Genomic DNA, 57,495 nt, shown 5'->3' on the forward strand with positions numbered 1-57,495 from the left:
ATGGCATTGACCAGGTGGCGAGAGACTGGCAGAATCGGAGTCGGTAGGGGTGCGGAACCACTTTTCTTTATAGGACAATTTGCAGGGCGATTTCCAGGTCGCTCGCCCCTGGGGAAACTGCAAAGCGATCGAGCTTTGAAATTTTGCTGAGATTGGCGTACTGTGAAAATTATGCTGTCGTAGCCTGTCAAAGCAGTGCCTGAGCCATGTCTTCATCGGTTTCCCTGCAATCTCTAATTGCTCAACCTATTACTGCCAAAGCATTTCAACCCTATGGTCAGGTAATTTTTGCCAGCCAGGACGGAAACGCGTACGACGCAGCAGATGCTCAGCTTCAGCTCGATCGGGGAATTCCTCGGTTTTACATTATGCGGCTACAGCAGCGGGGACGAAAGTTTTCTCGCATTACCCGCCACCAACAATGTACCCAATGCCTTGGCTCGCTCGAAGGTAAACCCTGGCTGATTGCGGTCGCGCCACCAGGTTCAGCCACCTGTCCCTTGCCGGAAGCAATCGCTGCCTTTCACATTCCGGGAAACTGCTTTATCAAGCTGAACGTAGGAACCTGGCACGCCGGACCCTATTTCGACCCAGAGTGGATTGATTTTTACAATCTGGAACTCAGCGACACCAACCTTGTGGATCACGATACCTGCGACCTTAAAGCCGCCTACGGGCTGGAGTTCCTGATTGCTAATTCCTGATTTGCTTAAAAGGCTACAAAGGCTACAGGGAATGGTTCATCGCGCCAACGAGCTTTCCCAATCCGGCGCGTGAAGGTTTGACCTCCAGGTAATACCGCAGGCTATACCCAACGCTGACGCCATTAACTTCCACGTCTGCTGCTCCGCTCACACCCATTGCTACCCGAACCAGGCGGATGAGAAGCCACTGATTGACGATCGCGCCCAGAATGACGACAACTGCGCCCCGCTGCGTGACCCGAAGCCCCTGAATTTCGTCCAATTCAAAGTGTTGCTTCAGGGTAGCGGTGACTCGCTTTGCTAAACCGTGGTAGTCGTACTCGCCACTGATTCCAATCCGTTCAGGCGGAATGGTGCTGAACAGCAGATCTGAGGTAGGTTGACCCATGGAAATCTTGTCACGCTCCACAATGTCCATCCCTGATTCAAAAGGGACAAGAGTTGACAGAAAATGCCGCCAAATACTGCCGCTTTCGCGATTGGCGATTACACCCTAATAAAATCCATTCATGCACCCTGCCCTGCCATTCACCGATCGCTCACACCTGTCAATAAGTCGCTGGTACAATCAGACAAGGGATAGCTTCCAGAGTAGCGGGAGTAGTTCTGCTCGCTAGGGTTTTACCCCAAACTCTTGGCTTACCTCGCGGTGAATGCAAACCACCGACCTAAAACCTAGACCGTAAACTTTTGATGAGACAAGTTTCAAATATAGTTAAATTACCATAAAGTTCCCGCAAACGCATTACTAAATATTCCAGCTTCGCAAAGATTTAGAGTCAGGCAAGCAAACGCTCCGAACCAGAGAACCAGAGCTAAAGAACGGCTGCAATTGCCTGCGGACTTTGGAGAAACTGCCTTTCATCCTGGCTTCAAAGCCCCTTAAAGCCAATCAGCCTCAATGATCTAACGGGGCCGTGTAGAGCCAGGACTGCTGACGCAAATATTCTTGCGTCTCTTGTAAATGCGTCTCTTGTGCATCTCTTGTAAGTGCGCCTCTTAAATAAATGCGCTCTTGAATAAGGGTGTCTCTTAAATAAGCCGGGTTTCTAAATTTTGCAGTATCAGGAACGAACCGTGCCATCTGGCATTGTTGCGCCCTGAAGCCGGGTTCCGGTGAGCTTTACCATCAGGCGATCGGAGACGGCGATTTTAGCTCCTCGCAAATTTGCCCCGCTCAAGTCTGCCCCGCTCAAGTCTGCCCCGATCAAGTTCGCGCCTTCCAGGTTGGCGTTAGTCAAGTCTGCCTCTAGTAGGTTTGCCCGAAACAAATTTGCGCCGCTGAGGTTTGCGCCTGACAGGTTAATCCGGTGCAGAAACGCATCGCTGAGATTTGCGCCGCTGAGATTTGCCCGGCTCAAATTGCGCCCAGCCAGATCCTTTTCTTTCAGATCTGCCCCGCTCAAATCGGTTCCGCTCAGGTCCGGAGACTGGGAACGCGGCTGCGATCGAGGCGGTGACTGGTAGCTTGATGAGGGTGGGGGCGGTGTCGCAGGACGAGACGGCTGATAGGAGCGATAGGACTGTGGATTGGGCGGATAGCCGCTCGGACGATAGGTTTGCTGATGAGATTGCTGATGCGGTTGCGGCGGCTGATGGGATTGCGGCGGCTGATGCGACTGTGGATTCGAGCGGTGTGACTGAGAATCCGATCGGGCTGAACTTGAACTATTGCTCGCTGCCGGATTGGCATGGGGACGGGGCGGCGGCTGGTAGTAATAGTAGCGAGGTGGAGCCGACTGGGCAGAAGGCTTGGGCGGAGAAGGGGGGCGAGCAGGCGAGGACTTGGGCTGGGCTTTGTCGTTCTGTCGCTCATTCTGCCGTTGGGAACGCAGCAAATCCCGCGCCTGGTTAATTTCTTTAATTTTCTCCTGTGCCTTTTCCTGGAGTCGAGGATTATCTTTGGGAATGCGATCGGGATGCCAAATGAAGACCAGATCTCGATAAGCCTGGTTCACCTCTTCTAGAGACGCGCCAGGCTCCAATTCAAGAACTCTATAGTAGCGATCCAGGTCACCCATTCCTTTCAACATCACTCTTACTGGTTTAGCGGCTGCGCTGTTTTGTCTTCGACAAGCTGCGCTGTTTTGTCTTCGACAAAGGGACGCTCTGATAAAGTTACGCTCGGACGGTGACCCTCACGCTCCAAAGAGCCACTCTCTGCCAGTGTATCGACTCTAGCGATTGAATGGATTTATCAAGGAGTAAATCTTCTTATCCAGTCTAGAGCCATGTCCTTGCTTGCGTTATCAAATCCTGACCGATTATCCAGCGACCGATCTGCGGCAGAGGCCTGTAGGCTTGACAATTCCTGCAATTGCGCCAATCTAGCATAAATTTATTCTGCTGCTGGAGCCTCGACAGGAATCCCCTTTCGGAATTAGACTGAATTAATTATTCCTAATTGCAACAGCAGATACAGAATTCATCTTTATGGGTAAAGTTCTCCCTGTACCCTCTCAAGCCGCCACGATCGCTCAAACGATTCGTTCCGCCGCTGAAACCAAGCCTATTGAAGCCACTGGAGCCTTTGCGCTGATTGACAGCCTCAGACGACAAGGCGTGAGCCACATTTTCGGTTATCCCGGTGGGGCGATTCTGCCAATTTATGACGAGCTATATCGGGCAGAAACTGCTGGACATGTGCAGCATATTCTGGTTCGCCACGAGCAGGGGGCTGCTCACGCGGCAGATGGCTATGCCCGCGCCACAGGCAAAGTTGGCGTTTGTTTTGCGACATCGGGACCGGGAGCAACGAACCTGGTGACTGGGATCGCGACTGCTCAAATGGATTCGATTCCGCTGGTGGTTATCACGGGGCAGGTTCCGCTGAGCGCGATCGGGACAGATGCGTTTCAGGAAACCGATATTTACGGAATTACGTTGCCGATCGTCAAGCATTCCTATGTAGTGCGCGATCCGGCAGATATGGGGCGCATTATCGCTGAAGCTTTTCACATTGCCAGTACGGGTCGTCCGGGTCCGGTGCTGGTGGATGTGCCGAAAGATGTGGCACTCATAAAGTTCGACTATGTTCCGGTTGATCCGAGCGATGTGAGGCTGCCGGGCTATCGTCCGACGGTGAAGGGCAACCCGCGCCAAGTCAATCAGGCATTAAAGCTGATTCGGGAAGCGCGTCGTCCGCTGTTGTATATCGGGGGTGGGGCGATCGCCTCTGGTGCCCACGGAGAAATCAAGGAACTGGCAGAACGCTACAGCATCCCAGTTACCACAACGCTGATGGGCATCGGCGCATTTGACGAGCATCACCCGCTCTCGGTGGGAATGCTGGGAATGCACGGCACTGCCTACGCAAACTTTGCCGTGACAGAGTGCGATCTGCTGATTGCGGTAGGGGCACGGTTTGACGATCGGGTCACGGGCAAGCTCGATGAATTTGCCTCCCGGGCGAAAGTGATCCACATTGACATTGACCCGGCAGAGGTGGGCAAAAACCGCATTCCTGATGTGCCGATCGTGGGCGATGTGCGAACGGTTTTGCTTGACCTGCTTCAGCGCGGCAGCGAAGACGGCACTCCGGCAAACTCGAATCAAACCCAGGAATGGCTACACCGAATCGATCGCTGGCGGCAAGACTATCCGCTGATCGTGCCTTCCTACCCAGAGACAATTTCGCCCCAGGAAGTGATCGTTGAAGTCGGGCGGCAGGCTCCTGCGGCTTACTACACCACTGACGTGGGGCAGCATCAAATGTGGGCGGCTCAGTTCCTCAAGAACGGTCCACGCCGCTGGATTTCGAGTGCAGGTTTGGGCACGATGGGCTTTGGGATGCCTGCTGCAATGGGGGCGAAAGTAGCACTGCCCAACGAGCAGGTCATTTGCATCAGCGGCGATGCTAGCTTCCAGATGAATTGTCAGGAACTGGGAACGTTGGCGCAGTTTGGAATTGCCGTGAAAACGGTGATCATCAACAACGGCTGGCAGGGGATGGTACGACAGTGGCAGGAAGCCTTCTACGGCGAGCGGTACTCTTCGTCGGATATGCAGCCGGGAATGCCCGATTTCGTCAAGCTGGCAGAAGCCTTTGGCGTGAAAGGCATGATCATTCGCGATCGATCTGAGCTAGAGGATGGAATTGCCGCGATGCTGGCATATCCGGGGCCGGTGCTGCTCGATGTGCGAGTTAAGCGCGACGAAAACTGCTACCCGATGGTGGCTCCGGGCAAGAGCAATGCTCAGATGGTAGGTTTACCCAAGCCTGCCCCCTCTGAACAGCAAGCTGAGCCAACGCTCTGTGTCAACTGCGGTACGAAGAATCTGCCCGATAGCAAATTCTGCCCGGAGTGCGGCACAAAGATTTAGGCTAAAGGGCACATTACGGTGCTGCGTCGCCTCCTAAATCTCCCAATCTTGGGAAACTTTGAAAGTCCAAAAGAAGGTAAAATTTAGGGCTTTTCAAACATCTGATCCCCGATTTCTTACAGGAGTCGGGGGTCTTTGTTTTATCAGTCAGTGATTACTCGCTCGCCTGCGAGCCACGTACCTGAAAATAAACTAGCCCCAGCGTCACCAGCAGTAACCCGATCGTGATTGCGGCGGCGTAGCCAAAATCAAACTGAGCAAATGCTTGCTCGTACAAATAAAACACCAGCAGATTTGTGGAATTAAATGGACCGCCACCGGTCATGATGTAGGGCTGCTCGAAGCTGCGGAGCGTAAAAATCACGGTGGTGGTGGCAGCAAAAATCAGGGTCGATCGCAGTCCGGGCAGGGTGATATACCAGAACTGCTGCCAGTCGTTTGCGCCATCCAGCTCGGCGGCTTCGTAGCGACTCTGAGGAATGTTTTGCAGCCCTGCCAGAAATACCACCAGATTAAAGCCAATCTGCTTCCAAACGCTTAGGAGAATCAGCACGGGCATTGCCCAAACCGGACTGCTCAGCCAGGGTACGGCATCGATGCCAAACCAGCCCAGAAAGTGATTCACTGCTCCATCGGTCTGAAATAGCCAGCGAAATCCCAATCCAACTGCGGCGATCGACGTTACCGAGGGAATGAAATAAGCCGTTCGCAGCGCATCCCGCAAACCTATAGGCATCAGGCGATTGAGCAGCACTGCCAGTCCTAAAGGAAGCACCAGGCTGGGAATGACAGTGGCGATCGTAAAGTAAACCGTGTTGCCGACGATCTGCCAGAAATCAGAATCAGTGATCAGCCTTGCGTAGTTCTGCACTCCAACCCAGTGAACCCCTGCCCGCGTGAAGCTGCCCGTCGTAAAGCTGAGATAGACCAGATAGGCGATCGGATATAGGACAAAAATACCGAGCAGCAGCAGGGCAGGAGCCAAAAACAGCCAGGGGATAATTTGCTCATTCCGCATGAGCCACCGGAACTTGGGAAGGGGTGGGAGGAGTGTTCGAGCGATTGCATTGCTCCCTAAATCCCGCCGAATTGAGGAACTTTAAGGAGAGGAACTTTGAGGATTGGAGAAGGCTCCGTTTCATATCATGAGGCTCCCTGAATTCCTGAATTCTTGCTATTTCAGTAGACTAATCAGGGCTTCAATGAGCGTTTGGTTTTGCTCGTCGGTTCCGATCGTGATCCTCAGTTTGTCTTCCAATCCGGGCTGCTTAAAGTAGCGCACCAGAATGCCTCGCGCCTTGAGTGCCAGATAAAGCTGTTCGGCGTTGGTTTGCGGTGAAGTGGGCGGCGTTGCCAGGACAAAGTTTGCCTGGGAGTCCAGCACGGTGAAGCCGAGATGCTTTAAGTCGGTTGTGAGCTGAGCGCGAGAAGCTTTTACCTTTTCGGCACAGGCATTTTTGTAAGCCTGATCGCGCATTGCGGCAGCTCCGACGATCGTGGCAATGGCATCAATGTTGTAGCTGTCTTTAATTTTGAAGAGTCCTTTTAAAAGCGACGGTTGGGCAATGCCAAATCCCATTCGCAATCCTGCCAACGAGTAGCCCTTCGATAGGGTACGGAGAACCAATACATTGTCAAACTCCGACACAAGCGGCAGCGCAGAAGATTCTGCAAAATCCACATACGCCTCATCCACGACCAGCACCCCAGAAACCTGCTGAGCTAGCTTCCGCAAATCATCCAGCGCCACAGTATGACCCGACGGACTATTGGGCGACGCGATAAACGTGATGGCTCCCTTTGCTTCTGCTAAAGCCTTGATCGGCAGCGAAAAGTCTTCAGGATAGGGAACTTCGACCACTGCCGCAGGCTGCATTGCCGCCAAAGTTTGATAGAGCACATAGGTGGGCATCGGGTAAACGACTTTGCGATCGCCCCCCTCGGCACAGGCACGAATCAGCACGTTCAAAATCTCGTCGCTGCCGTTGCCTACAATCACCCAGTCTGGCGGCACATTCAGAGCTTCACTCACTGCCCGACAAAACTCTTTCGCAAACGGATCAGGATAGCGGCGCAGCCATTCACCGTCGAGTTGACGCAGAGCCTCGATCGCCTGAGGAGAAGGGGGATAGGGGTTTTCATTGGTGTTGAGTTTAGTAATGGGCGTACCGGGTTTGGGTTGTTCACCGGGAATATAGCCCGTCATTTCGTCAACGGCAGTGCGAAAGTAGCTCATGGTCTGTTCGGCAGTAGAGGAAATGGGGAATAGGGAAGGCGATCGCAAAACCCTTATTGTAAAGCACACAAGGTTTGAGTAGGAATTAGTGCGTATTGCTGGTTCTTGTCTACCCGAGCTTGACGTTTATGCGATCGGTCAGGCACAAAGTGCTGATTGGTTGAGTGTCTCAACAACTGCGATTGGGACATAGGACTCAGATCCTGAGGGAATCAGGTAATTGTCCAATCACCCTTCAATACCCTGAAATCCCTGACCAGTTTCGCTATTCTGAATATAGAACATTTGTATTATTAGCGTAGGACTGATCTCACCTGATCGCCTCCTGCAAAACTTGAGACTTTCGATACTGGGCAAACGCGATCGAACTCACCAAAGTAAAATCTAGGCAGCATTAAGAAGCCTCGAAAAAAGAAAAACTTCGTCCACCCTGACTCAATCTGATAAACTCACGATCGCCCTTCTGTCCTTCTCACTCCCTGCTTCCCTGCTCCCCACATCCGACCCGCCCTCATCATGTCTTCTGCCACCTCCCAGCCCAAAATTATTCTGATTGACGGACATTCCCTCGCGTTTCGCGCCTATTTTGCCCATGCCAAAGGGCGAGATGGTGGCTTGCGAACTTCGACCGGAATTCCGACCAGCGTGTCCTACGGCTTTCTGAAAGCTCTGATGGATACGATCGAGGCAGAAAAGCCAGATCACATTGCAGTTGCCTTTGACCTGGGCGATCCGACCTTTCGGCATGAGGCAGACGAAACCTATAAGGCAGGCAGACCAGACACGCCCGAAGATTTTATTCCTGATATGCACAATCTGCGGGAACTGTTGACGGCAATGAATCTGCCGATCGTCACTGCACCGGGCTACGAAGCAGATGATGTGATTGGGACGCTGGCGCGACGGGCGGCTTCAGAAGGGTGGCGGGTGAAGATTTTGTCGGGCGATCGCGATTTATTTCAGTTGGTTGACCCCGCTCAGTCGGTGACGGTGCTGTATCTGAGTACCACGTTTGGCAAAGGTACGCCACCGCCAAAGGAATTTGGGGTGGATCAGGTGAAGGATAAGATGGGGATTTTGCCCTCGCAGATTGTGGACTTTAAGGCACTCTGCGGCGATCCTTCAGACAACATTCCAGGCGTGAAGGGCATTGGTGAAAAGACGGCTGCCAGTTTGCTAGGTACCTATGGTTCGCTCGATCGCATTTATGCCTCGCTAGACGAGATTAAAGGCGCAACGAAAAAGAAATTAGAAGAAGGCAGAGATGCCGCGCTGCACTCGCAGTATATGGCGCAGATTCACCTGGACGTGCCGCTCGATGTCTCGCTGGAAGATTTCAAGCTGCACGGGTTTGAGCCAGAGGCGATCGTCCCCATATTGGAAAAGCTGGAGTTCCGTCAATTTCTCGGCAATCTAAATAAGATTCAGCGACTTCTCAACGATCCAACTGCGGAGAATACTGATCCCGCCAATCGCCATTCTGCTGATCCAGAAATTGCAAACGCCAGGCTTGCTCCCGGCAAAGGTAACTCTAGCCTGTTTGATGCACCCGAAACTGATGATATGTGGTTCTTTAGCGCAGAAGAAACCGCTGAAAGCCAGCAAATGAAATCGGCGATCGTGCAACCGCACATCATCGATACCCCAGAAAAATTAAAATCGCTGGTCGATCGCCTCCAACAATTCACCAATCCAAATCAGTTCGTTGCTTGGGACACGGAAACAACCGCAATCGATCCGCTGGATTCCGAGCTGGTCGGGATTGGCTGCTGCTGGGGCGAAAAGGCGGACGATGTTGCCTACATTCCGCTGGGGCATCGATCGGGAGGAAATCTCGACCAAAAATTGGCTCTAGAGTCGCTGCGATCGATTTTGGAAAATACAGACTATCCCAAGGTGCTTCAGAACACGAAGTACGATCGCCTTGTGCTGCGAAAACAGGGCATCGAGCTTCGAGGCGTGGTGTTTGACACGATGCTAGCAAGCTATGTAATTAACCCGGAGCAGAGCCATAAACTGAGCGACCTGGGGATTCGCTACTTGAGCTTGACGTCTCTGGGATACGAGGATTTAGTTCCAAAGGGCAAGAACATTGCTGATTTAGAAGTAGAGCCAGTTGCAGACTATTGCGGCACAGACGCTTACATCACTTATCAACTTGTGTCTAAACTGCGCGCCGAACTGCACGACTACCCCGAACTCGATCGCCTATTACGCGAAGTAGAAGTGCCGCTCGAACCCGTGCTGGCAGACATGGAATGGACAGGTATTCGCATCGATACGGACTATCTAAAACAGTTTTCCGAAAAGCTCGAAACCGACCTAGCAGCGATCGAACTGCGTGCCTATGAAGCGGCAGGACAAAAGTTTAGCCTCGGTTCACCCAAGCAGCTCAGCGATCTGCTGTTTAATGGGCTGGGACTCGATCGCAAAAAGTCGCGCAAAACTAAAACGGGCTACTCTACCGACGCTGCTACGCTGGAAAAACTTCAGGGCGATCACCCCGTTGTCGATGCCATGATCGAACACCGGACTTTAACGAAGCTGAAGTCTACCTACGTGGATTCGCTGCCGACGCTGGTGCATCCCAGTACGGGCAGGGTGCACACCGATTTTAATCAGGCAGTTACCACCACCGGACGACTTTCTTCTTCCAATCCCAACCTGCAAAACATCCCCATTCGCACTGCCTTTAGCCGCCAAATTCGCGCCGCCTTTATTCCCGAACCGAACTGGCTGATGGTTGCTGCTGACTATTCCCAGATCGAACTGCGAATTCTGGCACACCTGAGCCGCGAACCCGTGCTGCTAGAGACGTATCAAAACGATCGCGACGTTCACACTCTGACAGCCCAGCTTCTATTCGAGAAAGATGACATCACCCCCGAAGAACGACGGCTGGCAAAGGTGATCAACTTCGGCGTGATCTACGGCATGGGTGCCTCACGATTTGCGCGAGAATCCGGTTTCTCGACCAGCGATGCGCGGGTGTTTATCGATCGCTTTAACCAGCGGTATCCCAAAGTGTTTGCCTATTTGCAGCAAATGCAGCAGGAGGCGATCGGGCGAGGCTACGTCACCACGATCAAGGGTCGTCGCCGCTACTTCAACTTCGGCAGCGATAGCCTGAAGCGATTAAAAGGCAAAGATCCGGCAAAGATCGACCTGGAGCAAATCCGGCTGCGCGATCAGTACGATGCTCAGCTGATGCGGGCGGCTGCGAATGCCCCAATTCAAGGATCGAGTGCAGACATTATCAAAATCGCAATGGTCAAGCTGCACGACTTGCTGCGCGGCTACCAGGACAAAGCACACCTGCTGCTGCAAGTTCACGACGAACTGGTGTTTGAAATTCACCCCGATACCTGGGAAGAACTTCAGCCTCAGATTAAAGACACGATGGAATCCGCGGTGCAGCTCGATGTGCCGTTGCGCGTTGAAGTAAAAGCAGGAAAAAACTGGATGGATGCAAAATAACCTTCAAAATCCCGTGTAAACCACTACCTGAAATGCCGTAAAACCCGCTTCTACTCTTGATCCTATCGATTCTGTAAATTGTCTACCATAGAGAGTAGAGGTAGCAGTAGGCACAAGCAGTATGAAGATTCAATCATCCGTATTGGTGCATTTAGGGTTTGGGAAGTATGTGCGATCGGATCAGGTGACATCGCTTCAGCCCGTGGAAGAGGAGCGTGGACCCGGACGGCGGACGTTTGTTTATCTCGAAGGGCAGCCTGACCCGATTGTGGCATCTCGTGCCGAAGATACGATCGTCCGCGATCTGGTACAGGAGCCGCGTGAAGTGATTCAGTCTCGCCAGCAGCAGGAGATCCTGACTGACCTGTTGCAGGATTTGTCGAAGGTCAATTCTACGGTTCGGCGAATTAGCCGCGACGAAGGTGGACTCGATCTCGACCAGCTTGAGCGTCGGATTCAGCGTGTGCTGGAAGCATAGTTTCGGATCGGGCAGTTGAGCAGTATTTGCGGGGTGTGAATTTCAATAATTCTGAATTTCAACAATCGCTAAAGCCATTGCTAGAGCAGGGGTTCCTGAGGCAAAGCCTCGCCCCTTTTTTTGTGGAGCAGGAGTAGGCGTTGAGGGGAATTCGTCCACAGAAGTCGAACGATCCCAGGTACATTCCCTCGCCTGAGCCGGGCAAGGGTTAATTTTTTAGCCTACTCAACCGACATCCATTTGAGCGACTACCGTTTGGTGCAATTCGATCTACCGTTCCGCTCAGATTTTCCTTATAAAAAATTCTCTTAAGCTTCATAGGCTGCTCATTAAAATTCCCTTAAGCTATGCGTGGTTCCCCGGGGTTCTTTACCATGAAATCTGTGTTATTCGTTGGTTATACAAACGACAAGATTGTTACGGCTCAGCAAGAACCTTTTCTCTATCACAAACGTGAATTAAGACAAGAGTTAGGGTTAGAGGTTGCTGTTAAAAATGTTCCAACCTTGAACGAAGCAGTGAATTTGTGCTTGGGCGATCGCTCAGACATTTTTTTTCTGATGCCAAGCTGGCGAGAACAGCCCGAAGTCGTTGAAACCCTTATCCGAAACCTGCGTCAGCAAAAGCCCCACGCAAAACTTTTCTTTGTTGATCCATTTGCCCAGGCAAGTAGCCGCTTTCTGAGCGTATTGCCCTATGTAGACGGGTTTGTTAAACGTCAGCGGTATCAGGATCAGTCCCTTTATACCCAAGACCTGATAGGTGGCTCAGTTCTCACGCAATATCTGGTACAGCAGCAGCATTACGAGCTAGGAAACTGGCACGTCGGCTCAATTGCACCTCGGGGATATGCATCTCAGATCAAGACAGGCTGGAGTTTAGGAACATCCAAATCGTTTAAGAGACTCCTCCAACGTCCCCGCTGGCTCTTTCGACCTAAAGCGAAAACAATGGATATTTTCTGCCGGATGTCCCTCAGCCCTGAAAAAGATAGCTGGTATTACAAGTATCGCTTATCGGCATTGGCTGCTCTCGCTCCTCTGTCTGCTGATTATCGTGTTGCAAGCAATGGCGGCAGTGATAAAAGTAAAGAAGTGTCCCAACGCCAATATTTCCGCGAGCTCCAGCAAAGCCGGATTGTCTTCAGTCCCTTTGGCTGGGGAGAGTCCTGCTGGCGAGATTTTGAAGCCATTTGCTATGACTGCCTGCTGCTCAAACCCTCGATGGAGCATCTTGATGTTCAGCCGAACCTATTTATTCCTGGAGAAACCTATGTGCCGATCGCGTGGGATTTTTCTGATCTAGAGCATCAGTGTCGATATTATTTGCAAAACCCAGCAGCAGCAGCACGAATCGTTAGTAATGCTCGAGAAGCTTACCTGGAATACTTTAAAACCAGGTCATTTGTAGCGCAGATGAAACAGCTCATTCAGGGAGCATCCAGAACTGCGCGTCTGGAACCGGGGACAATGACGCTGTCCTGAAGCTCAGGTATCTCTATCCGAAATCATTCCGTATCTTGTGGAAAGCGATGCGAGAGTACCTTTCAGGAATACCTTTTGGGGGGTACGTCTCAGGAGCACGTTTCAGCAGTACCCCTAAAGTAAGAGGCTTCAGATTGGCAGGCTCTTTAGGATCGAGGCGTATTGGGTTCAGGCATTGATTTTATGGAAGCATTGGCTTCATTCGCTTCGCAATGCCCGAACTGTTCTGATCCTGAGTGGAAGAGCTATGACTTCAAGCAATCCTCGCACCGTTCGCACCACCGAGTTTGAGCAGTCTACGACAATCGCCGCTCCCGCCGATAATGTGTTTGATTTTATGGCAGACGTGAACAATCTGCCGAAGTATTTGCCCACCGTTCGCAGTGCCCAACCCCAGGAAGGCGAGCGCGTTCGCACTCAGGGACAGGCAGGTGGACATTCCTATGACTCCGATGGCCATTTCCGCATCGATCGCCTCAGCAAACGAATTGAGTGGGGTTCAGATGGCGAGAATGACTACGGCGGCTGGATGGAAGTTGACGGAGACCGTGAGCAGTGCAAGGTCACAGTGCATATTCACTACGCACCTCCCGCAGAGATGGCGCAGAAGATGGCAGAACAATCGCCCGAAGGCAGTTTTGAATCTGCAATCAATGAAGGAATCGGGAAAGCTCTCGAATCGATTAAAAATATCTGTGAGGGCAAAGGCGGTAAACAGGAAATTGAAGCTAACCAGTAATACTTAAATCGCCTCTAGACTGCTGCAAATGCCATTTGCCAAAAGTCCTTTTCAAGCTGTGCGACTTTGATAAATGCGAGTTCTGCCTGCTGCTGCACTTCTTCAGATGCCGATCGCAGCATTTCGTCTGCCTGGTGTTCCAGCAGTTTTACATATTCCGTAAAGCCCGGATTGCCCCAGCGATCGGCAAATTCAGTATAAGGTTCGGGCATTTTGCCGGGGAGCTGCCACCCCTGGTTATACGCCAGTTCGATCGCCCAGAAAGCCGTTGCCATTGCCGCATAGGGAGCCGTTCCCATGTTGACCATAAAGGCGCAGTAGGTCTGACAAGTGGGCTGCCTAGGCGTATCCAGATTGAGCTGACGCTCTGAAGCCTTTTTGCGAAACCAATTTAGCTCGTCTTGCAGTACCGTTAGACCGCTTAGCAATACGTCGAAGTGAGCGATCGGTGACCAGGTAATTAGCGTCGCCGCGAACCGCGTGAACTCCAGCACAAACAAATAATCCTGTACCAGCCAGGTGTTGAATTGATGCGGCTGAATTTCTCCTGTTTGGCACTGCATCAGGAATGGATGAACGGTTGCATCTCGCCAAAGATCGGGATACTTCTGAAGAAGTTGCTGGCAGGAAAGGGACATAAAAGCTTTAAACGCAGGTAGACAAAACAATGAACGAAGTAGAGACGATCGATTATGTCATAAATAAAGCCCCTCGCCCAGGCTGGGAAAGGGGTTGAAATCAGGGCGATTCATAGCTTTGACCTTGTTACTGTCGTTACTGCGGCATCTGATTGACAGCCAGCATCGTTGAACTCCCGCAGGAATTCAGGGCTGTTTGAGTGGGGTGAATTTTGACATTGAGGCGATCGAGCGATTCGGCGATCGGGAGCGCAAATCCTAACCCTTCAATGCCACGACTGGCGATTTTTTCAGTGACAATGCCAATCACCGCACCGTATCGGTTTAGCAAGGGACCACCGCTGTTGCCGGGATTAACTGCTGCATCGGTCTGGATCAAATGGTGCGCTTTGCGGGTGCGAATGCCGCTGACCACGCCCTGCGTCACGCTGTTGGAGAGTGCTAGCGGATTGCCGATCGCCACCACGTCTTCCCCTACTTTGACCGACACAGGGCACACAGGCAAACTCATCAAATCTGCGGCATCTGCTTCCAAACGCAGCAACGCGACATCCAGAGCTGCATCTCGCTTGATCACCTGTGCTTTATGGGTTGAACCGTCATACAGGTCGGCTTGCACCGTATGGGCAGACCCAACAACATGATGATTGGTCATGATCAAGCCGGAAGCATCAACTACAAAACCCGTTCCCCGTCCTTCTGGGGTGCGAATTTGCACGATCGAGGGAATCGATCGACTGACAATCTGTTCTGTGGAAAGGGGCGTTTCTGAGCTAGAAACTGCCGCAATTTCGTAGCGGGTAGGAACCGTTATGGGTAGATTGGCGATTGTGGGCTGAGACAGGAAATCGGCAAGATCAGCCTGGGTCAGCAACCCCTTAAAACTGTTGCGAATTGCTTCATAGGTGGCGGCAGGGTTGTCTACGCCTTCTGCCTCGGCGCGTCCGGTCACGGTCTGACGGTAGATTACTTTTCCGGCAGTGCGATCGAACAGTTCCCAGCGAATGGTGCGCTCGTCCTGCGTTTTTTCGCCCAGCAGCGAACTGTAGGAATTGAGCTTAACTTCGGTAATTGTACCGCCGATCAAAAATTGTCCCGGTTCCGGGTTATCGACAAGCTGATTCTCAAAGGGCGATCGGCTCGAACTGGCAGCGACAGGATAGCCTGCCTGCAGGAGTTCGTCTTCGATGAGCGATCGGGCAGCATTTTCCAGGCGGGTGTCGATTTCTCCGCTTGCTGTGTATCGATCCTGCAACAGGTTCAAAATTCCGTCATAGCGTCCACCCAAAATCACACCAGGCAAAATCGCCGATCGAATCCGGGCAACTTCAATGCGGGGTTGAGGGGTCGTAAAAGCTGTGTCATCCGGCAGAAAATGGTTTTTTGCCGCAGCCACGACCTCAAAGGGCGGTGGAGTGGACATCGGAGCAGCAAAAGCAGGATAGGGCAGCAGCAGCCACAGCAGCACTGCCTGCACCAAAAAAGCTCTGATCATAGATTAAAAGCATCACAGCGAAATCGTAGATTTCACCAATCTGCGGAATTTATTCCTGTATGTAAAGGGGAGATTTACATAAGTTATGAGCAGGTTAAATTTTTAACTTTGCTGCATCTCCGCATAGGCAGCATACACGCCGCGTACGTTGTACCAGTTGAGAAAAATTCGGGCGATTTCCAGAGCAAGCTGAGGCTTACCGCGATCGATCAGCCATTGCAGCAGGGGAGCCATTGTTTTTTCGTTCAGTGTGCCGCCCAGAGACAGCAAACCCCACAACAGCCGATGAATCCAGGTCATCTGAATCATCATTCGCACTTCCCAGGTCGGATGCTTTTGGTAAAATAACACTCCCATCCGTCCCCGCTGAATTTCCTTGTCTATCAAATTGGGCAACTGGCTCAAACTAAACGGCGGATGCCAGTGATAGCCTGCCGCTTCGGGGCACTTGATCAGCTTTAGCCCCAGCTGTTTTAGCCGAACGCCCAGCTCCAAATCTTCCCAGCCGTAAAGCTGAAAGCGCGTGTCAAACAGTCCAGCTTCTTCCAGCCATTTTCGGTCGATCGCCACATTCCCGGTTGCAAAATACGCTGCCGAAAAGTCCGTAATCTTGAATGGCTCTGAAGTCGGATCGTCAAAATCGCAGGTGTTGATCACGCTGCCATAGGTAAAGATGCGATCGGTTCCCAGGTTTTTCTCCGCCTCAGTGAGGGCAATGGCATGAGCTTGAAGAAATCCTTCCAGTACCACTAGATCGCTGTCAATAAAAATAATCGTGCTGCCCTTTGCCTCACGAACACCCAAATTTCTCGCGGCAGACGGTCCCTGATGATTTTGTTGAAATAGCCGCACATGGGGTAGCTCTGCCTGATAGGTTTGCAGCCATTCCACAGTGCGATCGGTTGAGCCATCATCCACGACGACAATTTCATAGCCAGTGATCGGACTATCAGCCGGAATCATCTGATTTTCCAGTGCCCGCAGGCATTTCTCCAGAATCAGCAGACGGTTATAAGTGGGAATGACAACGCTAAAAAACACGGCAGCAATCTTTTTGAACGATATTTTTGAACAATCTGGGGGTTGATGCGCTTTAGAACACTTTCCGTCGAGGACGGTTTTTTTAAGCATCCAGAATGAGCAGTGCTCTGACTGCATCCTATCGTTGACCTGCTTCACCGTCAAAAAGTTCTTGATGGGTGAAGGTATGGGTGAGTAAGTCGGTGAGTGGGTGTCTTTTGGTGTACCGGAAACTTAGGTAATGACTTGGCTTTGGGTTCGATCGCCGCCATCAGCTTAGAGCAAGGCATTTTGCTGATTCCGCCCCGAAATTTGATTGTGTCTGCCAATGAAGGAAATAGGACGATCTGTTCGAGGGAGATTATCGATAACGACCCCGTTCACTCCTCTCAGATAACCTCTCGATCTCAACCAATATCTCCTGATGGTCAGTGTGCAACGAGATTGTTATTTTGCTGTCACTCACATCGTAAGTCTACGAATACGCCATTGTGATCGCTCATTCTTCCGTGTTCTAGCGTTGTGCCTTCCCAAGCACCCACTGCGATCCTGTAAGGAAATAGACGCTCAGATAAACAAATGTGATCAATAGTCGATCGTGAAAGACCCGTGGCTTGAAAATTTTGGTCAGTCACACAAACCAGTGAAAGATCGTGCAAGGCTGCACTTAGCAAGTCAACTGACTGCTTTTCTTCATACCAACCCGAACCATCTCGACTCTGATTGAAATCGCCCGCAATGCACATTAAATGATTAGGATATCGCTTCTGAATCTGTAACCAGTCTTCATGATGCTGTTGAATTGAACGACGATGCTCTTCCCATCGCTTTGCAGCTCCACTGGCTCCTTTATCATTGGCATAAGTGATTACAGTTCCATAAATAATCATTGCTCCGAACGGTGAATCTACCTCAACGCAAACCGCCCAGTTGGGATCAAAAGTTGGAAGAGCACGCAGCACTTTCCAGCGAGACCAGATTGTTGAAAGATTTTCACCATTATTATGGGCGCAGGATTCAGTGGGTTCATAATTACCCTCAAGAGCGATCGCTTTGCTCGTTTCAGTGAGCACCCACACATCGGCATCGATCTCATAAATTTTATTGAGGCGACGCTGATTTTTAGTCCAACCATTTTGTTTTGGGCGTTCTAAATTCCAGGTTGCAATACGAAAACGAGTAGGCGAATTCACAGTAATATCTCACCAATTCCTGCAAATCTATTGAACCCTAAACTTAATAAATTCAATCAGATGAGCTTTAAAGGAACTACCGCAACCCGAAATCCAAGCAAGATAACTACAGTTTAAGCAGCCTAATAAGCAGCCTAAGAAGCGCTACCCACTCACCGGCTCATCCACCCACTCACCCACTCACCCCTTCTGATATGCCATCATTCTCTAACAATCGGTTGTCCCCGAACAAAATGGGAACCATTCAGCCGATAATATGATGTTTGCCCGATCGGGGTTTTGTTCTCCCGGTCTGGAGGTTGGCTGAGAGAGAAAAACGACATGAAAGCGCAAGACTTACAGGGAAAGACGATCGCCTTTGCAGGATCAGGTGGACTCGATAGCTGCACGATTACACGATGGCTGACGGATCAGGGCGTGAACGTGGTTTGCTTTACGGCCGATCTGGGACAGCCTGACGAAGACAATCCGGCGGATATTGAAAAGCGAATGCTGGCAGCGGGAGCTTCAGAATTTGTGCTGCTGCCTTGCCGGGAGGGAATTGCCGAAGCGGGGCTTCAGGTAATCCAGGCGCAGGCGTGCTACGAGGGACGCTACTGGAATACTACAGGTATCGCTCGCTGTGTGCTGACCGAAGCGATGATTCGCGAAATGAAGCGGCGTGGACTGACGATCTTTAGCCATGGCGCAACCGGACGCGGTAACGATCAGGTGCGGTTCCAGCTGATTACGAATATGTTGGCTCCTGAGTTTGAAGTGTATGCGCCCTGGCGAGACGAATCTTTCCTGGCACGCTTCCCTGGACGCAGCGAAATGATCGATTTCTGTCAGGATAACGGGCTGAGCGTGACTGCTACCAAAGACAAGCCCTATTCCACCGATGCTAACCTGCTGGGACTGACTCACGAATCGGGAATGCTGGAATCGCTCACGACTCCGGCTCAGTTTGTAAAGCCGATTATGGGCTGCTATCCGATCGACGCTCTCGATCAGCCCGAAGAATTCACAGTGCGGTTTGAGGCGGGTCGTCCGGTGTCTATTAACAGCCAATCGGTCAATCTGGTGGAAGCCTTTCTTCGGGCAAATGCGATCGGCGGCAAGCACGGCATCGGCATCGGTACGCACCTGGTGGAAAACCGCTTTGTCGGCATCAAGTCTCGCGGTGTGTACGAAAGCCCTGGCGTTGAGATTCTAGGAACCTGCTATGCCTATCTGTTGCAGCTTGTTCTCGATCGCCGCGCCCGCGAATTTTACGATCAGCTTTCGCTCCTGGTTGCCAAACAGATCTATCAGGGCTACTGGTTCGATCTCGCGACCCAAATGGCCCAACAGGCGATCGAGCGCACCGCTGCTCTGGCAACCGGAACTATCACCGTCTCCCTTTACAAAGGAACGCTCTCTTTCATCGCCGCAACCGACGCGCCCCACTCCCTATACTCCGAAGAAAATGCCTCAATGGAAGGCGTGGGCGACTACAACCACTCCGACTCCGAAGGACTGCTGCGCGTCTTTGGCGTGAGTGCGCGGGTGCTGGCAACGACAGGGCAAGTCAAGCTTGAAGGGTAGATGAGTGGATGGATAGGTGAGTGATAGGTGGATGAGTAAGTAAGTGGGTAGAAGGAGGTAGGTTTGTTCGTTAAGGTGAGCGATCGTTGAATGAACAGAAAGGAACTTCTGTCATTTAGACATCAGCGAGACGCTTACCAGTCATTGCAGTTTGGATAGAGCAATCGTCCTGCTCTCATCCCCTATCTCCTGATCCCCTATCCGCTCACCTCAATCCTGCTGCTCTAGACCTTTGCCAAACTTGCGATGCTCCAGCCAGTAGGAGAGGGCAAACCAGGCAACGACGATCGCCACGACGACAGCGGCAAACTGAGACATCCACTGAACCAGGGTTTCCAGGGCAATTAGCCTTCCGGCAAAGTAGGCGGCGGTAATGGTGACACCTGCCCAGATGCTTGCACCAACGAGGTTGCAGAGAAGAAACTGCGCATAGGGCATTCTTACCGTTCCTGCTAAGGGTCCAGCAAAGATGCGAAGCAGTGCGACAAATCGACCGAAAATTACGGCCTTGGCAGCGTTCTGAGCAAACTGATCGCGGACGCTGATAAGCTGTTCTTCCTTAATGCGGAACAGTCTACCCACACGAGTTACAAGCGACCAGCCGCCGTAATACCCAACCCAGTAGCCAAAGTTGTCGCCCAGGATTGCTCCGCCTAGCGCACTTGCCAGCACCAGCCAAAAATCTAGCTCACCGCTGCCTGCCAGAAAGCCGCCGACGAGAGTAATCGTTTCACCGGGAATAGGAATCCCTGTATTTTCGAGGAGAATGCCGCCGAACACTGCCCAGTAGCCGTATTCGTGAGCGATGTTCTGGATGGTTTCCAGGGGAATCAGTTCCACGGTAATGAGTAACCTTAGAAATAGGACTTTACAAAGATTTGTGACAGCCTTTAATGATTCCCATCTTGACGTAATATCAGCGATCGTGTCAATTCGCGAAGGGCGATTACTCCTACGGGAGAAGTGCTTCTCATCGCCACACCAGATTCCCTGGAATGTGCACATCAAAAATTGGCTGAGACGTTAAGCATTGCCAGTGACAGGCAAAAAGATCCGGGGTTTGAACCTTCAGACTGGCAATCGCCGCTTCTGCCGGAAAGGGATACAGGCGATCGAAGCCAATTTGCCCATCTGTCCAACCAAACTGAAGCAGGTAAACCGACGGCGGCGCGTTCAGTTCCTGCAAAAGGCGATGGGCGAGGCGATAAAGGGGCTGACGGTGCAGATCGGGCAAATGGAGCGGCTGATAGTAGCGAGAATCCTCACGACAGATGGCTTCGGCGTAGAGTGCGCCTTTTGCCGTCAGGACGATCGGCAACCAGAATTCTCCTGTCGCGATCGGAACCAGAAGTGCCCGCTGGACGCGATCGCGCAATCCCTCTACGTCTCGACAGACTTTATAAATTGCCTGACCCTTCCAGGCCAGGGAATCCGGTAGGTTGAGCGTTAGCGGACAGAGCAGATCTGCGGGTTGAAGTGCGATCGGCTGATCGCTACAAACGATCGAAACTGAAGACTCCGTAGAAACGGGAAATTGTTCGATCGCCTGTTCGATCGCAGAAATAGACTGGGCCTGCAAATCATCTTGATCAGCAGGCAGCGGATCGATTATGAGCAGGACATGCACCAATTTCTAAGCTGAGAAACTATCCGTTTATCGTTTGTCTTCTTGTGTACGGCCTGTCTTTTTGTGGGATGGAGGTCTTCGCTCGCTCAGAGCAGCAAATGGTCTATCTTCCGCGCCAAAAGTTCTGATGCCATCCCACAAGAGAGGGGTAATCCACAGAGGTAACCCACAGTTCTGGAGGGAACTGGAATTAGACGTTGCTCAGATCAGGCAGCGTTGCGCCCATCCGAGGGAAGCTCGGCAAATCTAAATGACTCACACGACGACTTCTGACCGCAAGGCGATAGCTGACGCTCTGAAGTTCGGCGTGCAGGCGACGGTTCTCCTGCTGAATCAGCGCGACTTTTTCCTTAATCGGCGCGAGACGCTGCTCAAACTTCTCTTTGTAAATCCGGGGCAGTTCTTCGACCACCTGTTCCAGCATTCGGGCGCGATCGGTCATTTCACGACCGGACTGCCGCAACTGATAAATCTCCGTATCTTTGGCGGAAAGCTGCTCCTGGTAGAACATTGCCTGCTGCTCAAAGCCCTGCACCTGTTCACGAAGGGCGCGGATTTCGGCTTGCTGCCGCTCAGAAACAGCGGGAGTCGGAGTCGTTGCAGCATTCCCTTTTACCAAGCGGAAAAGTTCTTGTGAAAGCTGCTGCACAAGCTGGTCGCGCATCTGGAGTTCATCGCGCAGATGGGCAACTTCCGATTGCAGTTCGGGAATGGTGAGGGTATCAGTTCGTGTCACAGTCTTGCTCCAAATCAGATCGCGTTGTTATTAGGTCGTCTCAACCATGGGGTTTTCCCCAACCAAGTGTTCTTCCCAGCGACGCGGCGGAGCAGCCCTGCGAATGTCCCGCCAGATTGCTGTTGCCGCTAATGTACCATCTGCGACGGCAATTGACACTTGATTGATGCCTTCTTTAAGATCGCCGATCGCAAACAGACGCGGATGGGAGGTGCGGCACATGGAATCTGTTACCAGATTGCTGCCTTTCCACTCCAGGTCGAGTCCCTTGAGGTACTCATTATAGTAATGCGATCCCATTGCGACCAGCCCTGTTTCAAGCGGAATGATCTTCCCGTCTTCTAGCTCAACCCCGGTCATTTCGTGGTCGTGCCCCAAAAGCTGTGTGATTGGCGTTTCAACGAGCGGAAAGCCATGTTCCTTCAGCTTGTGCCGCATCTCGTCGCCCACTTCAAACAAACCGTTGGTAAAGACGGTGATATAAGGCGTAAACCAGTTCAGCACAAATGCGGTATTGATTGCTCCTTCAGTGCCCACGAAGAGACCACACTGCTTATCTGCCATTTCGTAGCCATCGCAGATCAGGCAGACGTGCAGATTATAGCCCGCGAAATCAAAGACATTTTGCATCTTCTCCAGCTTTGGCAAATGATCCATAATGCCGCTCGCGGCGATGACATACTTCGATCGAAACACAGGGTAGATACTGTCTTCCTTGCCCACCCTGACCTTCACGGTAAAGGTTTCGCCTTCGTCGCGCACTTCTTCTACAAAGCCGCGCAGATGGTCTGCCCCCAGCATCAGGGCGTGTTCCTGCCCGTGCTGAATCACATCGCGTCCGGGGGTTTCTGGCGGCAAACCAAGATAGTTTCGCAGTTCTTGCATCCAGAACGATCGCCCTTTGCCCTTCTCGATAATCAGACAGGAGAGGCAATATCGCTGAAGATAGATTGCTGCGGAGAGTCCGCCCATGCCCCCGCCGACGATAATTACGTCGTAGAGATGATCGAGCCGCTGATCTAAATTCTTCTTGGATAGTTTCATTGCTGCTGTTTACCTGCCCGGAGTCCTCTTCTTTCTTTATTATCGCGATTCTAGGAATTTGGGAGGAAGTTTGAGGAATCGTAAAAGCCCTACAACGCCCCCGTTAGCTGAGGCTCACGTCAAAGCCTTTATTTCTTGCTTAGGGACACTTTGAGTGATTGAGAAGCGAGAACTTGGTATAAGGGCGAAGGGCGATCGACCCAATCACTGCGTCAGCAGCCCAAGAAACCATCGGCTCACCGCACCATCGTCTTCGGTCTGGGCACGTTTCAGGGCAGAATCGACCCAATCAATTTCTAATCCGGGTAAAACCTGCGATCGGCGGAGTTGGGTTGCCTTGCTAGGCTCAACGGCAATCACCTGACTTGCATTCACATCCACCACCCAATATTCTCGAATGCCTGCTCGCTGATAAAGTGCCTGTTTGCGGGTGCGATCGTCCTCCAGGGAAGAGGCAGCAATTTCAATCACCAGCGAGGGCGGGTCAAATTCGTTAAGGTTTACCGCAGCGTTCGATCGGGCTGGAAAAGTGATTGTCTGTCCAGGTTCACCAATGTAAAACGCCAGATCCGGCTGGAATTCCCGCAGACCCGATTTTCTAAAAGTTGTGTTGGTAAAGCCCTGCATGGGAAACGATCGCATCGCAGCATACAGATTAATCAGCGTCGAAACGATCGTATTGTCGCGCCCATGCGCCGAACCCAATGGACTCATCTCAATCCTCATCTCACCCTGGTCGTAATAAAACCTGCCGCCCACCAGCGTCGGATCATCTGCAAAGGTCAAAAAGTCTTCCCAGGCAGCCGGAATCCAGGTTTCAGTTGCGATCGTTTGCAGGATGGGGACGGGGTTAACCATTGGGAATTTTCCTTAGTCGATCGCCTCACTCTGATCAGGGTTTTCTTCGATTAGTGCTTTGAAGCGATCGTCCGATCGAATGTTGTCAAAGATTGAGGCTGTTTTAGCTCTCTCTCGATATTTAGGATTGAGTTCGATTGCTCGTTGCAAAGACTCGATTGCATCGTCGGTTTGATATAACAGCAAATAACAACAGGCTTTGTTGTACCAGGCTTCGTGTTTGTCTGGTTTGAATTCGATTGCTTTGTCCCAGGAGTCGATCGCTTGCTCATTGCGTTCTAGATTCGCCAGGGTATAGCCTTGGTTATACCAGGCTTGGTGATAGTCCGGTCTGATTTTAATTGCTTTGTTGTAGGAGTCAATCGCTTCTTCGTAGTGTCCTAGATTACGCAGGGCAAGACCTCGGTTGTACCAGGCTTGGTGAAAGTCTAGCTTGATTTCAATTGCTTTGTTGTAGGAATCGATTGCTTGCTCGTAGCGTTCCAGATTCAACAGGGCAACTCCTCGGTTGTGCCATGCTTCGTGATCGTCCGGTTTGATTTTAATTGCTTTGTCCCAGGAATCGATTGCTTGCTCGTAGCTTCCTAAATTCGCCAAGATATAGCCTTTTCCAGACCAAACAGAAACAAGCTCAGAATTGATCCCTGATAGAACTTCTGGATTTGTGATTGCAGGTATCAGGGCTTGCAGAATCGACAAAAGCCTATTGAAAGCTTCCAGGGCTTGTGGATACCGTTTGAGTTCAAGCATGGCGAAACCAAATTCAGAAAGTGAAGACAGCATCTCTGTTGGATGTTGGTCTGCTAACTTCTCAAGCAGGTGAGACAGGGCTGGAACGTATTCCCCCACCTCCACAAGCTGATTTGCTGCTTCGATTTGTCCGTCGCTGGGGTTGAGAATGTTTTCGGCAGCAATCAGGTAGCGCAATGTGCGGTGAATCTGCCACTGATGCCACCAGACGAAGCGACGCGGTTGTTTCCATCGGTTCGCAATCAGGACAGCCGTTGGTGCAACGGTAAACTCAGCCAGCACAACGTTGACCTGACGCAGCAAACCGATCGCCGCGTAGATGTGGGGAGCATAGGGTTTGTGTTTGACTTCTCGATATCGCTTCTCCCAGCTTCCCTTCAGCGTCGGGGTAAACACCTGGGTTAATGGCTCACCCGATCGCCGTGCGTCTCTCAAATTCAGCACCATGACTCGAAACGTTCGATCGCTCTTTGCAGCTAACTTTTGGTAATCCTGCGAATTCGCTTTAACCGTTTGCGGATCAACCGTGTTTTGCAGCAGTTCAACCAGGGCTATCACATCGGGTTCTGGCAAAGAATACTGAGCAAAGCGATCGCGCCACAGCTTTGGGTACTGGTCTAGCCCCAGCTTGTCTAGCTCGCTTGGTTCGCCTTCCCGCTCACGCGTTGTCTCATTTCGAGCCGTTGCAATCACACGAATTTCTTCAGGACGGCAGCCCTGGTCATAAGCTTCCAGCAGTTCCAGAAGGCGTTCCGGCAAGGGCGACAAACCCAACTGAAGCGCATTGTCTGATTTCTCCTTGCGCCACGCTGCATCCTGATAGAGAGGACGATTCAAATCATCAAACCAGAACAGAATCTGGCGGTCTGTGCCAATTCGATCGATCGGTAGCTGACTCGGCTTTCGGATTGCCTGCCATTCCCAGGACTTCAATTTCAAAATTGCCCAGCCGTGCTGATTGAATCGCGCTGCTAGCTCTGCTGCCTCCCGTGACTTACCAATGCCCGATTTACCTAAAATTAAGATCGATCGCCGCTCCTGAAGCAACCGCTCCATCTCTTTCTGAACGTTTCGATCGGCATCCCGTCGCTGATAGGGAATGTTAAAGTCTGCAAGCGGATCAACAGGATCATCATTACTGCTGCCAATTAGCCGCCGCACCACATCAGGCGATCGAGGCGCAATAATCTCAAACGGAAACGTATCTGATAGTTCAACGGGCTGACGCGATTTGTCCTGGGCAAGTTGCCTTCTCAAAAAGACAATAACGCCAATCAGAGCGGTCAGAATTGCAACAACACTTGCAATCCCAGACAAAGTAGGCTCAGTCGAGGTAATCCACCGCAAGACTTCAGCCAAAAATTTTTGGAGAGGTTCAACCCAGCTTACCGTCATCACCTCCTGCTGCCGCCTGCTATCGCCGCAATGACCAAATTCTAACCGCTTCAGCAGAATCCAAAGCGACTGTTGACGATCGAAGCTTGATTCCTAAGCAGAAATCCCAATGTTTCGAGTAACAGAAGGAATGTATTGCGTGCAAAAGCTAATGTATTGAGTAACAGAAGGAATGTATTGCGTGCAAATGGCAATGTATCGACTTACAAAGCCAATGTATCGACTCACAAAGCTAATGTATCCAGTGCAAGAAGCAATGTATTGACTCACATCGCCAATGTATCCAGTGCCAATGGCGATCGTTCATATCCAGATCAGAAAATGTTGAGTGCCAAAGGCGATTGGTCGAGTTTAGAAGACAAATTATTGGGGTTAGAGGGCGATCGGTCTACCTCAAACCCTCAAAAACTAGCCCCTCCTTTCAAAGTCCCCCATTCGTCGCGACGATCGGCTCTCCCTCTTCGGTAGGGAGAACTGCCGGATCATCATCGATCGCCAGCATAAACTGCACGATCGCGGTTTGGTCTTCGGGTGTGAATCCGGCTTTGCGATCGACCCAGTAGTTATGTCCACTGCCATCGGAGTGAATGTTTTGCAGGGCTTCATTCTTGCGGTTTGCCTGCACTGCTGCCTCACGCAGGTTGCGATCGACCAGCACCCGCAGGCTGGCTTCCGGGTCGGGTTCAATGCGCCGCATCCAGGTTCCTGCCAGTCCCATTTCTTCTGGTTCTACCACCTGATACCAGCCGTCTTCGTTAGGGGCGATCGCTGCCTGGGTTGCAGCCACGCCACCGTCATGCAGATAGGGCGCACTCAAATACAGCCCGATCAGGTGTTGCACTTTGTAGCCGCCTGCCGGATTGTTTTGGGCAAAGGCAAGCTCGCGATCGACTAATGACGCAATCTCGGTTGGCACTTTCAGTACGGGCGGATCGGCAGGTAGGGGAACTCTGAGGCTCGGCGGGTAGGTTTTTGGCTCGGTGAAAATCCCCGGTATTTTTGCCAGCGCTTTAGCGCGAGACGGTTGACCCTTGATTTCAATTTCACCAATCACTTGATGATTATTAAAGTAGCGTCCGCTGTGGCAGCTAATGCAACCCGCCTCGGTAAAGACTTTTGCACCTCGTTGCAGGGTTTCGCTATCTGCATCAGATTCGTGAGGGGGTGGAGCCAGCGTATTTTGATAAGCCGACATTCCGTTGAGCTGCTCACCTACGGGTAGACCCGGCGAGCTTGCCATCAATCCATCGATCGCAAACAGCGAACCTTTCGGAAATCCCGGCATCCGAATCACCTGATTCATCCCCGGTTCGCCTGGAGTCGGGTCAATTTGATCGAAAAATTCAGAGGGCTTTGCTCCTTCCGGCAACCGAAACTTTGGATTCGCGGCATTTTGCAGCATCGAGCCAAGATAGGTTTCTTTATCAATGCCCAGCAGCGGTAAACTGGCTTCGAGAGCCGTAGACGGGTCGGAATTTGTCGCGTGAACATTGTTATTCAGCGTCGTCAGTCCGTGGAACCAGCCGATCGATGAAAAGCCGCTCCAGCCATAGGGATACGCCTCGTGGGTATAAGACGAGGGATTCTGTGCCGGGTTGTTGACGTTATCGGGCGAAGAGTCAAAGTTACCGGGTGCCCAGGAAAGAAAGTCTGCGTCTACGGCATCTTCAAAGGCTTTTGCGTCCACTAGCTTCGCTGTTTTGCCTGCGGCATTGATGTAGGTATGCTCTCCGCCGGGCAGTTTGAGTGGATTCACTCCCGTTTGCCGAAACATTGCCGCTGAGTTGGTCGCAAACGCCAGCAGCAGTCCCGAATCTAGATCGATGTTGGGTGCACCCTCAATCACTAAGCCCGATCGCTGATCAACCGCCGCATGGCAAGCTGCACAAGTAATGCCAACCTGAACTTTGCCTCCTTTTTTATGAATTTCCATTCCAACTGGAATCAGCGACCCTGCCGGAACATCCAGACCTGTATTCAGCACTGTGCCTTTGGGAAAGGCTCTGCCACCCACGGTGTAATCGCGATCGAGCTTGACCTGAAGATTCGTGGTTGCCTTGCCGCCCAGCGCGACGATTGCCCGACTGAGATTCACCAGGTTAATGCCGCCGTCAATTGCCCCCATCACGTCGGTAAAGAAATACTCGTTGCCAAAAGTTTCCGTGTAAAACGCCTTGCGTCCCAGGTCGATCAAATCCTGCGTAACTTCGATCGCGCCATTTTCGCGGCTGAGCTGCTGCTGACCTGCCTCGGTTTGCAAAAGCTGTTCGGCTTCCGGGCGATCGACCACGATTCCCAGCACATCATAAGAGCCAATTCCAGCAGGAGCCAGGGTTGTAATCGGCGTGAGTGTTTTATTCAAACTGGGACCCCTGCGCGGCAGCGATAACTCCACCCCGTATCCCAGCAGTCCGATTAACCCAATGAAAGACAGTAAAACTGCAATTCGACCCAGCCGCATAATAACGATCGCCTGCGTAAAAATAACCCAAACAGTCTAGCGACCGCGTGATCGGTCAACATCTATCAAGTGAAGGGAATTGGGGATGCGCAGCCGTGTGATCCTGGTTCACCAGGTACGTGTAACAAATCACATCGTCATGATTTGCAGACCCCTCTGACATTCGCTTTATGAAGTTCAAGTTAAACCCAGTGGGAATTACGCAAGGGGCTTTCGCATCCCTCAAAACACTGAAAATCCGCTTAAAATCGTCTATGGGGAGGATTCGCAATCCCTATCATTTCCTTTAAGTTTCTGTAACGGTAGATACGGAACTTTTTGACTTCTGCAGAAGGTCATCTAGAATCGTGAGTGACGCGATCGACCCTATTCATCAGTGTTTCTGGAGATAGCCCATATGAAAGCCCATTTAAATTCCTCGCAGTCGTCTTCTCAAGCTGCTACCCCTGCAAACGGCGAATTTGACTTCGATCAGTGGGCAAAGCTTGTGCGCCAGCAGATGATTGCCTCGCTTCGCAAGCGTCAGGCTGAGATTGAGTAGAATTGCACTTTAAGCGATCAAGCTCCTCAAGCAATACAGATCCCCGTAATCTCCCTGCAAAAGGAAACGTTGAGCCGTCAGGACTTCCGGTTGCAAAAGGACTACCTGCAACGATTCGGTTTTCCCTTTCAGGAGGTCGGGGAATCTCAGAGGCTTCTTATACTTACCTTTTCACTGATACTTACCTTTCTACTGGCAAATTTTTGCTGACCAGTTTCTACTGATAAACCTTCTCTAAGACCTTGGCGCATACTGACTCGCCCTTTCCGCCCCAGACAAATCAGCCCACTGCACATCTCGCCTCAGAATCTTTGCAGTTGGGCTATCAATGAGTCGGGGCAGGCGATGCTGATCGACGACCTGCATTGTTTTCGCATCATAAGTCGTGTAGGTAGTCTCAGGCTGATTTAGATTGACGTCGATGACCGTGACCGTCTTGATCATTGGCGAGTTGCCGTTTAACAATTGCCGCGCTCCGCTTCCTAATAACCCGCTGTGAAGCGTTTGCAGCTTGCCCACATAGCCCGGAAAGTAAGCGTGGTTGTGTCCGCTGATATAGGTATGGACGCCATATCTTTCCAGCATTGTTCGCAGGCGATCGGCTCCATCCAGATACTCACCCGGTTGATCGCGCCCGATCGCTACCGCATACAAGGGCAAATGCCCGATCGCAATTCTCAGCTTCGCCGCTTGGGACTGACTCGATGCCAAACTGCGCTCTGCCCAGGTCAGCTGATCGTCAGGAATCTGGGACGTAGAAGCATCCCAAACCAGAAAGAAAATGTCGTTTTGCTGAAAGGAATAGTAGAACGGGTATCTGGCGCGATCGACAAACTGAAGTCCAGGATTGTGGCGCGGATCATTCCAGTATGCTGCTGCCAGATCGCGCTCTTGAGCAAACAAAAAATTTCCGTTCGATCGGGCGCCAGAGGCGTCGTGGTTGCCGATCGTAAAGCCAAAGGGAATGTTTGCTTGCCGCAGGGGTGCGCTGACGTGCTGATCAAACGCATTCCACATCGCCTGAATTTGCGATCGAGTGAGCGAAGCTTTTTGTCCTGCTACCATATCGCCGCCGCACAGCACCAGATCCGGCTGCCAGTCAGGAGCAAGGGCAATCACGCGATCGACTTCTGGCTCATAGTCCGTTGAGCCATATTGACTGTTCAAATCGCTGATCACCACAATTCGAGCATCCCCGCGTGGAGGGGCAAAAATACCCTGCTGGGTCAGGCGACGCACCGCCGTTTCTCCTAAAGTTGGGGAAGCCGTGGGCGGAGCAGAGGGTGTAGGCTCAGGAAGTTGACTGGTCGCCGCCTGCTGAATACAGGCAGAAATTCCGCTAATTCCAGCTAAACCCAGCAGTCGTAACGTGTTTCGACGAGTGAAAGGCATTCCACAACTGTCCTCAGGAGTCAACGCTTTGTTGAGCTACGGGTATTGTAGCTGGACAGTGAGGAATCGTACGGCAAAGCAGTTTGATTACGCAGTCTGACCTGAAAAGACCGGAGCCAGCAGACGGCGAACCGTGGCAACCCTTTTGTAAATGACAGAGGGTAGGCAAATAAACCAGAGCAGGGAACCGACCAGGACAACAATCCAGGAAGAAAGGTCTGAATTTGAGGTGGACTCATCTTTCAGGAATGCGCTAAGCAGCAGACCAAAGGTGAGCGTAGCTCCAATCAGATAAAAGACCATGCTGATTCCTCTGAAAGTACTAGTCCCTAATACGGAGGCTTCTGTAAACTTCCGGTAAATTTTATGACTAAAGATCGATTTTTTTGCGAATTCTTCAGAACTTCTTCACATCGCTACTGTTAATCGCCTGTGGAGCAGCAGCTTTCACAGATTCTACCACGATCGGAATAAGCATTTCGACAACTCGATCGATTGTCTCGCGATCGGCTTTGCTCCACATTCTGGGATGCCCAAACACCGCAGGCTGTAAAATGCCCCAAAGCTGCTGATTCTGACAAACGTGGGCGTGAACCAAGGCACGATGCCCAAGATACTGCCGCTCAAAGTCGCGGTTCAGGCGATCGGGGCTTGCCGTCTCAATATCCTCGATAAAAATACTGGGCTGAGTTGCCAGTGCCGCTGCAAACATCGGATCGTCCTTTTCCCATTCATCTTCGGGCTGCCAGCCATCAGTACTGGTATCCGGCAGGTTCGGATCGCGCCGCCAGCAAATCACCCGATGAATGCGCGTATCGGGATTGCGAAGCAGCAAAAAGCAGCGATCGACGTTTAGCACCTCGCACAAAGCAGGCAACAGGGCAACAAAAACTGCTTCTGGCTCCGGTTCTGCAAATGCCCGCAGAATTGCATTTGGGAGGGTTTGAGCATCATTCGTTTGCGGATCATTTGACATAGAAATTCCTTACAGGGTCGCCTGCACATCATATTCAGACGGGCTAAGGATTCCTACGGTGGTAGGGATGAGTTTTGATTTTGCAAAGAATTGACCCAAAGTCAAAAGGTGAGGGGATGGCTCAAAAATGCTGCTTTTCACGAACTGCCCCCTGACAGGATGATTCTGGGGGAAACTTCGCTTGCTTTAGGGAATTCAAAGGCCCCCAAGGCTGCGGGATTTAAGGGGTAAGGCCGCACTTTCTGATCCTTTTCAAACCTCTTCTTAAAACGGTTAGTTTAAAAAAATGTTGAAATTAATGAAACTCCTTCACAAGGCGTATCAATTGCTATAGCAATCCGGGAAGCCTGACATAGAATAAAGCTACCGTGCATACTCACGGGCAAAGCTCAGCCTGTGGAGGAAGTCCTATGCTAGTCATCCTCATGGAAAATCAGCTCGTTTCGCCCCAGCAGGTTTGTCCGACTTGCTTGATGGCAGATCAGGGCGGACAACCACGCTGGCAGCAGGGAAAGCTCCGATGTGGTCGGGCAGTTGGTAAACAAGAGCAGGGACAGCCCAATCAATACGAATGCCAGATGGGATTTCGGATTGCTGATATTCACTAGCGGCTTAATGATCTGCCTGTCAAAGTAGAAGGCCGCCCCAACCCAGGAGTGAGAGCGTCGCCAGGGGAATTACGCTATTCTATGCTTATCAAATGTTGCATAGAACCCCCCATCCTGGGAAAAAATATTGGGAGAAATATCATGAGCTGGCGCAGTTCCACGAGTCCAACCGATCGCATTTTTGCCTGCTTACCTTACCTGCTGCCGCTGATTGAAGCCCTGGCTTTTGGAGTGCCTTTTTTCACTCAGTTTCCTGCACTTAGCGTTGTTCTAGTGCCGCTCTTGCCGATCGTTAGTTTGTATGGCGCGATTCCCTTTGCGGGGTTGATCGTGTTCTTTGGGCTTTACTTTGGTGTAGTGCGGAATGAGAACATCAATCACTTTATCCGCTTCAACGCAATGCAGGCAATCTTGATCGACATCGTGCTGATCCTGTGCAGCATTGTGATTCAATATCTGCTGCAACCTGTGCTGGGCGGCGGACTGATTCTGGAAACCCTGTTTAACGTGATCTTCCTGGGCGCGATGGCAGCCGTTATCTTTTCTGTGGTGCAGACCGCTCTGGGACGATATGCCGAAATTCCGTCGCTGTCGAACGCAGTTCATATGCAGGTTCGCTAGCTACAGAGTTGGTAAGCCGATTGAGGGTGAACCACCTCTCTAAAATTCTGCCCGGCAATTCGGCTCGGTGATTTGGCTCAGTAACTCGTCTCAGCTATTCCTGGAGTTGCTGAGCTTTCGCCCCGATCGGAGCAGGCTCTCGGACGGCAACCTTGTTTTCGAGAGAGCCAATGCCTTCAATCTCAATCCTTACCCGATCGCCGGATTGCAAAGCTCCCACCCCTTCGGGCGTTCCGGTCAAAATCACGTCGCCCGGCAGCAGCGTCATCACCTGACTGATATAAGACACCAGCACTTCTGGCGCAAACACCATCTCGGCAACCGTCGCCGACTGAACGGGCGTTTCGCTGTCGTTGAGGAATGTTTGGAGCCGCGCCGCGCCGCTCAGTTCCCGCACAATCCACGGACCTAAGGGACAAAACGTATCAAATCCCTTTGCCCGGGTCCACTGTCCATCTTTTCGCTGCAAGTCGCGGGCAGTTACATCATTGGCGATCGTATAGCCCCAAATTTTGCTGCGGGCTTCTTCGGGGGTGCAGTAAAAACACCGATCGCCGATCACCAGAGCAAGTTCTCCTTCGTAATCGACTCTTTGCGACTGGGGCGGGTAGTAAATCATGCCGTCGGGTGCGGTGAGCGTGGTCGAAGGCTTGAGAAACAGCAGTGGCTCTTTCGGAACTTCTCCGCCCATTTCGGCAGCGTGCTTCTGGTAATTTTTTCCAACCGCTACAATCTTGGAAGGAGCGCAGGGAGCCAGCAAAATATAGGTTTCAGGTTCAAGCTCCTGGTCGGTCGGTTGCCCTTTCAGCCAGGGAGGAGCATCTAAAACCTGCACACGGCGATCGAGATGCAGCAAACCGTAATAAAGCTGCCCAGTCGTTGTTTGAACCCGGACGAAGCGTTGTGCCATAATGGGAGACTGTTCTTAACTGGTATATGATTGTAAATCCTTGCTTCTGATTGCAATACCCGATCGGTGAAGTTGAAAAGATTTTCTTCCGTTTCAGCCCCATCGTCGCCAATCTAGGTCGCCATGCGATTAGAGGGTTTTGCAGCAGCAGCCATTGTCCATAAGGAGACTTTCTTGTCATGAATTACTACGAAACGATGTACATCCTCCGGTCTGATCTGGGAGATGAAGTGGTCGATCAAGCGATCGCCAGGTATCAAGGAATTTTGACCGAGCAGGGCGCACAAGGTCTGGACACCCAGCATCGCGGCAAGCGCCGTTTGGCATACCCGATCAATAAGCAGCGTGAGGGAGTTTATGTGCAAATGAACTATAGCAGCAGTGGAGCCGCCGTTGCTGCTATGGAGCGAGCCATGCGCCTGAGCGATGAAGTGGTACGCTTCCTGACCATCAAAGTAGATGCCCCTGTCGTCGAGTCTGAAGCGGTCGAAGCGTAAGGCTAGCTCACCCTGATATAAAGATACAAATCTGTGAGGTGGGTCATTCCCACCTTTTTTTGTGTTTGATCTAGATTTACGGGTTTGCCACCTCAAACGTATTGCACTGGTCGGGCTCACCCGTTTGCAAGCCTTGTTCAAACCAGCGGACACGCTGTGCTGAGCTGCCGTGGGTAAAAGAGTCTGGAACCGAGTAGCCTCTTGATCGCTCTTGCAGGTGATCGTCGCCGATCGCGCTGGCGGCATTTAATCCTTCTTCGATGTCACCCTGTTCGAGGGCAATGCCAATCCGATTGCGATCGGCGTGGTGTGCCCAAACTCCAGCAAAGCAGTCTGCCTGAAGCTCTTGCCGCACCGAAAGCTGATTTGCCTCTCGTTCTCCGACCTGCTGCTGGAGGCTTCGTACTTGATTGGAAATCCCAAGCAAGTTCTGCACATGATGCCCCACCTCGTGCGCGATGACATACGCTTGAGCAAAGTCACCGGGCGCACCTAGACGAGTTCGCATCTCGTTGAAAAAGCTTAAATCAATATAAACCGACTGGTCACGAGGACAGTAAAACGGACCCATTGCCGATTCTGCTGTGCCGCAGGCAGATCGAACCGCGTCGTTAAACAGCACGAGCTTTGGCTCAACATACTGTTCGCCCGATTGCTGAAACAGCGTGCCCCAGGTGTCTTCGGTGCTGGCTAATACCACAGAGGTAAACTCAGCCTGCTGATCCTGTCCGGGCTCGAGGGGTCGATCGGTTTGAACGGTGCTTGGGCTCTGAGCCTGCTCAAAAATTGCGCTCGGATCGCCACCTAGCAAGGCAACCACCAATGCCAGCAGCACTGCACCAATACCGCCTCCCACGATCGGTACACCTGCACCCCCTCCTATTCCGCGCCGATCCTCTACATTCCGGCTTCGCCGACCAAAATCCCAACGCATAATTTATCTCCGCAATTCAGCAGGGCAACCACAACCAATCGGTTCAATCAAAATTTACTATAGGTAAAAGAAAAATTTGATTAAACCTATTGTGCGATCGTCCAACGCGGAAGAAATCTATATCAGGAAGCAAAATTAGGCGGAGTGGGTCCTTCTAGAAGGGTGTTTTGTGGGGCTGCCAGGGAATTATGTGGATGCTAGGGAACAACGACCGCTCTTAGCCTGCTAATTCTGAGCTTTGTTTCAGTCCTTGCAGTCCCTTAACTTCCCCAGCTTTTAACCTGCCGCTCTAAAAGAGCAAGGGGGAACTTTGAACAGGTTTGGTTGCCTGGAGGCTATGGGTGGTTCGTCAGGTACGACTGAGCAAGCTCGATTACCACCCTGGGGAAACTGCTTCGCATCGCTTGTTTTTATACCGTAGCTAACCCTATCAAAACACCCCCAAACTCCTACAGAAACGCGCTCCGACCCGCAAACCGGGCAGATTTACCAAGTTGACGCTCGATGCGAAGCAGTTGATTGAACTTGGCGACGCGCTCACTACGGCAGCCCGACCCAGTTTTGATCTGTCCTGACGTGGTTGCCACTGCCAGGTCTGCGATCGTCGTATCTTCGCTTTCGCCGGAGCGGTGAGAGACAAAGCACTTGTATTTGTTTTGCTTGGCAAGCTCGATCGTGTCCAGGGTTTCGGTGAGCGTGCCGATCTGGTTTAGCTTGATCAGGATTGCGTTGGCAACGCCTTTGTCAATTCCTTCTTTCAAAATGCTGGCATTGGTGCAAAACAGGTCATCGCCGACAAGTTCGACCCGATCGCCGATTGTCTCGGTCAGCATTTTCCAACCATTCCAGTCGTTTTCGCCCATGCCGTCTTCCAGTGAGACGATCGGATACTGGGTTGCCCAGGAGTGCCAGAGCTGCACCATTTCCTCGGAGGTTTTGGCGGGCGCGTTGGACTTAAAAAAGACATATTTGCCGTCCTGCCACATTTCGCTGGAGGCGGGATCAAGACAAATCGAGATGTCGTCTCCGGGTTTGTAGCCTGCTTTTTCGATCGCCTGCAAAATCACCTCGATCGCTTCCTCGTTGGATTTCAGGTCAGGAGCAAATCCGCCTTCGTCGCCGATCCCAGTGCTGTAGCCCTTGCCCTTTAGGAGCGATCGCAGCGCATGAAAAGTTTCTACACCCATGCGGATTGCCTCGGTAAAGGAAGGAGCATTGTGCGGCGCGATCATGAATTCCTGAAAGTCCACCGTGTTATCTGCGTGTTTGCCGCCGTTGATCACGTTCAGGCAGGGCACGGGCAGCACGCAAGCATTGGTTCCCCCCAGGTAGCGATAAAGGGGCAGACCCAGCGAAGTTGCCGCCGCCCTGGCCACCGCTAGGGACACTGCCAGAATTGCGTTTGCCCCTAAAACGGATTTATTAGGTGTGCCGTCTAGCTCTAGCATTGACAGATCGATCGATCGCTGATCGGTCACCTCCATGCCTTCCAGTTCGGGGGCAATTTTGTCGTTCACGTTTGCCACGGCAGTGAGAACCCCCTTGCCGCCATATCGCTTAGGATCGCCATCGCGCAATTCGACTGCTTCTTTTTCACCCGTAGACGCGCCAGACGGAACGATCGCCGTTCCCACTGTCATTTCATCTTCGAGCAGCACGGTTGCTTCTACCGTAGGATTTCCCCGCGAGTCCAGGACTTCAGCCGCATTGATGGCAAGAATCTGCATTGAGTTGATGCTCCTTCCAAGGAAAATAGTGAGGTTCGATCGAAGCCAGATCAAAATTTATCCAAAAATGGCACTTGCGCCAATCATAGAAACTGCTGAGAGCATGGCTTCGGCATCTTGAAGGTCAGAAATCATGACAGAGAGGTGCAGAGAATTTTACCCGAACTTTGCACTCTGTTCTGCATCGTATCTAACGGACGACCCAAAGACGAAGGGCGTAAAAAATGGCTGCGATCGATGAAGCGATGAATTTGTATTGTCAAACCTTGTACTATGTACTATCAAACTTTGTCCTGTCAAACCAGAATCGATCGTAGAACTGATTTGAGCTGGGATCAGGATTGATTGGAATTTTTTAACCTGCTTTTGATAATTCAATCAGTAAGTCAATCAGGTCGGAGTTGGGAAAATCCTGATTGTGGCCTGAACTGTCCCTTCGCTTTCCCATTCTGGCTGGGTGTCCCTCTAAATTTTCTCAGCGGTGTTTAAAGCTTTGAGTTCCCATCACTGTTTTAGCCTCTGCTGGATCACGCTGATTCGATGCAAGCTCTCATTAAGGGGGATAAGACCCTGGTTTTGTCCCACTCTGTCAGTACGATCGCGAAATATCCGGCATAAGAGCAGAGGTTTAATAGCAAATCCAATCTTCTGATAGACGTTCTCCTGTTCATATCACCGTCGAGAGTGAGAGGTTAATCAACCTGTAGCCTTCTAGGATTAATACACTCTTTTTCTGTGGAGATCAGGCATGAAGGTTCCACCCGAAATTACTTACCGTGACGTTGAAAAAACCGATGCAGTTCAAACCCTCGTGGAGGAGAAACTTGCCAAGCTAGAACGGATGTGCGATTACATCAATGGCTGCCACATCGCGATTGAAAAAATCAACGATCGTCCCCGCAGTGGCTCTCCCTATCGCGTTCGGATCGATCTGACAATTCCGCCGAATCATGAACTAGTGGCAGATTGCCATCCGAGCGAAGAAAACCAGTACGTCAAGCTAGATGCTGTGATTCGAGATGCATTTAGCAAAATGGAAACTCAAATTCGCAAGCTCACCAAACAACAGCGCGAACATGAGCAATCAAAAGACCATAATGATGCAACTGAAGTCACGGCTTTGGTGACAAAAGTATTTCACGAAGACGGCTACGGCTTTATTAAAGATCTGACTGGTGCAGAAGAAGTTTATTTCCATCGCAACAGTGTTCTGCATGATGATTTCGATCGTATTCAGATCGGAACCGGGGTGAGATATAGCGCGACCGATGGCGACAAGGGCTTGCAGGCAACGAGCGTTCAAATTGTCGATAAGCCCGGAGCAAGAGCAGGTAAGGCTGAAGAGCAGCTTGTCGAGCCGCCGCTCGGCTGGCAGTCTTAATGTTCAAAAACGCTTAAACCATTCGCTTTTAATTTGATTTAATTAGGGGGAAACCCCTTTTTTTGTTGAAATTTAGTCTTGCTAAACAACCTGAGTAGGCGAGGTGATTCGATCGTCGTTTGCACTTTAAAAACCCCTTCTAATTGTATGTGACCAAGCAGAATACCCTTCAAAACGACGCGATCGATTAAACATCAAACTATTAATTGAACACTTCTTTGAGCAGAGGTTAACCGCTTTACAGTTCGTTAGGTTCCATCCGCCTGGGCTTACAGCAGTTTTGTTTAGACCAAACCAATTTGAGTTGGTTGCTTCAGCCTGAGCAAATTTAATTTGAACCTTATATCAGATATCAGCGATTATGCAGCCGGAAATCTCGATCGCTGGCTCACCAATGTCGGATTTGAATCTGTTCCAACTCACCCAATTTGGCGGATGCAGCAAGTGTCTCGCGGCGTTAAATTACATCACTAACACTGCACCTATTTCTACAAATTTCTACAAACAAGAAAGACGATGAACCCTGAATCAATCAATTCCCCTTCTACCGAGCAACAGGATTCAGCCGAAGTGCGGCAGCAGGTGGGTGAGGTGAGTCAGCAGTCTGACAACCAGCCTCATCAGTCTGATATTGTCAATCCAGCAGAGGATCTGGTGTACAAAGGTGGCTACACAGTAGACCCAGTGACGCTATTGGGAAATCCTGCCGTTGCTCCCCAAACGCTGAGCGACGCGCGTGACTTGCGCCCTGATATTTTTCAGGAGGCAGAAGAAAGTACGCCAGACGAACAGTAAACTGAATGGGCGACTCACCCTCGCCCGCTCAGAGCGTACTTTGGACAAATTCAGATTTGAAAGAAATCAGAAGTGCTGCACTCGCTCCCCAATCTCCTATTTGTAGGAGAACCTATTTTGTAGAGGGGACTCATCATTCTTCATCATACTGACTGGTCAAACACCCTTCTAAAACGGAATAACCGCATTTCAATTGGTTTCTGATCAGTTTACAATTTGCCGCTTTACATTAACCTGTTCCTGAAGTTGCTTCATTCGATCGCGAGTTACTCGTTCCATACAGCGATACAACACCGTCGGATACATCGAGCCCCCTTCATTGGCTTTTGCTTCGAGGTGGCACTCTGCCGTACGAAACTCAACCCATTCTTTTTGAGCGGTTTCAAGCTGAGATCGGGCGTTGTCACTCATTTGCCCCTGCATTTGCTGGTACATTGCTTGCAGTTCGCGATCGGCGTTTTCATAACCTTGCGCTGCGCACTGATTCATTTCCTGCTGCGTTTGCGGGTTACTGCAATCGATCGCGCCTGAACGAGGATTAGACTGACTGGAAGAATTTGCGGAATTGGCTTGCATAAAAGTTGAAAGTTGTTAGAAGTTGAAGGATGAATTGGGATTATTGCCGAAGTTAAAATTCTAAGAAGTTCAAAGATGAATAGAAATTTTAAATTAATCGCGTTGATAAGGGCGAATATCGATCGAATATCTTCAACTGAATGTCCTCAGCATAGAAAATCCTGAAACTTTTTCCCTCTCTCGATCGCCACATTTATTCGATCGCGTCTCCTGATCTTCGACGGGCGGAAACCCGTCTCAGGAATGGCTGAAAGTTATCGTTACAATAAAAACAGTTGCCTCGTCTTACCAGTCATGACTCAACCGACCCGCATTTGCATTCTAGGAGGGGGCTTTGGCGGACTCTACACCGCGCTGCGCCTGAGCCAGTTGCCCTGGAATCCGTCTGAGAAGCCGGAAATTGTTCTGATTGATCAGCGCGATCGATTTTTGTTTTCGCCGTTGCTCTACGAACTGTTAACAGGCGAACTGCAAACCTGGGAAATCGCGCCGCCTTACAGTGAACTGTTGGCAAATACAGGCATTCGCTTTCTGCAAGAAGCCGTGGCAGGGGTAGATGTTGAGGCGAAACAGGTTCAGCTTCAAGATGCGGCAGCGTTGTCCTACGATTATTTGGTGCTGGCGATGGGCGGTGAAACGCCGCTTGATCTGGCTCCGGGCGTGGCAGAATCTGCCATTCCGTTTCGGACGCTGGCGGATGTCTATCGGTTGGAAGAACGGCTGCGATCGCTTGAAGAGTCAGACAGAGAAAAAATTCGGGTGGCGATCGTGGGAGGCGGCTATGCAGGGGTGGAGCTTGCCTGCAAACTGGCGGAACGCTTGGGCGATCGGGGACGACTGCGGCTGATCGAAGCGACCGAGCAGATTCTCAAAACCTCGCCGGAATATAACCGGGAAATGGCGCAAAAGGCACTCAGCGATCGCAAGGTCTGGATCGACCTGGAAACACAGGTGAAATCAATTTCTGCGGAGTCGATCGTGCTGGACTATCGCGGACAAACGGATGATTTGCCCGTGGACGTGGTGCTTTGGACGGTGGGAACTCGGGTTAGCGACGTGGTGCAAAATTTGCCGCTCAAGCACAATGAGCGCGGGCTGCTTGTGGTGAATGCTCAGTTGCAATCGATCGACCATTCTGAGATTTTCGCATTGGGCGACTCGGTGGAATGTCGAGATGCTGAGGGTCAGCTTGTTCCCGGTACGGCTCAGGCAGCGTTTCAGCAGGCAGAATGTGCTGGATGGAATGTTTGGGCAAGTATCACCGGACGACCGCTGCTGCCCTTCCGCTATCAGGCACTCGGCGAAATGATGACCCTGGGCAAGGATGACGCAACGCTGACCGGGTTAGGAATTCGACTGAATGGTCCCTTTGCCTACATTGCCCGGCGGCTAGTCTACCTCTACCGGATGCCAACGCTCGATCACCAGCTCAAAGTCGGGTTAAACTGGATTGCCCAACCGCTGCGGCAATTGCTGTCGCCCTGATTTCTCATGCCTTCCTCACTGCCTTCTCGGTTAACTCTGGAACCTCGTCCGCAAGTCATTTTTCTGGATGCTGTCGGAACGCTGTTCGGGGTGCGGGGCAGTGTGGGCGAAATCTATGGATCGATCGCCCGTTCGTTTGGCGTAGCCACTGATGCCGCTCTGTTGAATCAGGCATTTTTTCAGAGCTTTAAGGCGGCTTCGCGGATGGCGTTTCCGGGAGTTCCCCCAGCGCAGATTCCTCAAAAAGAGTATGCCTGGTGGGAGTCGATCGCCTATCAGGCTTTTGCTCAGGTAGGGGCGATCGAGCAGTTTACCAACTTCCAGGAATTCTTCTCAGTCCTGTACAACTACTTTAAGACCGCCGAGCCCTGGTTTGTTTATGACGAGGTGCGGCAGGCTCTCGACTACTGGCAGCGGGAAGGCATAACGCTGGGCGTCCTGTCTAATTTTGATTCGCGCCTGTATCCGGTGCTGGATGTTCTTGGACTAGCGGATTACTTTGCCTCGGTTACGATCTCAACTGAAGTGGGGGCCGCCAAGCCAGAAGTGGCTGTATTTCAAGCTGCGCTTGCCAAACATGGAGTTTCAGCTGATCACGCCTGGCATATTGGCGATAGCTTCCAAGAAGATTATGAAGGCGCAAAAAAAGCGGGAATTCGGGCATTTTGGCTGAAGCGTGATTAGCCACAAAGTTTGCTCATAAAGTTTGCTCATCGAGTCAAGATGTGTTTTAGCTCACCACCCGATCGTCCCCGATCTATGGCACTCTGGACTTAGACAACTCCGCATCCTTTGACTTGAAATAAAAGCTTTAAATAAATAAGGTATGCAAACGCTTCCTAATCCGGTTGCTTCTAATTCTTCCGCTTCGTCGATTTGTCTCTCTACCGACGGCACGATTCGGCGACGCAAAACCCGCGCAGTTCCTGTTGGCAGTATCACGATCGGCGGCGGGAATCCGGTTGCGGTGCAGTCAATGATCAACGAAGACACCCTGGATATCGAGGGGTCGGTGGCGGCAATCCGGCGACTGCACGAGATCGGCTGTGAGATTGTGCGCGTCACTGTGCCCAGTATGGCTCACGCCAAAGCGATGGAAGAGATTCGCAGCAAGCTGTTTGCCTCTTACCAGCCTGTGCCCTTAGTGGCGGACGTGCATCACAACGGACTCAAGATTGCCCTGGAAGCCGCAAAGCATGTGGATAATGTGCGGATTAATCCGGGTTTGTATGTGTTTGAGAAACCTCGGCTCGATCGCACCGAATACACCAAAACCGAATTTGATGAGATTGGTGATCGAATTCGCGAAACGCTGGAACCGCTGGTGATCAGCCTGCGCGAGCAAAACAAATCGATGCGGATCGGGGTCAACCACGGGTCGCTGGCAGAGCGAATGCTGTTTACCTACGGCGACACGCCTGAGGGCATGGTGGAATCCGCGCTAGAGTTTATTCGGATCTGCGAATCGCTGGATTTTTACAATATTGAGATTTCTCTGAAAGCCTCGAAAGTGCCCGTGATGATTGCGGCAAATCGGCTCATGGTGCAGCGCATGGATGAACTGGGTATGGATTACCCCCTGCATCTGGGCGTTACGGAAGCGGGCGACGGTGAATACGGACGCATCAAATCCACAGCGGGGATCGGCACGCTCCTGGCAGAAGGCATTGGCGATACGATCCGGGTGTCGCTGACCGAAGCTCCCGAAAAGGAAATTCCGGTATGCTACAGCATTCTGCAAGCCCTGGGGCTGCGACGCACGATGGTGGAGTATGTTGCCTGCCCGTCTTGTGGTCGCACGCTGTTTAACCTGGAAGAAGTGCTGCACAAAGTCCGAGAAGCCACTAATCACCTGACTGGACTCAATATTGCCGTCATGGGCTGCATTGTCAACGGTCCTGGCGAAATGGCAGATGCGGACTACGGCTATGTGGGTAAACAGGCAGGCTACATTGCCCTGTATCGCGGACGCGAAGAAATCAAGCGAGTCCCTGAAGAGCAGGGGGTCGAAGAGCTGATTAATTTGATTAAGGCAGATGGCTGCTGGGTTGATCCCTAGCTCTCTTTTGGGGCTCACCAAGCCGAGAATCAATTTGGTTTTTCAGAACAGTGGATCACAAAATTTTTACGCCTGCTCCCGTGACCCTGTGCTAGATTGGGCGTACCTGCCCTACAGTCTATTCCCTTCGGTTCAACCCAGATTATGGCAATTACAAAGCGTGGTCTCCTCCTCGGCGCAACAGCAGCAGCAGTGACGGCGGTAACGGTGACGGGTGCAGGACTGCATCTGTCTCAGGGACAAGCCTTTTTTCAGGAAAGCCCCAAAGAGCTGGTCGATGAAGTTTGGCAGCTGATCGATCGCAATTATGTAGACGGAACGTTTAACCAGGTAGACTGGCGGGCAGTGCGGAAAGAGTACCTGGGTCGGGCTTACAGCAGCCGTGAAGAGGCATATACCGCGATCCGCGAAATGCTGGAAAAGCTGGATGATCCCTACACCCGCTTTATGGACCCGCAAGAGTTCCGCAATATGCAGATCGATACCTCTGGTGAGCTTACCGGGGTTGGGATTCAGCTTTCGCAGGACGAAGAAACCAAAGAACTAATTGTTGTCTCACCGATCGAAAATTCGCCTGCCTTTGAAGCCGGAATTATGGCGCGAGATGTGATCGTCAAAATCGACGAGAAAAGCACTGAGGGAATGGACACCAATCAGGCGGTCACCCTGATTCGTGGACCTGTGGGAACTGAAGTTCGGCTTACAATTCGTCGGGGTGGCGAGGAAAAAGAATATACGCTGAAGCGCGATCGCATCGAAATCCATCCGGTGCGGGCTGAGGTGCGGCAGGAAGACGGCAAGCAAATTGGCTATATCCGCCTGAACCAGTTCAGCGCAAACGCCGCAGATGAAATGCGATCGGCGATCGAAGACCTGGAGTCAAAGAAAGTAGACGGCTATGTGCTCGATCTGCGGATTAACCCCGGCGGATTGCTCTACTCCAGCATTGATATTTCCCGGATGTGGATGAACGACGGCATCATCGTTTCGACGGTCGATCGCCAGGGCATTTCAGAGCAAGAGCGGGCAAACGGCACAGCCCTTACCGATAAGCCGCTCGTAGTCATCGTAGACGGCGGTTCTGCCAGTGCCAGCGAAATTCTTTCTGGCGCACTGCAAGACAATAAGCGAGCAGTTCTTGTGGGCAGCAAGACGTTTGGCAAGGGACTGGTGCAGTCGGTGCGCGGTCTGGGCGATGGTTCTGGACTGGCGGTGACGGTTGCTAAGTATCTCACGCCAAGCGGACGCGACATTAACAAATCGGGCATTGAACCCGATATCAAGATCGAACTCACCGACGAGCAGCGCGTCAAACTCTTTGGTGCAGATAACGAAATTGGTACAGAAAACGACCTTCAGTACACCAAGTCGCTTGAGGCACTCAATCAAAGAATTGCTCAGTCTCAGCAGGGCAATCAAAACACGGCTGCAACACAACCTTAATCCGTCTGCGTCTGTTTTTTGTATCTGCTTTTTTGCGTCTGCATTATTGCAGCAACAGTTGATCGGGGGTTTCAGGCTCCCGATTTTTCATTTGCAAATGAACTGCTGCGTTTGCGCTTTCACTTTTGCATCTAGCGTTTTCATGCTGCGTTGCTGCAAAATTCGCACAAAGATTGCCCTTGCCTTTGCGCTTGGGCTAACCGCCATTCGCACGATCGGATTTATTGTCTATCCGCACCACCCGTAAATTTAATGGGTTTTGCAATTTGCCAATCATCGCGCTCGCGGCAAAAGCAATGCAGGTCGATCGAGAAAAGTGCATCGAAGCGGGAGCCTCGGACGATAGGACGAAGCATGGATATAGAGCGGTGAATTTCCCTGTTGCGGGTGTGGCTGTGTTGGTCGAGGGGTGGATGAGTGGATGGGCGAATGGGCGAATGGTGAGGCGGTAAGGAGGAGATAGAAAGGTGCAGCGGTAAGGGGTAAGGTTTGTGGGGAATGCCTGACTTTCGGTAGAGTGAAAATATACTTTGAGAACGTCGACTTTTAGGAGAGCGATCGACAAACTAAAGACTACGCAACTATCACTCATCGATTTCTCGCCGTGTTTTCAACCATCTTCATGACGACTCCTGCCAGCCTGGAGGATATTGAGGTTCAACTGCTGCTTGAAGCGATCTATCGCTACTACGGGTATGATTTCCGTAACTATGCACCATCGTCTCTGAAGCGGCGAGTTCGTCACTTTTTGCACAGTGAGGGGTTGCCCACGGTTTCGGCACTGCAAGCAAAGATTTTGCACGATCGCACCTGTCTCGATCGATTGCTGCTGGGGCTAACGGTAAACACAACGAGTATGTTTCGCGATCCCAGCTTTTATGTTGCCTTTCGCGAACAGGTAGTGCCACTGCTGAAAACCTATCCGTTTATCCGCATCTGGCACGCGGGCTGCTCAACCGGGCAGGAAGTTTACTCAATGGCAATTCTCTTGCAGGAAGAGGGCATTTATCATCGCTGCCGCGTCTATGCCACCGATACCAACGAGCAGGTGCTACAAACTGCCCGCACTGGGATTTTTACCTTAGATAAGATGCAGGAATATACGCAGCTTTACCTGAAAGCAGGCGGCAAGCAATCATTTTCCGAATACTATACTGCCGATTATAAAAATGCTATCTTTCGATCGTCTTTAAAAGAACATCTGGTGTTTGCTCAACATAATCTTGTAACTGATGGATCGTTTAATGAATTTAATGTCATTTTGTGCCGCAATGTTTTAATCTATTTTAATTCCACTCTTCAGCAGCAGGTGCATCAGCTTTTTTATAACAGCTTGTGTAAGTTTGGCATCTTAGGCTTGGGCAAACAGGAATCAATTCGTTTTACCCCCCATGAGGCAGATTATGAAGAAGTTGCCCAGGGGCAGAAACTATACCGGAGGCGGAATTAATGACGGCGGGGCTGATCGTCATGGGTACTTCTTTGGGGGGATTATCCGCACTACGAACTGTGTTAGGAAGTTTACCAGGAGACTTTTCAGTACCCGTTGCGATCGTGCAGCATCGTCATAAGGAGTCAGACTATACCTTGAGTTGCTATTTGCAGCAGTATGTTTCCTTGTTGATTCGGGAAGTTGAAGACAAAGACGAAATCCAGCCTGGACAGATCTACCTCGCGCCTGCGGACTATCATTTGCTCGTCGAACCCGGACACTTTTCCCTGTCAACTGATGATCCTGTCTCTTATGCCCGTCCGTCGATCGATGTGTTGTTCGAGTCTGCGGCAGAGGTTTATCACCGTGACTTAATTGGCGTAGTGATGACGGGTGCGAATCAGGACGGTGCAAGAGGTTTAGTACAAGTGAAAGCCAAGGGGGGTGTGACCGTTGTGCAAGACCCGCAAACTGCCGCAAGCTCAATTATGCCCAAAGCTGCGATTGCCTCTGTTTCGGTAGACTGGATCTTACCCCTTGAGCAAATTGCTCCCTGTCTCGTTCGCCTCTGCGATTCTTAACCCGAGCTAAGCTATGCCGCTTGAGTCCAGCGTAAACATTTTGCTTGTTGATGATCAGCCGGAAAATCTGCTGGCACTGGAGGCGTTGTTAGAGCCTTTAGGAGAAAATCTGGTACGGGCGCACTCTGGGGCAGAGGCATTGCGCTGTTTGCTCAATCAAGATTTTGCCGTCATTTTGCTCGATGTCCAGATGCCTGATCTGGATGGGTTTGAGACCGCGACACTGATTCGCAACCGTACCCGATCGCGCCAAACGCCGATTATCTTTCTGACGGCATTTAGCAACAACGAGCAGTTTATGTTCAAGGGTTATGCGCTGGGCGCGGTCGATTACCTGATTAAGCCGATCGATCCGGCAATTCTCAATTCTAAAGTGGCAGTCTTTGTCGATCTGTTCAAAAAAACAGAAGCACTGCGACAGCAGACCGAACGGCTTAAAGTCATGAATGCGGAGCTGCGGGTAACTGAAGAACGGTTTCGCTTGCTGAGTACCTGTTCGCCTGTGGGTGTGTTTATCACTGACACCGCAGGACGCTGCACCTATGCCAATCCGCGTTTTCGAGATATCTGCGGCTTGAGTGAGGCAGCTTCTTTGGAGCAGGGCTGGCTTCCGACAGTTCATCCTGACGATCGCGAACGGGTTGCGGCAAGCTGGACGATGCATCTGCAAGAGCCAGAGGAATATACGGAACAGTTCCGATTTCAGACGACTCATCCCGATCATTATCAAGCGGATCAACATCAAGTGGATCAATCAGGTCGGGCTGCTGAAACCACCGCGCGCTGGGGCTATGTACGCTCTGCTCCTCTCCTGTCAGATCAGGGAGAGATGATCGGCTATGTGGGGACGATCGAAGACATTACCGACCAAAAGCAGGCAGAAGCCATCCAGGCACAAATCATTCGTGAGCAGGCAGCCCGTCAGGAAGCTGAAGCTAGTAACCGAATGAAAGATGAGTTTCTCGCCATTTTGTCCCACGAACTGCGAACTCCGCTGAATGCCATGCTGGGCTGGTCAAAGTTGCTTCGCACACGCAAATACGACGAATCAATCACGCATCGCGCCCTAGAAATCATCGAGCGCAACGCCACCTCGCAGGCACAGCTCATTGATGACATTCTCGACGTTTCGCGAATTATTCGCGGCAAACTTCAGCTTAACTGTGTTCCAACCCTGCTCAAGCCGATCGCAGAAGCCGCCCTAAACTCTGTTCAGCCTGTTGCCGCCTCAAAGTCGATCGCGCTTATTCCCCAATTTGAAACCACCGCCACTCAGGTCTGGGGCGACTCGATACGGCTCCAGCAGATTATCTGGAATTTGCTTACTAACGCAGTGAAATTCACGCCTGAGAAGGGAGAAGTTACCCTGCGGCTGGCAGTCGAACTGCTTCCTGACCGTCTGAAGCAAACCCTTCAGATTCCGAGTTCAAAGGCAAAAGTCTTCTTTGAGTCCGATCGCTGTGCCGTGATCGAGGTGATCGATACCGGAGTGGGCATCAGTGCAGAGTTTTTGCCCTATGTGTTTGAGCGGTTCCGGCAGGCAGACAGCACCACCACCCGATCTCACAGCGGATTGGGGCTGGGCTTGGCAATCGTGCGACATCTGGTCGAACAGCATCACGGCACGATCGAGGTAGACAGTCTCGGCGAAGATCAGGGTGCGAAGTTTACGGTGCGGCTTCCCCTGCTTCAGTCCACTTCCCCTGGCTCTCCAGCGGGGCGATCGGCTTTTGGGGAAACTGAGAGCCAATCGGCTCCTTCCCGACTGGACGGCTTAAAAGTGCTGGTTGTAGACGATGAGCCAGATGCCCGTCAGTTCCTCACCTTTCTGCTAAGGGAAGCGGGCGCGAACGTTACAACTGCCGATTCCGTCGAAACTGCCCTGACTGCGCTCAACGCTGCCGAACCCGATTTGCTGATCAGCGATATTGGGATGCCGGAACAGGACGGCTACTCTCTGATTCAACAAGTTCGCACTCGCGGTTCTGCCATTCCTGCCATTGCCCTGACTGCCTATTCTAGAATCGAAGACCGCACCCAAATTCTCTCTGCCGGATTTCAGCAGCACCTTTCAAAGCCGATCGACCCCACTAATCTGCTGACAGAAGTCACGGCGATCGTCACCGGGAAACTCCGGGGCAAGTTCAGCGGCAAATTGGCTCAGGCATAAGCGGTTAAACCGGAATCACGCGCAGCAGCTCCACATCGAAAATCAACGTCGCGTTGGGCGGAATCACCCCCGGAATGCCCTGCGACCCGTAGGCTAGATTGGGTGGAATAATGAGCTGCCGCCGACTGCCCACCTGCATCGTACTGATGCCCTCTTCCCAGCCCGAAATGACTCGCCCCGCGCCCAATTGAAACTCAAAGGGACGATTGCGATCGAACGAGCTATCAAACTTTGTGCCGTCCACCAGTGTACCCGTATAGTTGACGACTACGGTTTGCCCCCGCTGAGGCGTTGCCCCGGAACCGTTCACCAGATCGACATACCGCAACCCAGATGGACTGGTAATCGGGGTATCGAACGTCAAGCTGTAGTTGAGCGTAAAAGGAGTTTCGCTGCCGGGAGTTTGGGCAACGCGGATGTAATAAGTCGAACCGTAGTCAATGAGGCGCTGGGACAGAGCTTCGGTTGCAGTTCCAGGATTGGCAGAAACCCCGATCGAGTTACGGTTGCGATCGAACAGTTCCAGAGTGGCATCGCTACTGAGCCCGATCAAAGTCAAGTTCATCGTTCCTGGCGCAGGCAGCCTGAACCGGATGTAATCGGTCGGATCGCTGTTGCCGACAAAATCGCTGATGCTGTTTGTTACTGCGCCTACCAGCGGCGTTGCAGCCTCAAAAGAATTGCCGAAACGATCGCCTTGCGGAGTCGCCGAAGCGGTCAGCCGATAACGGGTATCATTGCTCTTTTGCTTGAGCTGCACGCGCACGTAGTAAGTTCCCGGCTCCAGCGAAATATCATTCAAATTCTCCACTTTGCGCCCGCTTTTTCTGGAGGAAGCGAAAGCACGACCATTTTGATTAACCAGAAACAAGTTCGCATTTGCCCCTCGCCCCAAATCGCGCAACGAGACACTGAAGCTGCTTCTCGTACCGATCTCCAATCTCCAGACATCAATCAAATCTTTGGAGCTAAGGCTTTGTTTGACACTGGTGGACGTATTCCCAATCGCCAGCAATCGCGCACGACCTAACGTACTTCCTGGATCTTTTGCACTTCCCGAATTCTTTGCCATGAGCCTCCCTCCTGCAACGTGGGCTTAATCATTACCCAAATTAGTCTCAAATTAGCAGAAAAGATGCAGGTGCCTTCAATCTTCTAAGCATTCTAGGAATAATCAACCGTGGCAGCCTTGAACCTTTCCCATTCGTATCTCAAGTTGTCTACCTTTTTTATCATCAGATTTTATTTGATCATTCCTGGTTTAGCCGGAAACAGAATCCAAGGCAAAGCACAACATTAAACCCAATCTAATAGAATTGTCTTCCCGCAAGACGAAAACCCATTGTATTAAGTGTATTAAATGACGTGAAATGAGTTAATTTCCCGTTGTCAAGGATTTGCTTGAGGACTTGCTTGAGAATTTGCTTGAGGATTTCCCGGAGGACTCCCTTGCGGATTCACGCTCCGCGATCAAATGCAATAGCTGCTTGACTTGCGTGATCTCTGGTGTAACATCTACATCGGCTAATCGAGACGCTTGCAGGAGCCGGAGCCAGTAGTAGGTTTCACGAGCTTCCTGCTTGGCAATATCGATTTGTTTTGACTGCTGCGGAACTGGAGCCACAAAAGCTTCTTCAATCAACAAGCCAATGCGCGTCCCGCTTCTAAGCAACTGAGGGGAAATGATTAGCTCTTGTCTTGCCTGGAGCTTTTTGTAGAGCCGGACAATGCTAAGGGCAAACTCAAAGCTCTGCTGTTGGAGGCTGTCATCCATATGCCCATCCATACGCTGCTTCGATAGCGGTCAGGATTCGTAACAATCACGCGATCGAAACCGGAAACACCCAATCTTGATACTCTGGAGCGCGATTTTCAGTGATGGCAGTCAGTTTTTCTCTTAGTTTCAGGGTGATGGGGCGATCAACAGGCAGCTTATAGTTTTCGATTCTGGAGACAGGCGCAACTTTTGCAGCCGTGCCGCTCAGGAAGACTTCATCAGCGATGAACAGTTCAGTTTTATCAACCGGTCGTTCAACGACGGGAATGCCAAAATTACGGGCGATCGTCAGCACGCTATCGCGGGTAATACCCTCCAGGATGTCCTGATCGAAGCCAGGAGAAATAATGGTTCCATTTCGCACTACGAAGATATTCATGCCAGAGGCTTCACTGACTTTGCCCTGGGAGTTGAGTAAAATGGCCTCATCAAAGCCAGAATCCACTGCTTCGGTTTTTGCCAGGGAGGAGGTGATATACGCACCGCTCACTTTGCCGCGCAGAGGCAGGCTGCGGTCTTCCTGACGATGCCACGAGCTAATCCGACAGGTCACCCCTTCGGGGGACAGGTAATCGCCCAACTCTAAGCCGTACACAAAAAAGTCTTTGTCAATATTGTGCAGGCGAGGGGCAATGCCCAGATCAGAAGTGTAAACAAACGGACGAATATAAAACGAAGTGCGTGGCTGATTCTTTCTAACGAAATCGATAATGATACTCTGAATTTTATCAGCGGGAAGGTCGTAGTGCAGGAAGCGAGCACTGTTGCTGAGGCGTTGACAGTGGCGATCGAGCCGAAACAGCAGCACTTGATCAGGATTTTGGGGATCGGGAATGCCGCGCAGCCCGCCGAACGCGCCTGTACCGTAGTGCAACGCATGCGTTGCGATCGAAATCTTCGCATCGGTAAACGGCACAAATTGGTTTTGAAAATATGCGATCGGCAAAAAGTTGTGCATCGTCCTAAACCCTAACTCCTATAGCGTTCACATCATAGCTTTGAACAGAGGGTGTAGAAGCCTTGTTCCCGCGCAGGGGTAGAATGCCTGCACCCTGTTCAACCTCCATAAAGGATTGCTATAGACCCTATCAGGAGACCCCAGACAACCCGACTGTCCCATTTTTTAGATTGTTTAGCATTATCCCATACGGTTGCCAGCAGAGTTCAAGGGACAGCGATTTCAAGAGCAGCCATGAAACCCTGACCTCGCTCTGTTCGTGCTGGTGTTAGTGCTGGACTAATCCTGGGCACAATCGCAGTTAAGTTTCCATTTTGTGTCCTGATTTCATGACTCATTCTGCGTCGGGTAAGCTGCCGTTAATGATTGTGGATGATGAATCCGATAATCTTGATTTGCTGGATCGCACCTTTCGGCGATCGTTTACGGTGTATCGGGCAAATAGTGCGCTAGAAGCCCTTCAACTGCTGGACGAAGCGGGCGAAATGGCGGTGATTATTTCTGATCAGCGAATGCCGCGAATGAACGGCACCGATTTTTTGAGCAAAACAGTCGATCGCTTTCCCGATACGATGCGAATCCTGCTCACAGGCTATAGCGATGTGCAGGATCTGGTTGGAGCTATCAATTGCAGCAAGGTCTTTAAATACATCACCAAGCCCTGGGACCCAGAGGAACTGCGGCAAACGGTGCAGCAGGCGGGCGAAATTTATCAGGTTGTCAAACAAAGAACTGCCGAACTGCATCGTTCCCTGCGACGTGAATCTGCTCTAAATGAGGTCATGTCTGCCATTCGCGAATCGCTGGATTACCGTGCTATTTTGCAGGCGATCGTCCGTACCTTTTATACTACCTTTGCCGTAGATGCCTGTTTGCTGTACCCGGTGGATGCCGTTGAAAGTTCCCCAACGCCTGAAGGTGATCCAGAAGAAAAAGCTGATCTAATGCCGTTTTGTTTTCCACAAACGTTTTCAGACTTTCTCTCAGAAGAATTCTCAGAAACATCCCTGAAATCATTCTCAGTGGCATCGCCTCACGGGCTGTCTTTGAGCGAGGAAACCAGTGGTATCCAGCCAGAGATTCTGTCTTCGGCAGCGGGAAACGTCTACGTGCTCACCGTACCCCTCTGCGATCCTCGCAATGCTCAGGAGCGGCTTGCGGTTCTGCGATTGCTTGGCAAAAATGCCTGGTCAGACGAAGACCTTGATTTAATTGAGACGGTCGCGGCACAGGTCGCCCTAGCCCTCTCTCAGGCAAAGCTTTATCAGCAGCTTCAGGTTCAAACTGAACAGATGCGATCGCAGCTTGCCATTGCCCGGCAGGTGCAGGCGAGTCTACTGCGGCAAACCCTACCGGAACTAGAGCAGGCAAGAGTCCAGGCGGTAACGATTCCGGCGCAGGAGATCGGCGGTGACTTTTTTGAGGTGTACGAGCATCCCGACGGTCATGTATGGATCGCAGTGGGCGATGTTTCTGGCAAAGGTGTTCCGGCAGCCCTGCTAATGGCAAGCGCGATTTCGCTGCTGCGGCGAGAACTGAGCCAAGACATGCTGCCCACGCCGGATGAAGTGCTGCAAAAGTTAAACCACAGCCTGTTTCAAGAGCTAGTTGGCAGCAGTTGCCTGATCACGATCGCGATCGGCTGCTACACCCCAGAAACGGGAGAGTTTGTTTATGCGAATGCGGGTCATGTCTATCCGATCGTCTGGTCTCGATCGCGACAGGAGGAAACTGCACCCACCTATCTCAAAGTACGGAGTGTGCCGCTGGGCATCTTGCCGCTTTGGCAGGCCGAGTCTGGCCGGCAAATGCTCAATCCGGGCGACGTGGTGCTGCTGGTGAGCGATGGCATTACAGAAGCTGAGTTGAGCGACACCGCAATCCAAAGCAGTTCTCCTGGAGCCAGCGATTTTCCTAGTGCTCTGCCGCTGCTGCGGTCAGCCGGACTTTGGGAGATCCTGCGTCAGCGATCGTCTTTTGATCTGGGCGATGTTTTAGCAGAAATTCGCGGTCACTGCCCAGTGCAGGACGACGACCAAACGCTACTTACTCTGGAGGTGCTTTAGCGTATGAGAACCGAGATTCAAGTTCCCAGCGACTTGAGATTTCTAACAATTATTGAGAACTGGCTGCTGAACTCTCTCGCACTGGAGCTTGAGGAACAGGTTGATTGGCAGCGTCACTCTTGTCGGCTGCGGCTGGCTCTGGTCGAAGCTTACTCCAACGTTGTCCGTCATGCTCATCAGGGTCAGCCCGATCTGCCTGTCATGATCAAGGTCGAACTGAAAGCACGAAACCTGCAACTCGAAATTTGGGATCACGGGCAGGGATTTGACCTTTCAACCTATTTGCCGCCAATTCCTCAAGATAAGCAGGAAGGGGGCTACGGCTGGCTGATTCTCAATCGTTTGATGGATCGGGTTGAGTACCAGCTGCGGGTGAACGGGCGCAATTGCCTGAGGCTAGAGACAACGCTGCCAGAACGCGAAGTGATGTCAGTCAACAGCTAAAGTTGCTGACGGTTATTCTGCAAAGCAAGCTCCTTCTTTGAGCAGATACTCAAATCCTGAACGGTCTGCCTATGCTGTGAGAAAATCTGTTTTTCTCTTGCAGAACCAATGAAGCGGGCAATTTTTGTTTTAGGGGCACAGCGCAGCGGCACTTCTGTCACCAGTCATGTACTGTCAGAACTTAGCGTGCAGTTTGGAGACCGCGATCGATTTATTCAGTTTGATCACAATCCGATCTTCTTTGAGTTGCAATGGGTAAACGAACTGAATGATCAGATTGTGAAAGCGATCGGTCATCAGTACATCGATTTCTTTCTGCCGCTCGAAGCTGATTTTATGGCTCCTAAAATCCAGCCGCAGATCCAGGCGATTCAGGCAAACATTCATCGATTGATTCAGAATGAATGGCACGATCAGGTGGTGCGAAGCAGTTTCCCTTTCAAGGCGATCGAAGCAGCAGATTCGCAAGATTTCATCATCGGTATTAAAGATCCAAGAATTTCACTCACGTTTCCCATCTGGGAGCCTGTTTTATTAGCGCGAGGCTATTCAATTCAGGTTGTTCAACCATTTCGATCACCCGTTGGATTTTTACACTCAAATCAGAAGTTATTTCATCAATGGGAAGGTTGGACGATCGATCGACATCTGCATTTTTGGCTTCAGCTTAATTTAGCAGCAGTCTATTTCACACGACGTTATCCGCTTCACCTCCTGAACTATGACCGTTTGATGCAATTTTCGTTAGAAGAAGTTGTCCAGCTTGTCACTGCACTATCACTGAATGCTTCTCTCACTGAGAAAGCAGCAGCTGTGGTTCAAACTGAGCATTATCATCACGGCGATCGATCAAAAGACGTTCAGACGGATATTCCCTGGGTCAATGAGGTTTATTTAAAACTTTGTAACAAAACTATTACAGCCAACGATTACCTGAACTACCGTCAGCAAATGCGATCGATGTCACTTGTCTAAGTTTTGATGGGTGAGAGGAAGTTTGCGTTGCAGCTTCCTAAATCTTCTATAAATGGGGAACTTTGAGCAGTGGAAAGCCTCCAGCATGAGGTTGAAAGGCTAACAAAATTGGGAGGGCAATCCACAGATGATTGTATACGGTAGCCACCCTTGGGAGAACCCTACTCTTCCGAATTTCAAAGTCCCCCAGCATTAGGAACTTGGGGGCAAGGTAGGACTGCTACGACTGATTAATTCTACGAGTGATTAAACAGATCGGTAATAAGCCATTGCCACCCTACAAGATTGCGATCCTGCTAAGAATTGACCCAGTCTACTTTGCCAGATAGCTCTGAGCTTCCTGAGCGACTGCCTGCATCTCGTCCTGAGCAAGCCGCCCCAGTGCAGACCGCGCTTCAGGATGATTGAAACGGCTGAGTGCTTGAGCCACTCGGTAGCGAATTTGCCAGTCTGAATCTGAGATATAGGGTAGAAGTAAGTTAACTGCCCGATCGTCTCCCAATTCCCCAAGCGAACCGATCGCTGCCGTTTTTACCAGTTCATTCTCGGATTGGAGAGCGGTTTGGAGCAGGTCAAACGATTGCGGGTCACCCAGTTCGCCCAGTGCTGCAATCACGCTGAACTGCACCAGCCACTCTGAGGAGCGATGGTAAAGCTGCTGAAGATCATTGAATGCTTCTGTTAGCTTTAATGCACCGATTGAGTCTGCGGCGGCTGCTTGCACATCGGGTTCGGGGTCTTCGGTGAGGGCACGACGTAGAATTTCGAGCGCTGTGGAGGGATTTTGTCGCCCCAAGCTCGAAAGCTGGCTCACTGCCGCATATCGCACTCGTACATTGCGATCGACCACCAGCGGCTGGATCAGGTCAAAGGCGATCGACGGTTCGATCTGGCGAAGTTGATTGACACCGCTCAACCGATGCCCAAAGTCTTCTGAACTTAAAAGTTCCTGAACAGATTCGGGGGTAACGCTCATTTTTTAATCGTCAATTTTGAGTTTTTAGCTATTCTCCCATACCCTGCTGCGCTGCCATAAAGCGCACAATGTCGCCGCGGGTGAGAATGCCAATCAATTTACCGTCGTTGCTGAGTACGGGCAATCGATGAACGCTGCGATCGTGCATGAGCTGAGCTGCCTCGCGCAGGGATTTGTCGGGCTTGATCGTGACAATATCGCGATCGGTCATAACTTCGCCGACCGTTTGCCCCAGGGCTTTGTGCAGTTCGCGCTCGTAGCGGGCAGGATTTTCCAGATAAATGACGCTGTCCAAGATTTTGATATAAGCGGGTGGGGTAGCTCCGGTTTCCTGCCACATCAGGTCAGTTTCAGAAATAACGCCCACCAGACTGCCGCTGTCGTTAACCACAGGCAGACCGCTGATTCGTTTCTCTGCCAGAATTTGAATCGCTTCATTAAGCGGTGTTTCTGGCTTGACCACGATTGGATCTGCGGTCATAACATCTGCAACGGTTGTAACCATAAGCACTTAGCGATGCGGTTCGTAAGGAATTAAAATTGCCTTCATTCTAGAGAATTGCAGCCGAGGCAGAAACAGCCCCCTGGAGGATTTCCCCTCACGATTTAATAACAATTTATGCCAGAGATTCATCGTTGAGATTCACAGAACGATCGCAGCACCGCCACACAGTGGTCGATCGCGCCTAGATGAGCAATCTCATAACCGTGCGTGTTTTGTGTTGGAAAGCTGAGACAGGCAGCACGGGGCACATGACCAAATTTCATCGCGATCGAGCCATCGCTGCCAAACCCGCTCAGAACTGCCATTTGCAGCGAGAGATTCTGGCAATCGGCAGCTTGTAGAAGCTGGGCGTTGAGGGCTTCATCATAAATGCCGTAGCCATCCTGCACCAGCAACACAGGGATTGTGCCGTCTTCGATCGGGTATTCCGCCGAGAGGGGGCAGATTTCGAGAGCAATCAGGGCATCTAAAGACTGTTTTTGGGTGAAATACATTGCACCGATCGCCCCAACTTCTTCTTTGGCAGAAGCCACCAGATACACATCCATTGCAGGCTGCTTGAGCGTCTCCGCCAGGGACAGCAGAATGGCGATCGAGGCTTTGTTGTCCAGTGTGTAGCTGGCGATGTAGTCGTTCAGACGAAAAGGCTGCTTGCGATGTTTTCCGATGACCACTCGCGTTCCTGGTCGCACGCCCGTCTCCGCCAGCTCTGCCGCAGATCGTTTGGTTTCAACCCAGGCAGCTTCCCAAGTCAGGGGCTTATCTTCCTGCAATGCCTTCTGAGGGGACTCGTGCGACACATGACGCGACCCAAAGCTGAGAATGCCGCTCACCGTCGATCGATCGCCCAAAATATCAACCACGCCTTCGCCATAAACCCAGGGATAGGCGCCGCCCAACCTGCGAACGTGCAGCCGCCCGTCTGATTCAATCGATTTCACAATGCCGCCGATCTCGTCTTTATGGGCGGTGATGGCAATCGATCGCTTTGCCTCAGCAGAATCCCCAGTGGAACCTGCTGAAATTTTCGCGATCACATTATCCGCCGCATCGATCCAGGCTTCGATTCCCAGTGCTTCAAACTGCCGCAGTAAATAGTCGTTGATTTCCTGCTCTGCACCGCTGGGAGAGTGGCAGAGGACGAGTTCGGTAATGGTGTCGAAGAGGCGATCGAAGGAGGACATTTTACGAATAGCGGATTCCGGCTTGCTTTAAGCGATCGAGTGCTTGCTGAAGCCGATCGCAGTCTGCAATCAAGCTAATTCGCACATAGCCCTCGCCGCCCGCACCAAAGGCATTGCCCGGAGTGACAACGACGCCCGTCTGCTGAAGCACGGATAGGGCAAAATCAGTGGAGCTGATGCCAGAGGGACAGGGAATCCACAAATACATCGTGGCTTTGGTTTTAGGGATGTTCCAGCCCAGGTCTGCCAAGCCCTGAA

Annotated in this window: 54 protein-coding genes and 1 pseudogene (2 of these 55 only partly in view); 25 read left to right on the plus strand and 30 right to left on the minus strand. The window is 51.4% G+C overall.

What is annotated here, in order from left to right:
• Positions 1-47: the final stretch of an SDR family oxidoreductase gene (locus NDI45_RS10240; protein WP_348247236.1), read on the plus strand. 856 nt of this gene lie to the left of the window's left edge; the window shows 47 of its 903 coding nt (coding positions 857-903); the start codon falls outside the window, past its left edge; the stop codon is at positions 45-47.
• A gap of 159 nt (positions 48-206) precedes the next feature.
• Positions 207-704 (plus strand): ureidoglycolate lyase, encoded by a 498-nt coding sequence (locus tag NDI45_RS10245; RefSeq protein ID WP_348247237.1) that lies wholly within the window; start codon positions 207-209, stop codon positions 702-704.
• A gap of 22 nt (positions 705-726) precedes the next feature.
• Here the strand turns inward: NDI45_RS10245 and NDI45_RS10250 are convergent, their stop codons facing one another.
• On the minus strand, positions 727-1,092 hold the full coding sequence (locus NDI45_RS10250; RefSeq protein ID WP_348247238.1) for a phospholipid-binding protein: 366 nt from the start codon (positions 1,090-1,092) through the stop codon (positions 727-729).
• 676 nt (positions 1,093-1,768) lie between these two features.
• Positions 1,769-2,737 (minus strand): pentapeptide repeat-containing protein, encoded by a 969-nt coding sequence (locus NDI45_RS10255; protein WP_348247239.1) that lies wholly within the window; start codon positions 2,735-2,737, stop codon positions 1,769-1,771.
• 400 nt (positions 2,738-3,137) lie between these two features.
• On the opposite strand from NDI45_RS10255, the gene ilvB reads away from it, so the two are divergent.
• A complete protein-coding gene (gene ilvB, locus NDI45_RS10260; RefSeq protein WP_348247240.1) occupies positions 3,138-5,027 on the plus strand; it encodes a biosynthetic-type acetolactate synthase large subunit in 1,890 nt (629 codons plus the stop codon).
• Positions 5,028-5,181: 154 nt separating this feature from the next.
• Here the strand turns inward: ilvB and NDI45_RS10265 are convergent, their stop codons facing one another.
• Together NDI45_RS10265 and hisC are read right to left on the minus strand one after the other, a co-directional pair.
• A complete protein-coding gene (locus NDI45_RS10265; RefSeq protein WP_348247241.1) occupies positions 5,182-6,045 on the minus strand; it encodes a sugar ABC transporter permease in 864 nt (287 codons plus the stop codon).
• A gap of 156 nt (positions 6,046-6,201) precedes the next feature.
• Complete coding sequence (gene hisC, locus NDI45_RS10270; protein ID WP_348247242.1) at positions 6,202-7,263, minus strand: histidinol-phosphate transaminase; 1,062 nt, start codon at positions 7,261-7,263, stop codon at positions 6,202-6,204.
• Positions 7,264-7,779: 516 nt separating this feature from the next.
• Here hisC and polA point away from each other — a divergent pair.
• The 4 genes from polA to NDI45_RS10290 all read left to right on the plus strand — a co-directional run bounded on the left by polA (position 7,780) and on the right by NDI45_RS10290 (position 13,441).
• Complete coding sequence (polA, locus tag NDI45_RS10275; protein WP_348247243.1) at positions 7,780-10,740, plus strand: DNA polymerase I; 2,961 nt, start codon at positions 7,780-7,782, stop codon at positions 10,738-10,740.
• A gap of 121 nt (positions 10,741-10,861) precedes the next feature.
• A complete protein-coding gene (locus NDI45_RS10280; protein WP_190790630.1) occupies positions 10,862-11,218 on the plus strand; it encodes a hypothetical protein in 357 nt (118 codons plus the stop codon).
• 374 nt (positions 11,219-11,592) lie between these two features.
• Entirely contained in the window at positions 11,593-12,702 is a 1,110-nt protein-coding gene (locus NDI45_RS10285; protein ID WP_348247244.1) for a glycosyltransferase, read from the plus strand.
• A gap of 247 nt (positions 12,703-12,949) precedes the next feature.
• On the plus strand, positions 12,950-13,441 hold the full coding sequence (locus NDI45_RS10290; RefSeq protein WP_348247245.1) for an SRPBCC family protein: 492 nt from the start codon (positions 12,950-12,952) through the stop codon (positions 13,439-13,441).
• A gap of 14 nt (positions 13,442-13,455) precedes the next feature.
• Here the strand turns inward: NDI45_RS10290 and NDI45_RS10295 are convergent, their stop codons facing one another.
• The 4 genes from NDI45_RS10295 to NDI45_RS10310 form a co-directional block, all read right to left on the minus strand.
• A complete protein-coding gene (locus NDI45_RS10295) occupies positions 13,456-14,079 on the minus strand; it encodes a TenA family transcriptional regulator (protein ID WP_190792674.1) in 624 nt (207 codons plus the stop codon).
• A 136-nt stretch (positions 14,080-14,215) separates the two neighbouring features.
• On the minus strand, positions 14,216-15,574 hold the full coding sequence (locus tag NDI45_RS10300; RefSeq protein WP_348247246.1) for a trypsin-like peptidase domain-containing protein: 1,359 nt from the start codon (positions 15,572-15,574) through the stop codon (positions 14,216-14,218).
• A gap of 102 nt (positions 15,575-15,676) precedes the next feature.
• Positions 15,677-16,615 carry a glycosyltransferase gene (locus NDI45_RS10305; protein ID WP_348247247.1) on the minus strand — a complete coding sequence of 313 codons (939 nt, stop codon included), beginning with the start codon at positions 16,613-16,615 and terminating at the stop codon, positions 15,677-15,679.
• A gap of 437 nt (positions 16,616-17,052) precedes the next feature.
• Complete coding sequence (locus NDI45_RS10310) at positions 17,053-17,787, minus strand: endonuclease/exonuclease/phosphatase family protein (protein ID WP_348247248.1); 735 nt, start codon at positions 17,785-17,787, stop codon at positions 17,053-17,055.
• 321 nt (positions 17,788-18,108) lie between these two features.
• Between NDI45_RS10310 and argG the strand changes: the two genes are divergently transcribed.
• Positions 18,109-19,353 carry an argininosuccinate synthase gene (gene argG, locus NDI45_RS10315; RefSeq protein ID WP_348247249.1) on the plus strand — a complete coding sequence of 415 codons (1,245 nt, stop codon included), beginning with the start codon at positions 18,109-18,111 and terminating at the stop codon, positions 19,351-19,353.
• Between the two features lie 210 nt (positions 19,354-19,563).
• On the opposite strand, the gene NDI45_RS10320 is transcribed toward argG, so the two are convergent.
• The 7 genes from NDI45_RS10320 to NDI45_RS10350 all read right to left on the minus strand — a co-directional run bounded on the left by NDI45_RS10320 (position 19,564) and on the right by NDI45_RS10350 (position 28,224).
• Positions 19,564-20,199, minus strand: a complete 636-nt coding sequence (locus NDI45_RS10320; RefSeq protein WP_190792692.1) for a VTT domain-containing protein — start codon at positions 20,197-20,199, stop codon at positions 19,564-19,566.
• A gap of 124 nt (positions 20,200-20,323) precedes the next feature.
• A complete protein-coding gene (locus tag NDI45_RS10325) occupies positions 20,324-20,980 on the minus strand; it encodes a hypothetical protein (protein ID WP_348247250.1) in 657 nt (218 codons plus the stop codon).
• Positions 20,981-21,170: 190 nt separating this feature from the next.
• Entirely contained in the window at positions 21,171-21,716 is a 546-nt protein-coding gene (locus NDI45_RS10330) for an Npun_F5560 family protein (protein WP_190792680.1), read from the minus strand.
• A gap of 30 nt (positions 21,717-21,746) precedes the next feature.
• Positions 21,747-22,760, minus strand: coding sequence for an NAD(P)/FAD-dependent oxidoreductase (locus NDI45_RS10335; RefSeq protein WP_348247251.1), 1,014 nt, complete (start codon positions 22,758-22,760; stop codon positions 21,747-21,749).
• Between the two features lie 204 nt (positions 22,761-22,964).
• Positions 22,965-23,618 (minus strand): Uma2 family endonuclease, encoded by a 654-nt coding sequence (locus tag NDI45_RS10340; protein ID WP_348247252.1) that lies wholly within the window; start codon positions 23,616-23,618, stop codon positions 22,965-22,967.
• A gap of 12 nt (positions 23,619-23,630) precedes the next feature.
• On the minus strand, positions 23,631-25,763 hold the full coding sequence (locus tag NDI45_RS10345; RefSeq protein WP_348247253.1) for a tetratricopeptide repeat protein: 2,133 nt from the start codon (positions 25,761-25,763) through the stop codon (positions 23,631-23,633).
• Between the two features lie 421 nt (positions 25,764-26,184).
• Positions 26,185-28,224 carry a hypothetical protein gene (locus tag NDI45_RS10350; RefSeq protein ID WP_348247254.1) on the minus strand — a complete coding sequence of 680 codons (2,040 nt, stop codon included), beginning with the start codon at positions 28,222-28,224 and terminating at the stop codon, positions 26,185-26,187.
• A 397-nt stretch (positions 28,225-28,621) separates the two neighbouring features.
• On the opposite strand from NDI45_RS10350, the gene NDI45_RS10355 reads away from it, so the two are divergent.
• Entirely contained in the window at positions 28,622-28,765 is a 144-nt protein-coding gene (locus NDI45_RS10355; protein WP_190792685.1) for a hypothetical protein, read from the plus strand.
• 234 nt (positions 28,766-28,999) lie between these two features.
• Here the strand turns inward: NDI45_RS10355 and NDI45_RS10360 are convergent, their stop codons facing one another.
• The 3 genes from NDI45_RS10360 to NDI45_RS10370 form a co-directional block, all read right to left on the minus strand.
• Positions 29,000-30,157, minus strand: coding sequence for a metallophosphoesterase (locus tag NDI45_RS10360; protein WP_348247255.1), 1,158 nt, complete (start codon positions 30,155-30,157; stop codon positions 29,000-29,002).
• A gap of 87 nt (positions 30,158-30,244) precedes the next feature.
• Entirely contained in the window at positions 30,245-30,460 is a 216-nt protein-coding gene (locus NDI45_RS10365) for a hypothetical protein (RefSeq protein ID WP_190792687.1), read from the minus strand.
• Positions 30,461-30,554: 94 nt separating this feature from the next.
• Positions 30,555-31,133 carry a GAF domain-containing protein gene (locus tag NDI45_RS10370; protein WP_190792688.1) on the minus strand — a complete coding sequence of 193 codons (579 nt, stop codon included), beginning with the start codon at positions 31,131-31,133 and terminating at the stop codon, positions 30,555-30,557.
• 410 nt (positions 31,134-31,543) lie between these two features.
• Here NDI45_RS10370 and NDI45_RS10375 point away from each other — a divergent pair, with 410 nt between their 5' ends.
• On the plus strand, positions 31,544-31,741 hold the full coding sequence (locus NDI45_RS10375; RefSeq protein ID WP_348247256.1) for a hypothetical protein: 198 nt from the start codon (positions 31,544-31,546) through the stop codon (positions 31,739-31,741).
• 141 nt (positions 31,742-31,882) lie between these two features.
• Positions 31,883-32,362, plus strand: a complete 480-nt coding sequence (locus NDI45_RS10380) for a Tic20 family protein (protein WP_190792690.1) — start codon at positions 31,883-31,885, stop codon at positions 32,360-32,362.
• 94 nt (positions 32,363-32,456) lie between these two features.
• On the opposite strand, the gene NDI45_RS10385 is transcribed toward NDI45_RS10380, so the two are convergent.
• Positions 32,457-33,272, minus strand: a complete 816-nt coding sequence (locus NDI45_RS10385; RefSeq protein WP_348247257.1) for a fumarylacetoacetate hydrolase family protein — start codon at positions 33,270-33,272, stop codon at positions 32,457-32,459.
• 179 nt (positions 33,273-33,451) lie between these two features.
• On the opposite strand from NDI45_RS10385, the gene rpsF reads away from it, so the two are divergent.
• Positions 33,452-33,769 (plus strand): 30S ribosomal protein S6, encoded by a 318-nt coding sequence (gene rpsF / locus NDI45_RS10390; RefSeq protein WP_348247258.1) that lies wholly within the window; start codon positions 33,452-33,454, stop codon positions 33,767-33,769.
• Positions 33,770-33,845: 76 nt separating this feature from the next.
• Here rpsF and NDI45_RS10395 read toward each other — a convergent pair whose 3' ends face one another.
• Positions 33,846-34,703, minus strand: a complete 858-nt coding sequence (locus NDI45_RS10395) for a neutral zinc metallopeptidase (RefSeq protein ID WP_348247259.1) — start codon at positions 34,701-34,703, stop codon at positions 33,846-33,848.
• A gap of 449 nt (positions 34,704-35,152) precedes the next feature.
• On the minus strand, positions 35,153-36,430 hold the full coding sequence (gene eno / locus NDI45_RS10400) for a phosphopyruvate hydratase (protein ID WP_190791854.1): 1,278 nt from the start codon (positions 36,428-36,430) through the stop codon (positions 35,153-35,155).
• A 748-nt stretch (positions 36,431-37,178) separates the two neighbouring features.
• Between eno and NDI45_RS10405 the strand changes: the two genes are divergently transcribed.
• The 3 genes from NDI45_RS10405 (at position 37,179) to NDI45_RS10415 (ending at position 38,606) form a co-directional block, all read left to right on the plus strand.
• Positions 37,179-37,811: an HPF/RaiA family ribosome-associated protein gene (locus tag NDI45_RS10405; protein WP_190791855.1), complete on the plus strand. Its 633-nt coding sequence runs from the start codon at positions 37,179-37,181 to the stop codon at positions 37,809-37,811.
• Between the two features lie 333 nt (positions 37,812-38,144).
• Positions 38,145-38,285 carry a hypothetical protein gene (locus NDI45_RS10410; RefSeq protein WP_348247260.1) on the plus strand — a complete coding sequence of 47 codons (141 nt, stop codon included), beginning with the start codon at positions 38,145-38,147 and terminating at the stop codon, positions 38,283-38,285.
• A 42-nt stretch (positions 38,286-38,327) separates the two neighbouring features.
• On the plus strand, positions 38,328-38,606 hold the full coding sequence (locus tag NDI45_RS10415) for a hypothetical protein (RefSeq protein ID WP_348247261.1): 279 nt from the start codon (positions 38,328-38,330) through the stop codon (positions 38,604-38,606).
• Between the two features lie 204 nt (positions 38,607-38,810).
• Here the strand turns inward: NDI45_RS10415 and NDI45_RS10420 are convergent, their stop codons facing one another.
• Positions 38,811-39,182 carry a lysozyme inhibitor LprI family protein gene (locus NDI45_RS10420; protein WP_190791857.1) on the minus strand — a complete coding sequence of 124 codons (372 nt, stop codon included), beginning with the start codon at positions 39,180-39,182 and terminating at the stop codon, positions 38,811-38,813.
• 294 nt (positions 39,183-39,476) lie between these two features.
• Here NDI45_RS10420 and NDI45_RS10425 point away from each other — a divergent pair, with 294 nt between their 5' ends.
• The 4 genes from NDI45_RS10425 (at position 39,477) to ctpC (ending at position 44,169) form a co-directional block, all read left to right on the plus strand.
• The gene (locus NDI45_RS10425) at positions 39,477-40,667 is read left to right on the plus strand and encodes an NAD(P)/FAD-dependent oxidoreductase (RefSeq protein WP_348247262.1); all 1,191 of its coding nucleotides are present in this window, start codon (positions 39,477-39,479) and stop codon (positions 40,665-40,667) included.
• Positions 40,668-40,673: 6 nt separating this feature from the next.
• A complete protein-coding gene (locus NDI45_RS10430) occupies positions 40,674-41,351 on the plus strand; it encodes an HAD-IA family hydrolase (RefSeq protein ID WP_348247263.1) in 678 nt (225 codons plus the stop codon).
• Positions 41,352-41,493: 142 nt separating this feature from the next.
• Positions 41,494-42,726: a (E)-4-hydroxy-3-methylbut-2-enyl-diphosphate synthase gene (ispG, locus tag NDI45_RS10435; RefSeq protein WP_190791860.1), complete on the plus strand. Its 1,233-nt coding sequence runs from the start codon at positions 41,494-41,496 to the stop codon at positions 42,724-42,726.
• A gap of 144 nt (positions 42,727-42,870) precedes the next feature.
• Positions 42,871-44,169 carry a carboxyl-terminal processing protease CtpC gene (gene ctpC / locus NDI45_RS10440; RefSeq protein WP_190792043.1) on the plus strand — a complete coding sequence of 433 codons (1,299 nt, stop codon included), beginning with the start codon at positions 42,871-42,873 and terminating at the stop codon, positions 44,167-44,169.
• A gap of 196 nt (positions 44,170-44,365) precedes the next feature.
• Here the strand turns inward: ctpC and NDI45_RS10445 are convergent, their stop codons facing one another.
• Positions 44,366-44,761: a hypothetical protein gene (locus tag NDI45_RS10445; protein WP_348247264.1), complete on the minus strand. Its 396-nt coding sequence runs from the start codon at positions 44,759-44,761 to the stop codon at positions 44,366-44,368.
• Positions 44,762-44,791: 30 nt separating this feature from the next.
• On the opposite strand from NDI45_RS10445, the gene NDI45_RS10450 reads away from it, so the two are divergent.
• Genes NDI45_RS10450 through NDI45_RS10460 form a run of 3 tightly spaced genes read left to right on the plus strand, consistent with a single transcriptional unit; the run spans position 44,792 to position 48,352 of the window.
• The gene (locus NDI45_RS10450; RefSeq protein WP_348247265.1) at positions 44,792-45,619 is read left to right on the plus strand and encodes a protein-glutamate O-methyltransferase CheR; all 828 of its coding nucleotides are present in this window, start codon (positions 44,792-44,794) and stop codon (positions 45,617-45,619) included.
• Positions 45,619-46,182 (plus strand): chemotaxis protein CheB, encoded by a 564-nt coding sequence (locus NDI45_RS10455; protein WP_190793856.1) that lies wholly within the window; start codon positions 45,619-45,621, stop codon positions 46,180-46,182. The genes NDI45_RS10450 and NDI45_RS10455 overlap by 1 nt, the downstream gene beginning before the upstream one ends.
• 13 nt (positions 46,183-46,195) lie before the next feature.
• Positions 46,196-48,352: a response regulator gene (locus NDI45_RS10460; protein WP_348247266.1), complete on the plus strand. Its 2,157-nt coding sequence runs from the start codon at positions 46,196-46,198 to the stop codon at positions 48,350-48,352.
• Between the two features lie 4 nt (positions 48,353-48,356).
• Here the strand turns inward: NDI45_RS10460 and NDI45_RS10465 are convergent.
• The 3 genes and pseudogenes from NDI45_RS10465 to NDI45_RS10475 form a co-directional block, all read right to left on the minus strand.
• Positions 48,357-48,698: pseudogene (locus NDI45_RS10465) on the minus strand (FKBP-type peptidyl-prolyl cis-trans isomerase); the annotation flags it as partial.
• A gap of 1,029 nt (positions 48,699-49,727) precedes the next feature.
• Positions 49,728-50,126, minus strand: coding sequence for a four helix bundle protein (locus NDI45_RS10470; RefSeq protein ID WP_348247267.1), 399 nt, complete (start codon positions 50,124-50,126; stop codon positions 49,728-49,730).
• A gap of 46 nt (positions 50,127-50,172) precedes the next feature.
• On the minus strand, positions 50,173-51,087 hold the full coding sequence (locus NDI45_RS10475) for a branched-chain amino acid transaminase (protein WP_348247268.1): 915 nt from the start codon (positions 51,085-51,087) through the stop codon (positions 50,173-50,175).
• Between the two features lie 329 nt (positions 51,088-51,416).
• Between NDI45_RS10475 and NDI45_RS10480 the strand changes: the two genes are divergently transcribed.
• The 3 genes from NDI45_RS10480 to NDI45_RS10490 all read left to right on the plus strand — a co-directional run bounded on the left by NDI45_RS10480 (position 51,417) and on the right by NDI45_RS10490 (position 54,572).
• A complete protein-coding gene (locus NDI45_RS10480; RefSeq protein WP_348247269.1) occupies positions 51,417-53,153 on the plus strand; it encodes a SpoIIE family protein phosphatase in 1,737 nt (578 codons plus the stop codon).
• 3 nt (positions 53,154-53,156) lie between these two features.
• Entirely contained in the window at positions 53,157-53,597 is a 441-nt protein-coding gene (locus NDI45_RS10485) for an anti-sigma regulatory factor (protein WP_348247270.1), read from the plus strand.
• Positions 53,598-53,705: 108 nt separating this feature from the next.
• Positions 53,706-54,572: a hypothetical protein gene (locus NDI45_RS10490; RefSeq protein ID WP_348247271.1), complete on the plus strand. Its 867-nt coding sequence runs from the start codon at positions 53,706-53,708 to the stop codon at positions 54,570-54,572.
• A 313-nt stretch (positions 54,573-54,885) separates the two neighbouring features.
• Here the strand turns inward: NDI45_RS10490 and nblB are convergent, their stop codons facing one another.
• The 4 genes from nblB to NDI45_RS10510 form a co-directional block, all read right to left on the minus strand.
• Positions 54,886-55,548, minus strand: coding sequence for a phycobilisome degradation protein NblB (gene nblB, locus NDI45_RS10495; protein ID WP_190792539.1), 663 nt, complete (start codon positions 55,546-55,548; stop codon positions 54,886-54,888).
• Positions 55,549-55,576: 28 nt separating this feature from the next.
• Positions 55,577-56,053, minus strand: a complete 477-nt coding sequence (locus tag NDI45_RS10500) for a CBS domain-containing protein (protein WP_190792538.1) — start codon at positions 56,051-56,053, stop codon at positions 55,577-55,579.
• A gap of 125 nt (positions 56,054-56,178) precedes the next feature.
• Positions 56,179-57,237, minus strand: coding sequence for a M42 family peptidase (locus NDI45_RS10505; protein ID WP_348247272.1), 1,059 nt, complete (start codon positions 57,235-57,237; stop codon positions 56,179-56,181).
• 1 nt (position 57,238) lies between these two features.
• Positions 57,239-57,495, minus strand: partial view of an aspartate aminotransferase gene (locus NDI45_RS10510; RefSeq protein WP_190792536.1) — the 3' portion only. The gene runs 928 nt beyond the window's last position; only the last 257 of its 1,185 coding nucleotides appear in the window; its start codon lies off the right edge, out of view; it ends in the stop codon at positions 57,239-57,241.

The sequence above is a fragment of the Leptolyngbya sp. GB1-A1 genome, from assembly GCF_039962475.1.
Classification (GTDB): domain Bacteria; phylum Cyanobacteriota; class Cyanobacteriia; order Elainellales; family Elainellaceae; genus Leptolyngbya_A.

Bases quoted from the DNA above. Each gene is read 5' to 3' on its own strand.
- NDI45_RS10245 (WP_348247237.1), top strand. From the start codon at position 207: ATGTCTTCATCGGTTTCCCTGCAATCTCTAATTGCTCAACCTATTACT.
- NDI45_RS10250 (WP_348247238.1), bottom strand. From the start codon at position 1,092: ATGGGTCAACCTACCTCAGATCTGCTGTTCAGCACCATTCCGCCTGAA.
- NDI45_RS10255 (WP_348247239.1), bottom strand. From the start codon at position 2,737: ATGTTGAAAGGAATGGGTGACCTGGATCGCTACTATAGAGTTCTTGAA.
- ilvB (WP_348247240.1), top strand. From the start codon at position 3,138: ATGGGTAAAGTTCTCCCTGTACCCTCTCAAGCCGCCACGATCGCTCAA.
- NDI45_RS10265 (WP_348247241.1), bottom strand. From the start codon at position 6,045: ATGCGGAATGAGCAAATTATCCCCTGGCTGTTTTTGGCTCCTGCCCTG.
- hisC (WP_348247242.1), bottom strand. From the start codon at position 7,263: ATGAGCTACTTTCGCACTGCCGTTGACGAAATGACGGGCTATATTCCC.
- polA (WP_348247243.1), top strand. From the start codon at position 7,780: ATGTCTTCTGCCACCTCCCAGCCCAAAATTATTCTGATTGACGGACAT.
- NDI45_RS10280 (WP_190790630.1), top strand. From the start codon at position 10,862: ATGAAGATTCAATCATCCGTATTGGTGCATTTAGGGTTTGGGAAGTAT.
- NDI45_RS10285 (WP_348247244.1), top strand. From the start codon at position 11,593: ATGAAATCTGTGTTATTCGTTGGTTATACAAACGACAAGATTGTTACG.
- NDI45_RS10290 (WP_348247245.1), top strand. From the start codon at position 12,950: ATGACTTCAAGCAATCCTCGCACCGTTCGCACCACCGAGTTTGAGCAG.
- NDI45_RS10295 (WP_190792674.1), bottom strand. From the start codon at position 14,079: ATGTCCCTTTCCTGCCAGCAACTTCTTCAGAAGTATCCCGATCTTTGG.
- NDI45_RS10300 (WP_348247246.1), bottom strand. From the start codon at position 15,574: ATGATCAGAGCTTTTTTGGTGCAGGCAGTGCTGCTGTGGCTGCTGCTG.
- argG (WP_348247249.1), top strand. From the start codon at position 18,109: ATGAAAGCGCAAGACTTACAGGGAAAGACGATCGCCTTTGCAGGATCA.
- NDI45_RS10335 (WP_348247251.1), bottom strand. From the start codon at position 22,760: ATGAAACTATCCAAGAAGAATTTAGATCAGCGGCTCGATCATCTCTAC.
- NDI45_RS10340 (WP_348247252.1), bottom strand. From the start codon at position 23,618: ATGGTTAACCCCGTCCCCATCCTGCAAACGATCGCAACTGAAACCTGG.
- NDI45_RS10345 (WP_348247253.1), bottom strand. From the start codon at position 25,763: ATGACGGTAAGCTGGGTTGAACCTCTCCAAAAATTTTTGGCTGAAGTC.
- NDI45_RS10350 (WP_348247254.1), bottom strand. From the start codon at position 28,224: ATGCGGCTGGGTCGAATTGCAGTTTTACTGTCTTTCATTGGGTTAATC.
- NDI45_RS10355 (WP_190792685.1), top strand. From the start codon at position 28,622: ATGAAAGCCCATTTAAATTCCTCGCAGTCGTCTTCTCAAGCTGCTACC.
- NDI45_RS10360 (WP_348247255.1), bottom strand. From the start codon at position 30,157: ATGCCTTTCACTCGTCGAAACACGTTACGACTGCTGGGTTTAGCTGGA.
- NDI45_RS10365 (WP_190792687.1), bottom strand. From the start codon at position 30,460: ATGGTCTTTTATCTGATTGGAGCTACGCTCACCTTTGGTCTGCTGCTT.
- NDI45_RS10370 (WP_190792688.1), bottom strand. From the start codon at position 31,133: ATGTCAAATGATCCGCAAACGAATGATGCTCAAACCCTCCCAAATGCA.
- NDI45_RS10375 (WP_348247256.1), top strand. From the start codon at position 31,544: ATGCTAGTCATCCTCATGGAAAATCAGCTCGTTTCGCCCCAGCAGGTT.
- NDI45_RS10380 (WP_190792690.1), top strand. From the start codon at position 31,883: ATGAGCTGGCGCAGTTCCACGAGTCCAACCGATCGCATTTTTGCCTGC.
- NDI45_RS10385 (WP_348247257.1), bottom strand. From the start codon at position 33,272: ATGGCACAACGCTTCGTCCGGGTTCAAACAACGACTGGGCAGCTTTAT.
- rpsF (WP_348247258.1), top strand. From the start codon at position 33,452: ATGAATTACTACGAAACGATGTACATCCTCCGGTCTGATCTGGGAGAT.
- NDI45_RS10395 (WP_348247259.1), bottom strand. From the start codon at position 34,703: ATGCGTTGGGATTTTGGTCGGCGAAGCCGGAATGTAGAGGATCGGCGC.
- eno (WP_190791854.1), bottom strand. From the start codon at position 36,430: ATGCAGATTCTTGCCATCAATGCGGCTGAAGTCCTGGACTCGCGGGGA.
- NDI45_RS10405 (WP_190791855.1), top strand. From the start codon at position 37,179: ATGAAGGTTCCACCCGAAATTACTTACCGTGACGTTGAAAAAACCGAT.
- NDI45_RS10415 (WP_348247261.1), top strand. From the start codon at position 38,328: ATGAACCCTGAATCAATCAATTCCCCTTCTACCGAGCAACAGGATTCA.
- NDI45_RS10420 (WP_190791857.1), bottom strand. From the start codon at position 39,182: ATGCAAGCCAATTCCGCAAATTCTTCCAGTCAGTCTAATCCTCGTTCA.
- NDI45_RS10425 (WP_348247262.1), top strand. From the start codon at position 39,477: ATGACTCAACCGACCCGCATTTGCATTCTAGGAGGGGGCTTTGGCGGA.
- NDI45_RS10430 (WP_348247263.1), top strand. From the start codon at position 40,674: ATGCCTTCCTCACTGCCTTCTCGGTTAACTCTGGAACCTCGTCCGCAA.
- ispG (WP_190791860.1), top strand. From the start codon at position 41,494: ATGCAAACGCTTCCTAATCCGGTTGCTTCTAATTCTTCCGCTTCGTCG.
- ctpC (WP_190792043.1), top strand. From the start codon at position 42,871: ATGGCAATTACAAAGCGTGGTCTCCTCCTCGGCGCAACAGCAGCAGCA.
- NDI45_RS10445 (WP_348247264.1), bottom strand. From the start codon at position 44,761: ATGAGTGATAGTTGCGTAGTCTTTAGTTTGTCGATCGCTCTCCTAAAA.
- NDI45_RS10450 (WP_348247265.1), top strand. From the start codon at position 44,792: ATGACGACTCCTGCCAGCCTGGAGGATATTGAGGTTCAACTGCTGCTT.
- NDI45_RS10455 (WP_190793856.1), top strand. From the start codon at position 45,619: ATGACGGCGGGGCTGATCGTCATGGGTACTTCTTTGGGGGGATTATCC.
- NDI45_RS10460 (WP_348247266.1), top strand. From the start codon at position 46,196: ATGCCGCTTGAGTCCAGCGTAAACATTTTGCTTGTTGATGATCAGCCG.
- NDI45_RS10470 (WP_348247267.1), bottom strand. From the start codon at position 50,126: ATGGATGACAGCCTCCAACAGCAGAGCTTTGAGTTTGCCCTTAGCATT.
- NDI45_RS10475 (WP_348247268.1), bottom strand. From the start codon at position 51,087: ATGCACAACTTTTTGCCGATCGCATATTTTCAAAACCAATTTGTGCCG.
- NDI45_RS10480 (WP_348247269.1), top strand. From the start codon at position 51,417: ATGACTCATTCTGCGTCGGGTAAGCTGCCGTTAATGATTGTGGATGAT.
- NDI45_RS10485 (WP_348247270.1), top strand. From the start codon at position 53,157: ATGAGAACCGAGATTCAAGTTCCCAGCGACTTGAGATTTCTAACAATT.
- NDI45_RS10490 (WP_348247271.1), top strand. From the start codon at position 53,706: ATGAAGCGGGCAATTTTTGTTTTAGGGGCACAGCGCAGCGGCACTTCT.
- nblB (WP_190792539.1), bottom strand. From the start codon at position 55,548: ATGAGCGTTACCCCCGAATCTGTTCAGGAACTTTTAAGTTCAGAAGAC.
- NDI45_RS10500 (WP_190792538.1), bottom strand. From the start codon at position 56,053: ATGGTTACAACCGTTGCAGATGTTATGACCGCAGATCCAATCGTGGTC.
- NDI45_RS10505 (WP_348247272.1), bottom strand. From the start codon at position 57,237: ATGTCCTCCTTCGATCGCCTCTTCGACACCATTACCGAACTCGTCCTC.